Annotated in this window: 55 protein-coding genes (2 of these 55 cut by a window edge); 28 read left to right on the forward strand and 27 right to left on the reverse strand. The window is 43.2% G+C overall.

Going from position 1 to position 57,671, the window contains the following annotated elements:
- The 9 genes from dnaG to CWC29_RS13855 all read left to right on the forward strand — a co-directional run.
- Positions 1–163: the 3' portion of a DNA primase gene (gene dnaG, locus CWC29_RS13815; RefSeq protein ID WP_138523654.1), read on the forward strand. The gene continues 1,577 nt to the left of window position 1, outside the view; only the last 163 of its 1,740 coding nucleotides appear in the window; its start codon lies off the left edge, out of view; it ends in the stop codon at positions 161–163.
- Between the two features lie 121 nt (positions 164–284).
- The gene (gene rpoD, locus CWC29_RS13820; RefSeq protein WP_128727704.1) at positions 285–2,135 is read left to right on the forward strand and encodes an RNA polymerase sigma factor RpoD; all 1,851 of its coding nucleotides are present in this window, start codon (positions 285–287) and stop codon (positions 2,133–2,135) included.
- Positions 2,136–2,209: 74 nt separating this feature from the next.
- Positions 2,210–3,082: a 50S ribosomal protein L11 methyltransferase gene (gene prmA, locus CWC29_RS13825; RefSeq protein WP_128727703.1), complete on the forward strand. Its 873-nt coding sequence runs from the start codon at positions 2,210–2,212 to the stop codon at positions 3,080–3,082.
- A 303-nt stretch (positions 3,083–3,385) separates the two neighbouring features.
- Positions 3,386–4,351: a tRNA dihydrouridine synthase DusB gene (gene dusB / locus CWC29_RS13830; protein WP_138523656.1), complete on the forward strand. Its 966-nt coding sequence runs from the start codon at positions 3,386–3,388 to the stop codon at positions 4,349–4,351.
- Positions 4,352–4,396: 45 nt separating this feature from the next.
- Positions 4,397–4,687, forward strand: a complete 291-nt coding sequence (fis, locus tag CWC29_RS13835) for a DNA-binding transcriptional regulator Fis (protein WP_010374122.1) — start codon at positions 4,397–4,399, stop codon at positions 4,685–4,687.
- A gap of 211 nt (positions 4,688–4,898) precedes the next feature.
- Positions 4,899–6,485 (forward strand): bifunctional phosphoribosylaminoimidazolecarboxamide formyltransferase/IMP cyclohydrolase, encoded by a 1,587-nt coding sequence (gene purH / locus CWC29_RS13840; RefSeq protein ID WP_039492703.1) that lies wholly within the window; start codon positions 4,899–4,901, stop codon positions 6,483–6,485.
- A 100-nt stretch (positions 6,486–6,585) separates the two neighbouring features.
- The gene (locus CWC29_RS13845; protein ID WP_138523658.1) at positions 6,586–7,422 is read left to right on the forward strand and encodes a class I SAM-dependent methyltransferase; all 837 of its coding nucleotides are present in this window, start codon (positions 6,586–6,588) and stop codon (positions 7,420–7,422) included.
- A 15-nt stretch (positions 7,423–7,437) separates the two neighbouring features.
- Positions 7,438–8,721 carry a phosphoribosylamine--glycine ligase gene (gene purD / locus CWC29_RS13850; protein WP_138523660.1) on the forward strand — a complete coding sequence of 428 codons (1,284 nt, stop codon included), beginning with the start codon at positions 7,438–7,440 and terminating at the stop codon, positions 8,719–8,721.
- A 112-nt stretch (positions 8,722–8,833) separates the two neighbouring features.
- Positions 8,834–9,655, forward strand: a complete 822-nt coding sequence (locus CWC29_RS13855) for a DUF2797 domain-containing protein (RefSeq protein ID WP_128727700.1) — start codon at positions 8,834–8,836, stop codon at positions 9,653–9,655.
- Here CWC29_RS13855 and CWC29_RS13860 read toward each other — a convergent pair.
- The gene (locus tag CWC29_RS13860) at positions 9,628–12,144 is read right to left on the reverse strand and encodes an EAL domain-containing protein (RefSeq protein WP_138523662.1); all 2,517 of its coding nucleotides are present in this window, start codon (positions 12,142–12,144) and stop codon (positions 9,628–9,630) included. The two genes, CWC29_RS13855 and CWC29_RS13860, sit on opposite strands and share 28 nt — an antisense overlap.
- Positions 12,145–12,220: 76 nt before the next feature.
- Between CWC29_RS13860 and CWC29_RS13865 the strand changes: the two genes are divergently transcribed.
- Positions 12,221–12,520 carry a DUF4144 family protein gene (locus CWC29_RS13865; protein WP_138523664.1) on the forward strand — a complete coding sequence of 100 codons (300 nt, stop codon included), beginning with the start codon at positions 12,221–12,223 and terminating at the stop codon, positions 12,518–12,520.
- Here CWC29_RS13865 and CWC29_RS13870 read toward each other — a convergent pair.
- The 5 genes from CWC29_RS13870 to CWC29_RS13890 all read right to left on the reverse strand — a co-directional run bounded on the left by CWC29_RS13870 (position 12,517) and on the right by CWC29_RS13890 (position 17,077).
- Positions 12,517–13,437 carry a histone deacetylase family protein gene (locus tag CWC29_RS13870; RefSeq protein ID WP_138523666.1) on the reverse strand — a complete coding sequence of 307 codons (921 nt, stop codon included), beginning with the start codon at positions 13,435–13,437 and terminating at the stop codon, positions 12,517–12,519. The genes CWC29_RS13865 and CWC29_RS13870 overlap by 4 nt on opposite strands.
- 103 nt (positions 13,438–13,540) lie before the next feature.
- The gene (locus CWC29_RS13875; RefSeq protein WP_128727696.1) at positions 13,541–15,103 is read right to left on the reverse strand and encodes a serine hydrolase; all 1,563 of its coding nucleotides are present in this window, start codon (positions 15,101–15,103) and stop codon (positions 13,541–13,543) included.
- 45 nt (positions 15,104–15,148) lie between these two features.
- Positions 15,149–15,679, reverse strand: coding sequence for a gamma-glutamylcyclotransferase family protein (locus CWC29_RS13880; protein WP_138523668.1), 531 nt, complete (start codon positions 15,677–15,679; stop codon positions 15,149–15,151).
- Positions 15,679–16,302 (reverse strand): LysE family translocator, encoded by a 624-nt coding sequence (locus CWC29_RS13885; protein WP_128727694.1) that lies wholly within the window; start codon positions 16,300–16,302, stop codon positions 15,679–15,681. The genes CWC29_RS13880 and CWC29_RS13885 overlap by 1 nt, the downstream gene beginning before the upstream one ends.
- Positions 16,286–17,077, reverse strand: a complete 792-nt coding sequence (locus tag CWC29_RS13890) for a hypothetical protein (protein WP_138523670.1) — start codon at positions 17,075–17,077, stop codon at positions 16,286–16,288. The genes CWC29_RS13885 and CWC29_RS13890 overlap by 17 nt, the downstream gene beginning before the upstream one ends.
- An 81-nt stretch (positions 17,078–17,158) precedes the next feature.
- On the opposite strand from CWC29_RS13890, the gene CWC29_RS13895 reads away from it, so the two are divergent.
- The 4 genes from CWC29_RS13895 (at position 17,159) to CWC29_RS13910 (ending at position 20,951) form a co-directional block, all read left to right on the forward strand.
- Positions 17,159–17,488 carry a 5-carboxymethyl-2-hydroxymuconate Delta-isomerase gene (locus tag CWC29_RS13895; protein ID WP_128727692.1) on the forward strand — a complete coding sequence of 110 codons (330 nt, stop codon included), beginning with the start codon at positions 17,159–17,161 and terminating at the stop codon, positions 17,486–17,488.
- A 23-nt stretch (positions 17,489–17,511) separates the two neighbouring features.
- Entirely contained in the window at positions 17,512–18,222 is a 711-nt protein-coding gene (rsuA, locus tag CWC29_RS13900; protein WP_162847794.1) for a 16S rRNA pseudouridine(516) synthase RsuA, read from the forward strand.
- A gap of 126 nt (positions 18,223–18,348) precedes the next feature.
- Positions 18,349–19,980, forward strand: a complete 1,632-nt coding sequence (locus CWC29_RS13905; protein WP_128727750.1) for a methyl-accepting chemotaxis protein — start codon at positions 18,349–18,351, stop codon at positions 19,978–19,980.
- Between the two features lie 347 nt (positions 19,981–20,327).
- Complete coding sequence (locus CWC29_RS13910; RefSeq protein WP_235956577.1) at positions 20,328–20,951, forward strand: hypothetical protein; 624 nt, start codon at positions 20,328–20,330, stop codon at positions 20,949–20,951.
- Here CWC29_RS13910 and CWC29_RS13915 read toward each other — a convergent pair.
- The 8 genes from CWC29_RS13915 to queA all read right to left on the reverse strand — a co-directional run bounded on the left by CWC29_RS13915 (position 20,948) and on the right by queA (position 29,971).
- The gene (locus CWC29_RS13915; protein ID WP_235956578.1) at positions 20,948–21,751 is read right to left on the reverse strand and encodes a substrate-binding periplasmic protein; all 804 of its coding nucleotides are present in this window, start codon (positions 21,749–21,751) and stop codon (positions 20,948–20,950) included. The two genes, CWC29_RS13910 and CWC29_RS13915, sit on opposite strands and share 4 nt — an antisense overlap.
- 77 nt (positions 21,752–21,828) lie before the next feature.
- Positions 21,829–23,610, reverse strand: a complete 1,782-nt coding sequence (locus tag CWC29_RS13920; protein ID WP_128727690.1) for a bifunctional diguanylate cyclase/phosphodiesterase — start codon at positions 23,608–23,610, stop codon at positions 21,829–21,831.
- Between the two features lie 112 nt (positions 23,611–23,722).
- Positions 23,723–24,250, reverse strand: coding sequence for a hypothetical protein (locus CWC29_RS13925; protein WP_128727689.1), 528 nt, complete (start codon positions 24,248–24,250; stop codon positions 23,723–23,725).
- A gap of 132 nt (positions 24,251–24,382) precedes the next feature.
- A complete protein-coding gene (gene secF / locus CWC29_RS13930) occupies positions 24,383–25,327 on the reverse strand; it encodes a protein translocase subunit SecF (RefSeq protein ID WP_128727688.1) in 945 nt (314 codons plus the stop codon).
- A gap of 9 nt (positions 25,328–25,336) precedes the next feature.
- Positions 25,337–27,196: a protein translocase subunit SecD gene (gene secD / locus CWC29_RS13935; RefSeq protein WP_128727687.1), complete on the reverse strand. Its 1,860-nt coding sequence runs from the start codon at positions 27,194–27,196 to the stop codon at positions 25,337–25,339.
- A gap of 24 nt (positions 27,197–27,220) precedes the next feature.
- Complete coding sequence (gene yajC / locus CWC29_RS13940; RefSeq protein WP_010374166.1) at positions 27,221–27,559, reverse strand: preprotein translocase subunit YajC; 339 nt, start codon at positions 27,557–27,559, stop codon at positions 27,221–27,223.
- A 20-nt stretch (positions 27,560–27,579) separates the two neighbouring features.
- Complete coding sequence (tgt, locus tag CWC29_RS13945; RefSeq protein WP_138523672.1) at positions 27,580–28,719, reverse strand: tRNA guanosine(34) transglycosylase Tgt; 1,140 nt, start codon at positions 28,717–28,719, stop codon at positions 27,580–27,582.
- Positions 28,720–28,933: 214 nt separating this feature from the next.
- Complete coding sequence (queA, locus tag CWC29_RS13950; protein ID WP_128727685.1) at positions 28,934–29,971, reverse strand: tRNA preQ1(34) S-adenosylmethionine ribosyltransferase-isomerase QueA; 1,038 nt, start codon at positions 29,969–29,971, stop codon at positions 28,934–28,936.
- A gap of 321 nt (positions 29,972–30,292) precedes the next feature.
- Between queA and CWC29_RS13955 the strand changes: the two genes are divergently transcribed.
- On the forward strand, positions 30,293–32,800 hold the full coding sequence (locus tag CWC29_RS13955; RefSeq protein WP_128727684.1) for a GGDEF/EAL domain-containing response regulator: 2,508 nt from the start codon (positions 30,293–30,295) through the stop codon (positions 32,798–32,800).
- A 158-nt stretch (positions 32,801–32,958) separates the two neighbouring features.
- A complete protein-coding gene (locus CWC29_RS13960; RefSeq protein ID WP_010607165.1) occupies positions 32,959–33,156 on the forward strand; it encodes a hypothetical protein in 198 nt (65 codons plus the stop codon).
- Positions 33,157–33,245: 89 nt separating this feature from the next.
- Here the strand turns inward: CWC29_RS13960 and CWC29_RS13965 are convergent, their stop codons facing one another.
- From CWC29_RS13965 to CWC29_RS14010, 10 genes are all read right to left on the reverse strand, one after another.
- A complete protein-coding gene (locus CWC29_RS13965) occupies positions 33,246–34,136 on the reverse strand; it encodes a hypothetical protein (RefSeq protein ID WP_128727683.1) in 891 nt (296 codons plus the stop codon).
- A complete protein-coding gene (locus CWC29_RS13970) occupies positions 34,133–34,705 on the reverse strand; it encodes a hypothetical protein (protein ID WP_128727682.1) in 573 nt (190 codons plus the stop codon). Before CWC29_RS13970 ends, CWC29_RS13965 begins: the two co-directional genes overlap by 4 nt.
- Complete coding sequence (locus CWC29_RS13975) at positions 34,698–35,237, reverse strand: RNA polymerase sigma factor (RefSeq protein WP_128727681.1); 540 nt, start codon at positions 35,235–35,237, stop codon at positions 34,698–34,700. Before CWC29_RS13975 ends, CWC29_RS13970 begins: the two co-directional genes overlap by 8 nt.
- A 122-nt stretch (positions 35,238–35,359) precedes the next feature.
- Complete coding sequence (locus CWC29_RS13980) at positions 35,360–36,271, reverse strand: hydrogen peroxide-inducible genes activator (protein WP_128727680.1); 912 nt, start codon at positions 36,269–36,271, stop codon at positions 35,360–35,362.
- Positions 36,272–36,379: 108 nt separating this feature from the next.
- The gene (locus tag CWC29_RS13985) at positions 36,380–37,648 is read right to left on the reverse strand and encodes an inorganic phosphate transporter (protein ID WP_128727679.1); all 1,269 of its coding nucleotides are present in this window, start codon (positions 37,646–37,648) and stop codon (positions 36,380–36,382) included.
- A 36-nt stretch (positions 37,649–37,684) separates the two neighbouring features.
- Positions 37,685–38,362, reverse strand: a complete 678-nt coding sequence (locus tag CWC29_RS13990) for a TIGR00153 family protein (protein WP_010607159.1) — start codon at positions 38,360–38,362, stop codon at positions 37,685–37,687.
- A 142-nt stretch (positions 38,363–38,504) separates the two neighbouring features.
- A complete protein-coding gene (gene phoU / locus CWC29_RS13995; protein WP_010607158.1) occupies positions 38,505–39,206 on the reverse strand; it encodes a phosphate signaling complex protein PhoU in 702 nt (233 codons plus the stop codon).
- Between the two features lie 23 nt (positions 39,207–39,229).
- Positions 39,230–40,057: a phosphate ABC transporter ATP-binding protein PstB gene (gene pstB, locus CWC29_RS14000; protein WP_010607157.1), complete on the reverse strand. Its 828-nt coding sequence runs from the start codon at positions 40,055–40,057 to the stop codon at positions 39,230–39,232.
- Between the two features lie 27 nt (positions 40,058–40,084).
- Complete coding sequence (gene pstA / locus CWC29_RS14005) at positions 40,085–41,734, reverse strand: phosphate ABC transporter permease PstA (RefSeq protein WP_128727678.1); 1,650 nt, start codon at positions 41,732–41,734, stop codon at positions 40,085–40,087.
- Positions 41,735–41,749: 15 nt separating this feature from the next.
- Positions 41,750–43,984, reverse strand: a complete 2,235-nt coding sequence (locus CWC29_RS14010; RefSeq protein ID WP_128727677.1) for an ABC transporter permease subunit — start codon at positions 43,982–43,984, stop codon at positions 41,750–41,752.
- A 305-nt stretch (positions 43,985–44,289) separates the two neighbouring features.
- Between CWC29_RS14010 and CWC29_RS14015 the strand changes: the two genes are divergently transcribed.
- From CWC29_RS14015 to CWC29_RS14025, 3 genes are all read left to right on the forward strand, one after another.
- A complete protein-coding gene (locus tag CWC29_RS14015; protein WP_128727676.1) occupies positions 44,290–44,796 on the forward strand; it encodes a glycine cleavage system protein R in 507 nt (168 codons plus the stop codon).
- A gap of 119 nt (positions 44,797–44,915) precedes the next feature.
- A complete protein-coding gene (gene ppk1, locus CWC29_RS14020) occupies positions 44,916–47,012 on the forward strand; it encodes a polyphosphate kinase 1 (RefSeq protein ID WP_128727747.1) in 2,097 nt (698 codons plus the stop codon).
- 17 nt (positions 47,013–47,029) lie between these two features.
- Positions 47,030–48,514 carry a Ppx/GppA phosphatase family protein gene (locus CWC29_RS14025; protein ID WP_128727675.1) on the forward strand — a complete coding sequence of 495 codons (1,485 nt, stop codon included), beginning with the start codon at positions 47,030–47,032 and terminating at the stop codon, positions 48,512–48,514.
- A gap of 95 nt (positions 48,515–48,609) precedes the next feature.
- Here CWC29_RS14025 and CWC29_RS14030 read toward each other — a convergent pair whose 3' ends face one another.
- On the reverse strand, positions 48,610–49,887 hold the full coding sequence (locus CWC29_RS14030; RefSeq protein ID WP_128727674.1) for an EAL and HDOD domain-containing protein: 1,278 nt from the start codon (positions 49,885–49,887) through the stop codon (positions 48,610–48,612).
- 209 nt (positions 49,888–50,096) lie between these two features.
- On the opposite strand from CWC29_RS14030, the gene CWC29_RS14035 reads away from it, so the two are divergent.
- Both CWC29_RS14035 and CWC29_RS14040 read left to right on the forward strand, forming a co-directional pair.
- Entirely contained in the window at positions 50,097–50,834 is a 738-nt protein-coding gene (locus CWC29_RS14035; protein WP_128727673.1) for a substrate-binding periplasmic protein, read from the forward strand.
- A gap of 107 nt (positions 50,835–50,941) precedes the next feature.
- Positions 50,942–51,511 (forward strand): PhnA domain-containing protein, encoded by a 570-nt coding sequence (locus tag CWC29_RS14040; protein WP_128727672.1) that lies wholly within the window; start codon positions 50,942–50,944, stop codon positions 51,509–51,511.
- On the opposite strand, the gene CWC29_RS24105 is transcribed toward CWC29_RS14040, so the two are convergent.
- Entirely contained in the window at positions 51,472–51,723 is a 252-nt protein-coding gene (locus CWC29_RS24105; RefSeq protein WP_138523674.1) for a hypothetical protein, read from the reverse strand. The genes CWC29_RS14040 and CWC29_RS24105 overlap by 40 nt on opposite strands.
- A gap of 137 nt (positions 51,724–51,860) precedes the next feature.
- Positions 51,861–52,703: a 23S rRNA (adenine(2030)-N(6))-methyltransferase RlmJ gene (locus CWC29_RS14045; RefSeq protein ID WP_138523676.1), complete on the reverse strand. Its 843-nt coding sequence runs from the start codon at positions 52,701–52,703 to the stop codon at positions 51,861–51,863.
- A 234-nt stretch (positions 52,704–52,937) separates the two neighbouring features.
- Between CWC29_RS14045 and CWC29_RS14050 the strand changes: the two genes are divergently transcribed.
- The 7 genes from CWC29_RS14050 to CWC29_RS14080 all read left to right on the forward strand — a co-directional run.
- On the forward strand, positions 52,938–53,165 hold the full coding sequence (locus CWC29_RS14050) for a hypothetical protein (protein WP_045964864.1): 228 nt from the start codon (positions 52,938–52,940) through the stop codon (positions 53,163–53,165).
- A complete protein-coding gene (locus CWC29_RS14055) occupies positions 53,165–53,449 on the forward strand; it encodes a cell division protein ZapA (protein WP_128727669.1) in 285 nt (94 codons plus the stop codon). Before CWC29_RS14050 ends, CWC29_RS14055 begins: the two co-directional genes overlap by 1 nt.
- Positions 53,449–54,429 carry a hypothetical protein gene (locus CWC29_RS14060; protein WP_138523677.1) on the forward strand — a complete coding sequence of 327 codons (981 nt, stop codon included), beginning with the start codon at positions 53,449–53,451 and terminating at the stop codon, positions 54,427–54,429. The genes CWC29_RS14055 and CWC29_RS14060 overlap by 1 nt, the downstream gene beginning before the upstream one ends.
- Positions 54,430–54,456: 27 nt before the next feature.
- Positions 54,457–55,953 (forward strand): LysM peptidoglycan-binding domain-containing protein, encoded by a 1,497-nt coding sequence (locus CWC29_RS14065; protein WP_235956579.1) that lies wholly within the window; start codon positions 54,457–54,459, stop codon positions 55,951–55,953.
- Positions 55,954–56,054: 101 nt separating this feature from the next.
- Positions 56,055–56,543 (forward strand): FKBP-type peptidyl-prolyl cis-trans isomerase, encoded by a 489-nt coding sequence (locus tag CWC29_RS14070; protein WP_138523681.1) that lies wholly within the window; start codon positions 56,055–56,057, stop codon positions 56,541–56,543.
- 2 nt (positions 56,544–56,545) lie between these two features.
- Complete coding sequence (locus CWC29_RS14075; RefSeq protein ID WP_138523689.1) at positions 56,546–57,274, forward strand: SDR family NAD(P)-dependent oxidoreductase; 729 nt, start codon at positions 56,546–56,548, stop codon at positions 57,272–57,274.
- Between the two features lie 14 nt (positions 57,275–57,288).
- A protein-coding gene (locus CWC29_RS14080) for an amidohydrolase family protein (protein ID WP_138523683.1) crosses the window boundary here: on the forward strand, positions 57,289–57,671 show its 5' portion. The gene runs 451 nt beyond the window's last position; the window shows 383 of its 834 coding nt (coding positions 1–383); it begins with the start codon at positions 57,289–57,291; the stop codon falls past the right edge of the window.

The following is a 57,671-nucleotide window of genomic DNA, read 5'->3' on the forward strand; positions in this document are numbered from 1 at the left end:
TGAAGATAGGCTAGAAGACGAATTTAAAAATACTTTTCAATTTATTGAAGATCAGTGTTTAAATTATCGCCTAGAGACCCTATTAATAAAGGAGAAAACCGAAGGCTTAACAAATGATGAGCGGCTAGAATGCGCACTCCTTACCCAAGCGCTTAAACAGTAGAAGTTCTAGTCAATAGCAATTTTCGGTGCTATAATGTTCTATTCACTGCGTCATCAAAATTTAGCTGTTAAATAGCTGGCGCCTGTTGTATCAACTTTTCAGAGTGGAAGCAAATTTCTCTATGGATCAATCTCCTCAGTCACAACTCAAACTTCTGATTCAGAAAGGTAAAGAGCAAGGTTATTTAACTTTTGCAGAAGTTAACGATCATCTTCCACAAGACATCATAGACTCAGATCAGGTAGAAGATATCATCAGCATGATCAACGATATGGGTATTCAGGTCTCTGAAAATGCGCCTGATGCTGATGAGTTGATGATGCAAGAAACAACAACAGATGAGGATGCTGCGGAAGCAGCAGCTGCGGCATTAGCAACAGTAGAAAAAGAAATTGGCCGCACAACTGACCCTGTTCGTATGTATATGCGTGAAATGGGTACGGTTGAACTTCTAACTCGTGAAGGCGAAATCCAAATCGCTAAGCGCATTGAAGAAGGGATCAACCAAGTACAGATTTCTGTTGCTGAATACCCAGAAGCTATTACTTACCTGCTAGAGCAATGGGACAAGTACGAAGCAGAAGAAATGCGTCTAAGCGACATTGTTTCTGGTTTCTTTGATCCTAATGCTATTGAGGAAGATGAAGCACCAATTTCAGCAACACACATCGGTTCTGAGCTAAGTGATGAAGACTTAGATGACGAAGATGATGATGAAGATGATGACGATGACGACTCAGAAGAAGGCGATTCAGGCCCTGATCCTGAAGAAGCTCGTGAGCATTTTGAACATCTTCGTACATTGTATAATACAGCGCGAGAAATTTTTGAAAGTAAAGGTCGCTCGCACCCAGATGCAAAAGCTGCAATTCAGGAAATCGGCGATCACTTCCGTACTTTCAAGTTAGTACCTAAGCAATTCGACCGCATGGTAAATAACATGCGCGACATGATGGACAAAGTGCGTGTTCAAGAACGTATCATCATGAAACAAGCAGTCCAGATTGCTAAGGTACCAAAAAAGGTTTTTGTTAAGCACTTTGCTAACAATGAAACCGATACCGCATGGATCGATGCTGAAATTGCATCAGGTGAAAAACATTCGGCAAAACTTGCTGAAGTAAAACCTGAAATCGAACGTTGTGTTAACAAGCTTAAAGCGTTTGAAGATAGCACGGGTCTTAGCATTGAGCGTATTAAAGACATCAACCGTCGCATGAGTATTGGTGAAGCGAAAGCTCGCCGTGCGAAGAAAGAGATGGTTGAAGCGAACTTGCGTCTTGTAATTTCAATCGCTAAAAAATATACCAACCGTGGTCTGCAGTTCTTGGATCTGATCCAAGAAGGTAACATCGGTCTGATGAAAGCGGTTGATAAATTTGAATATCGTCGTGGTTATAAGTTTTCAACATACGCAACGTGGTGGATCCGTCAGGCGATCACGCGCTCAATTGCGGATCAGGCAAGAACTATCCGTATTCCAGTGCATATGATTGAAACAATCAATAAGCTGAATCGTATCTCTCGTCAAATGCTACAGGAAATGGGCCGTGAGCCAAGTCCTGAAGAATTGGCAGAACGTATGATGATGCCTGAAGATAAGATCCGCAAAGTGTTAAAAATCGCCAAAGAGCCAATCTCTATGGAGACACCAATTGGTGATGATGAAGATTCACATCTTGGTGACTTTATCGAAGACACTACTATCGAGTCGCCGATTGATTCAGCAACGATGGAAAGTCTTCGTGGCGCGACCAACGAAGTACTGGCAGGCCTTACCGCTCGTGAAGCTAAAGTACTACGTATGCGTTTCGGTATCGATATGAATACAGACCACACGTTAGAAGAAGTGGGTAAACAGTTTGATGTAACACGTGAGCGTATTCGTCAGATTGAAGCTAAAGCGTTACGTAAGCTGCGCCACCCTTCTCGCTCAGATCTATTAAAGAGCTTTTTAGACGTTAAGGGCTAAAAAGTAGCAAATAAGATTAAGGCCGCTATTCAGCGGCCTTTTTTATATTAATTGGATTAAATAGGTATACACACATGGCTTGGATCCAAATCCGAATTTATTCAGATAAAGCCGATGCCGATGCGTTAAGCGATATGCTTATGGATGTCGGTTGTCCGTCTGTCACATTCATGGATAGTAAAAACAATCCCGTTTACGAACCAAAACCCGGCGAAGTCATCTTATGGCCCGAGACAACGGTGATCGGTTTATTTGAAGCGAATCATGATATGCAAGCAGTCGTTGACTTTGTCCAATCACAGTATCACAAGCCGTTGAACTACAAGCTTGAACAGCTTGAAGACAAAGACTGGGAACGCGAGTGGATGGATAATTTTCACCCGATTAAGTTTGGTGAGAGATTATGGATCTGCCCAAGCTGGCGTGATGTGCCAGATCCCAATGCCGTCAATGTGTTACTGGATCCGGGCCTTGCATTTGGTACTGGTACCCATGCCACAACCGCACTTTGCCTGCAATGGCTAGAACAACAAGACCTAAGCGGTAAAACGGTCGTTGATTTTGGCTGTGGCTCTGGGATTTTAGGTATCGCAGCAATCAAATTAGGCGCTGAGCGTGTGATTGGTATTGATATCGATCCACAAGCGCTTATCGCAAGCCGCGATAATGCCGAGCGTAATGGCGTTGCAGATAAACTAGAAGTGTATTTACCTGAAAACCAGCCGCAATTCAGTGCTGATATCGTTGTTGCTAATATTCTTGCACAGCCGCTGAGAGAGCTGCACGAAATCATTCTCGGCTTTTTAGGCGATAAAGGCGCCATCGCCATGTCTGGTATTTTAGAAGAGCAAGCGCAATCCGTTGCGGATGTTTACGCACCATTTTTAAAGCTAGACAACATTGCTCAACAGGGTGAATGGACGCGCGTCAGCGGTGTGAAAAAATAAGGCTGCTAACGTAACGCTGACAAAAGTATCAGCGGCTCAATGAAAGTTAGTAAGTTTTAACTGGTAAAGCCTGTAATTAACAGGCTTTACGCATTTTTCACAGCTTAAATTTTCGACTCAAATTGTACCTTTAAAATTGTTTTTGCATAAATTTCGTGCAAATTATCTGAGCTCTCAGGTTGTTATCAAATGTCAACCCATAAAGTTCAAAAAAAAAGCAATTATGTTCAATTTATAACCTTTGATTTTTGCGAAAAAAACCGTAAACTTAGCGCCCCTTGAGGTAAGGCGGATTAAACTGTAGTGCGTATTGGTCCATACCAACTTGAAAACAATCTTATCGTAGCACCAATGGCTGGGATCACCGACAGACCGTTTCGACAACTGTGTCGACGTCTAGGTGCAGGGCTTGCGGTATCAGAAATGTTGTCTTCAAATCCAAAAGTGTGGAAAACCGATAAGTCGCAAAATCGCATGGATCACAGCGGTGAATCGGGCATTCGCTCGGTACAAATCGCAGGAGCGGATCCTGAGTTGATGGCGCAAGCAGCACAATTTAATGTCGCAAACGGTGCGCAGATCATAGATATCAATATGGGCTGCCCCGCTAAGAAAGTGAACAAGAAGCTTGCAGGCTCAGCATTGTTGCAATATCCAGAGTTGGTTGACGAAATCGTAACCGCTGTGGTTGCTGCTGTTAACGTACCTGTGTCGTTAAAAATCCGTACAGGATGGGACACAGACAATCGTAACGGTGTTGAGATTGCTCGCATAGCTGAACGTCGAGGCATTGCTTCGCTAGCCGTGCATGGCCGTACAAGAGCATGTATGTATAAGGGCGAAGCTGAATACGCCACGATCAGAGAAATTAAACGTTCAGTATCTATTCCTGTGGTAGCAAATGGTGACATTACGTCTCCTGAAAAAGCGAAGCAGGTGCTGGAATACACGGGCGCAGATGCCATTATGATTGGTCGAGCCGCCCAAGGTCGTCCTTGGATTTTCCGAGAAATAGACCACTATTTGCAAACCGGTGAACATTTGCCAGAACCTGAAATAGCAGAGGTTCGAGCAATATTGATGGAGCACTTAGTAAATCTTCATCAATTCTATGGTGAGCCAATGGGAGCGCGCATCGCACGCAAGCATGTATCTTGGTATTTGCAGGCCCATGACCAAGAAGGTCAATTTAGGCGAGTATTCAATGCCTTGGAGACGCCAGAAGCGCAAATCGAGGCATTAGAAGACTATTTTGAAACATTAGGGTGAATGAATTTATTCATCCTTCAGGCTAACTAAGAAAGAGACATAACGATGTTCGAACAAAATGTGACTTCTCCATTTATTACTAACGCTCATGTTCAGTCACAAGAGAAACCGCAACCTTTGCGCGATGCAGTTAAAAAAGCTGTACATCACTACCTAAAGCAGCTTAATGGTCAAGACGTACAAGACGTTTATGAGTTAGTTCTTTCTGAGCTTGAAGCACCTCTACTTGAAGAGGTTATGACTTATACTCGTGGTAACCAGACTCGTGCAGCGATCCTTTTAGGCATCAACCGTGGCACACTTCGCAAGAAGCTAAAAAAATACGGCATGAACTAAGCACTGCTGGTAAAATTTAGTTGATAAAAAAGCACCTTCGGGTGCTTTTTTATTGTTTAAAATTCAGCAGCTAGCGGACATTTATCCTTTTCATATCGCACTTTTCTCATGTTTATCTCGCCTTTTAACATCGTCATCTTAACAATAATGCGCTAAAATACCGGCTTTCTAAGCTAGCCCTTAACTAATCATTGAGGAAACCTGAACCATCATGGATATACATCGTCCAATTCGTCGCGCCCTACTAAGCGTGTCAGATAAAACCGGTATCGTTGAATTCGCCACAGCACTTGCAGCTCAAGGCGTAGAAATTTTATCAACTGGCGGTACTTGCAAACTACTTGCAGACAACGGCATTAAAGTAACAGAAGTATCTGATTACACTGGCCACCCAGAAATCATGGATGGTCGCGTTAAAACGCTTCACCCAAAAGTGCACGGCGGTATCTTAGGACGTCGCGGTCAAGACGAAGACGTCATGACTGAAAACAATATTTCAGCAATCGATATGGTAGTAGTCAACTTATACCCCTTCGCACAAACTGTTGCGAAAGCTGACTGTAGCCTAGAAGATGCAATCGAAAATATCGATATTGGTGGCCCGACTATGGTTCGCGCTGCAGCTAAGAACCACAAAGACGTGACCATTGTTGTAAATGCGAATGACTACAGCCGTGTCATTGAAGAAATGAAGGCAAACTCTGGTTCTACAACATACAAGACACGCTTCGACCTTGCTATTGCGGCCTACGAGCATACCGCACAGTATGACGGCATGATTGCCAACTACTTCGGTAAAATGGTTCCGGATTATACGGAAGAAGCAGCAGAGGAAACCAAATTCCCTCGCACTATCAATATGCAATTCACTAAGAAGCAAGATATGCGCTACGGTGAAAACTCGCATCAAGACGCTGCTTTTTATGTTGAAAACAACATTGAAGAAGCATCCGTCGCGACGGCTAAACAACTTCAAGGTAAAGCGCTGTCTTATAACAATATCGCTGATACCGATGCAGCACTTGAGTGTGTTAAAGAGTTTGATAAGCCGGCTTGTGTTATCGTAAAACACGCAAACCCTTGTGGTGTTGCGGTAGATGAAAACATTCTTGCCGCCTATGACCGCGCATTTAAGACCGACCCGACTTCTGCCTTCGGTGGTATCATCGCCTTTAACCGAGAGCTAGACGGCGACACGGCGGAAGCCATCGTAGCGCGTCAGTTTGTTGAAGTTATCATCGCGCCGAGCGTATCAGAAGAAGCCGCACAAATCGTTGCTGCAAAGCAAAATGTACGTTTACTAGAATGTGGTCAGTGGTCAAACAAAACCACAGGTACTGATATTAAGCGTGTTAATGGCGGTATCTTAGTACAAGATCGTGACCAAGGTATGGTTGGTTTGGACGACCTTAAGGTGGTTTCGAAACGTCAACCTACAGAGCAAGAACTAAAAGATCTACTGTTCTGCTGGAAAGTCGCTAAATTTGTTAAGTCCAACGCGATTGTTTACGCTCGTGATGGGATGACTATTGGTGTGGGCGCTGGCCAAATGAGCCGCGTATACTCTGCAAAAATCGCAGGGATTAAAGCCGCAGACGAAAACCTAGAAGTTCCAGGTTCTGTCATGGCTTCTGATGCGTTCTTCCCATTCCGTGATGGCATTGACGCCGCTGCAGCTGCGGGTATCACTGCGGTTATCCAGCCGGGTGGTTCAATGCGTGATGAAGAGGTGATTGCCGCCGCTGATGAAGCGGGAATGGCAATGGTGTTTACCGGCATGCGCCACTTCCGCCATTAATCAATAAAGCGCGAAACTTATGAGTTTCGCGCTTTTTGTTTCAGCTAATTTCCAGTATTCTGGCTACAGCATAATCATAACAGAATGAAGGAAGCTAACGATGAATCTAGGTATGAAATCTCTTGTCGCTGCTGCAGTATTTACCACTTTAGTGGGCTGTAACGCGACAGAATCCAACTCCAGCCAAGCAGTACCAAGCGCGATTGCAAAAGCAGTTGCTAGCGACAATCGAGCTGAGAAAAATAGAACGCGAGACCAGTATCGCCACCCAAGTGAAACGCTTGCTTTTTTTGGCATTGAGCCATCAATGACCGTGGTAGAAATTGCACCTGGTGGTGGTTGGTATAGTGAGATTTTAGCGCCACTGGTTAAAGGCCAAGGCACCTATTATGCAGCGCACTTCCCTGCTGATTCAGATGTTGGCTACTACCAACGCTCATTAAAAAGCTACAAAGAAAAAGTAGCAACCAACCCAGACTATAGTGAAGTAAAGATCACAGAATTTGCACCGGTAACACACAGCAACATTGCACCACAAGGCAGTGCTGACGTGGTACTAACTTTCCGTAACGTGCATAACTGGTACATGGGTAAGGGAGATGAAGGTGTACTTAGCGCGTTCAACGCGTTTAATAAGGCACTGAAGCCTGGTGGCATTTTAGGTGTGGTTGAACACCGTCTGCCTGAGCACCGCCAACTTGAGGATCAAAAGTCGTCAGGTTATATGAAGCAAAGTTATGTTATTGATATCGCCAAGCAAGCTGGGTTTGAATTAGTTGCAAGCAGCGACATTAACGCTAACCCGCTAGACAGCGCCAATCACCCAAAAGGCGTCTGGACTCTGCCACCTCGCTTAGCGCTAGGTGATGAAAAAGCAGCGCAATATAAAGCGATTGGGGAAAGCGACCGCATGACCTTAAAATTTAAAAAGCTTTAATAGGAAAATTTCGCCATGAATGTACTCGTCATTGGCAGCGGTGGACGTGAGCATGCGCTTGCGTTCAAAGCCGCACAAAACCCATCTGTAAAAACGGTTTTTGTAGCACCTGGTAACGCAGGTACTGCGCTTGAGCCTAAACTCGAAAACGTGGCTATCGGCGTTGAAGATATTGATGCCTTGGTCGTCTTTGCTAAAGAAAACAATGTACAATTAACCATTGTTGGCCCTGAAGCACCACTAGTTATCGGTGTGGTTGACCGTTTCCGTGAAGAAGGCTTAGCTATTTTTGGACCTACTCAAGCGGCAGCGCAGCTAGAAGGCTCTAAGTCGTTTACTAAAGACTTTTTAGCACGTCACGATATTCCAACAGCGGCTTATCAAACGTTTGAAGAGATTGAGCCTGCGCTTGCCTACTTGAAAGCACAAGGGGCACCTATCGTTGTTAAGGCTGATGGTCTTGCTGCAGGTAAAGGGGTCATCGTGGCAATGACCGAAGCGGAAGCAGAAGAGGCTATCCGCGATATGCTTGCGGGTAATGCGTTTGGCGAAGCGGGCAGCCGTGTGGTTATTGAAGAGTTTTTAGAAGGTGAAGAAGCCTCTTTCATCGTCATGGTTGACGGCAAAAATGTACTTCCTTTTGCCACCAGCCAAGATCACAAGCGTGCGTACGATGGTGATAAAGGCCCAAATACAGGGGGCATGGGTGCATACTCTCCAGCTCCTGTAGTCACGCCAGATATTCATGATCGCATCATGGCCGAAGTGATCAATCCAACGGTTGAAGGTATGGCGAAAGAAGGTCACCCTTATACAGGTTTTCTATACGCTGGTTTGATGATCACAGCAGACGGCACACCAAAAGTTATCGAGTATAACTGCCGCTTTGGTGACCCAGAAACACAACCTATCATGTTACGCCTCCAATCTGATTTAGTTGAGCTGATTGAAGCGGCAAACCGTGAAGAGCTTGATCAAACATCGATTGAATTCGATCCGCGAGCTGCCGTTGGTGTTGTGCTTGCAGCTAATGGCTACCCTGGCAACTATCCTAAGGGTGACGCTATCTCAGGTCTTCAGGTGAACTATCCTGAAGGTGAAAAAGTGTTCCATGCCGGTACTAAGCAAGATGGCGAGCATGTAGTCACCGCCGGTGGTCGAGTATTATGTGCAACGGCCCTTGGCCACACGGTAACCGAAGCGCAAAAACGCGCCTACTCTCTAGTGAAAGACATTCACTGGGATGGCGTAGAGTACCGCACAGATATCGCATATCGCGCAATCGCACGCGAAAGCTAATTCGCGTTCAGTTTTGTAAGGCCAGCTCGATGCTGGCCTTTTTCATTTTTACACACTGCGTTTCTTAGTTTGTAATGGTATCCTACCCTTTTGAGCATTTTTAGGGGCAAAGATGCAAGTACAAGGTACGCTCAGCAAGTTAAAGTCAGCGCTTGTTGAACCTATTCAATATCAATTACCCGTGGGTGATAACTTAGTATCACTCAATGACTACTTTGGTAAATCCGTCACCCTTACCTTCACCGGCAATATATTTTGCAGTAGCTGTGGTAAAAAAACCAAAAAAAGCTATTCGCAGGGGCACTGCTTCGTGTGTATGAGAAAGCTCGCCAGCTGCGACATGTGTATTATGAAGCCAGAGACCTGTCACTATGATCAAGGTACCTGTCGTGAACCCCAATGGGGCGAACAGAACTGTATGATCCCGCACTATGTGTATTTGGCCAATACCTCAGGCCTTAAAGTTGGGATCACCCGTCATACGCAGATCCCAACGCGTTGGGTAGATCAAGGCGCAACGCAAGCATTGCCGATTTTTAAGGTGCAGACCCGTCACCAGTCAGGATTAGTGGAAGTGGCGCTGGCTCAGTTTATTGCCGATAAGACTAACTGGCGCAATATGCTCAAAGGCATCAATCCTGAAATAGACCTCAAAGCAGAAGCCGCTAAACTTATCCCACAGATCCAAGCCAAACTCGACGAGCTGGCAGAACTCTTTGGTGCAACCGCTATTGAAGTACTAGACGAGGAAGTGGTCGACCTCACCTTCCCAGTAAACCAGCACCCGAGTAAAATCAGCTCGTTTAACTTTGATAAAGACCCTGTAGTATCAGGCGTGCTTGAAGGGATCAAAGGCCAATATCTTATTTTTGATAATGGCGTGATCAATATCCGTAAGTTTACCTCTTACGAAATCACCTTCTCTGACGAATAAAATGCATGCCAATCGTCTTCTGTAAGTGGCTTACAGAAGACGTAACCTTGGATTGTATGACAACCTAGCTTGCGCAGATAACGTTTCTGTACTGGCTTCTCTACGCCCTCAGCTACAACTTGCAGGTTGAGCGCCTTAGCCATCGCCACAATTGCCGAAACAATTTCGCTATTGCCATATTCATCGGGCACTTTAGCGATAAAACTCGCATCTATTTTTAAGATGTCGATGGGCAGCTTAGCCAAGTAACTGAGCGCAGAATACCCTGTACCAAAATCATCAATCGCCAGTTTGACACCCAGCTCCTTGAGTTTTTTCAAGGTGTACTTAGCCTCGTGAAGATTACCGATAAAGCTATTTTCGGTAAGCTCAAGCTCAAGATACTTACCGTCGACGTTATGCTTTTTTAATGCCTGCGCGACACACTGATAAAGGTCGCCTTGAGTGACATGAGACGCCGAGATGTTAATCGCCATGCGCCTAATCTCAACCCCAGCGCATTGCCATTGCGACAAGTGCTGACAGGCTTTATCTATTACCCACTGATCTAAACGCATAATAAGCCCGAGCTCCTCAGCAAGTGGGATAAATTGGGCCGGCGAGATCATCCCGAGATTTGGGTCACGCCATCTTAGCAAACACTCAACACTTGAAATGCGACTGCTGGTTAAACATTGCAATGGCTGAAAATGCAGTTCAAACTCGTTATTTTCCAAGGCATTCTGAAAACGACTTAGCATGGACAAACGCTCAAATGAACGTGCATTCATCGAAGCTTCGAATAATTGGAATGAATTACGCCCGACTTCTTTGGAGCGATACATAGCAACATCGGCGTGTTTGAGTAAAGTTTCCGTATCATGACCATCCTCGGGATAAATAGCAGCCCCCATTGAGGCCGTCGCAGCCACCTGCATATCACCAAGTTGAAAGGGATTCGATAATGCCATTAAGATTTGGTCTGCAAATTCAATAACCTCCGACATGCCATTCACTTCGCTTAGTAACACGACAAATTCGTCGCCACCAAGTCGGGCCAACGTGTCACCTTCGTTTAGAATAGACTTTATTCGCTCACTAACCTGCACTAATAACTCATCTCCAGCGCTGTGCCCAAGTGAGTCATTCACTTCTTTAAAGCGGTCTAAATCTATAAACATCACACTGAGTTTTTGCTTATAGCGGTGCGCTGATGCCAATGCCATAGAGAGTCTATCGTAGAATAAGCGACGATTAGGCAGCCCAGTCAATTCATCAAAGTAGGCTAAGCGAGCAATTTTTTCTTCCGCATTTTTACGCTCTGTAATGTCGCTAAAAATAGCTGCGTAAAGCATATCGTCACTGTACGGCTCTCTGATCTCAATAATCGTGAGCCATTCAACATAAATCTCACCGCTCTTTTTACGATTGCATATCTCGCCCTGCCACACACCCGTTTCTCTAAGCGTTTGCCACATACTCTGATAATAGGATTCATCATGTAGCCCAGAGCTCAACACACTTGGGTTTTTCCCTAGCACTTCGTAATCTTTGTAGCCGGTAAGCGCACTAAACGCTGGGTTGATCTGGATTATTTCTCCTGAGCTTTTGGTGATCATGATGCCATCGAGAGAAGCATCAATAATACGGTTAGCTAGATATAGGTTTTTCTCCGATTTTTGCAGTGCAATATCACGTTGTACCAGGACTTTTTCCAGCTCACTACAATATGCAGTTTCAATTTCAGTCAGGACATTTTTGAGTGCTAATAGCCCAATCACTTGTTGCGAATCAGGGGAAATCACCACCAAATGACGAATGGAGTTTACCGTCATCAGTCGGTAAGCATCGAATAAGCTGTCTTTTGGCGTCATGGAGAGCATAGGATAGTTGGCTAATTGCCAGCAAGGCTGACGCCAATCAGGGTTGAGAATAATATACGCAATATCACGCTGAGTAATAATGCCATACTCATCTAATTCACGGTTATACACCAGCACGGCGGTAAGCTTTAGCTCACGCATATTATTGATAACATCAGAGACGCAGTCTTCACTGTCTAAAATCACTATGCTCGAGTCAAAGTGCTGCTCAATTGGTCTAAAATGCAAATAATGGTCGAGCCCTTGACTGCGCACGATATCGGATAAAGAAACCACACCACAAGGTAGATTATCCGAGTCCACCACGAGTAAGTGACGGATCCCTAGTTGGTGGAACTTGACCGTTGCCTCGCTCAAGGTTTTATCTATTTGAATTTTTTGCACTGGTGCTGTCATCACGGCCCGGATCGGGACCTGTGCAAAGTCGGGATCGTTAAAATTGAGTTTAACGCAATCCGATTCGGTCCAGATACCAATGATATCATCGGCACGAGTAACAAAGATCGAGCTCACTCTGCTCGCTCGCATCTTCGCCACCGCATCGTATAGACTGGTTTGCTCATCGCAACATAACAAGCTATTGGTAAATACTTCTTTGATCTGTAACTGACGTGAATCACCAACCATAAGCACACTCTCGCAATATTATTCCAATTTAAAGTATACTGGGCGACACTTTTTATAACTTGACCAAGAACAAATTATGGCGATAAAAAGCTATCCTTTATTGCTGGTATTAGACCAAAGTATAGAGTTTATCGAAGATGAAAAAGCACTTAGAGATGCAACGCATCTGCTCGATGATGCGTCACTCAAACGGTTAATTCTAGTATACCCAAACGATTGCTGCAGCAACGTACACTGTGCGCCCGTGCAATGTATTGATTTGAAATATTTAACCGAATTAGTGCAACAATATCTCGTTGACGAAGGCCAGTGTTGCGTGAGCAAAATCCAACTGAGCAATACTCAGCAGGCTTTTGATTTGTTAGGTCTAAGCTAACAGGCTTCAACCAGCGCTTTGATATGTGTCACAGCGCTGCGGCCTAAAGAAGAAAGATCGTAGCCCCCTTCTAAGTATGAAATAATCCCCAAACAGTCCGATGAGTTTGCAAACTCTACCACTTGCTCGGTGAACCACTGGTAATCTTGTTCAACAAACTTGAGCCCGCCCATATCATCCTCTAAATGACCATCAAACCCTGCACTGATAAAGATGAGCTGAGGTTTAAATGATTGCAGCTTAGGTAACCATTGTTGCTCCACCAAGGCTTTTAATTCTGTGCCATCTGCTCCCGCACTCAATGGAGAATTGATAAGTGTTTGATGATTCTCAATCGCGGTATTCGGATAAAAAGGGTGCTGAAATAAAGAGCAAAGTAACACGCTATGATCGTCTTTGAAAATGTCTTGCGTGCCATTACCATGATGTACATCGATATCCAATATAGCCACCCGCTCTACGCCTTTTGTTTTTGCATAAGCGGCAGCAATAGCAACATTATTAAAGACACAAAATCCCGATGAAGTACTTTGATTGGCATGATGTCCAGGAGGTCTCACAGAACAAAAGGCGGCGTCAAGTTTACCAGCAACGACTTCATCCACCGCAAGTATTCCTGCGCCAACAGCCCGTTCAATCGCTCTCATAGAATCAGGACAAAGCCAAGTGTCGCCGTCTAGTTCGGTTAACCCTTCATTAGGAATTTTATCCATGACTTCTTTGATCATGGCTTGATCATGAACCAATGCATAGTGTGAGGTATCGGCTTTCAGTGCCGTTTTGTGTTCAATGGCGATATCAAGTCCAGACGCTAGCAACCGATCTGATATCGCATCTAACCTCGCAGGACACTCAGGATGTTCCTCGGTCATTTTATGCTTGCGGCAATATGGATGAGTAATAATTGCAGTACGCATAACGAATATACATCCTATGTTAGTTTGCGACGAGGTTGATTTAAGTAGCTACTCTTTCACTATATCAAAGCCACATAATTGTGGCTTTGATACTTTGGTATACTTAGTGCTGGATTTCTTTCGCCTTTAAATCCAAGTTATGGAAATCAAAACTAAAGTCGCTTATTTCTGGATTAACAAACTCCATCGCAGCAGACTCAACCCGTTGAGATTTATCCATCACAAAATTGATGTAAGCATCTGCTTCAAGTAATGGCTCATCCCAACGCACCACAAAAGTGTTACCGGTTAGGTGCTCAAGTTTCCCTTTTAGGCGCTTAGTATGCGTAAAATCAATGCGCAGTGCCTTACCGAGCTTTTCCACTACCACATCGCCATACCAAGCGCTATTTAATGTCCCCGTGTAGTTGTTCAACGGTAAAGCAGGCTGTGGTTTTGCAACTTCGATTATCCCAGCTTTGGCATACTTTTCTTGTTGCGCCTTAAAGTAATCATCGGCGATGATCTGCACCCAGTCTTTATCTTCTAGGCCAAGCGCATCTTCAAACACTTCATTGATAATCGCGGAAAGTGCAGGGTATTTTTGCTGGTTTGATAAGACCACCACACCCAGTTTTTTCTCTGGGATCATCGCAACTTGCGACACCATACCTAAAATCCCACCGCCGTGGCCCACCTTTTTATAACCAAAGTAGTCCTCTACTGCCCAACCAAGGCCGTACCCTCTAAACTGCTGGTGATATACTTTTGCGGCTTTTGCTGCGGGAATGCGTGTAATGTGTGGATGCCACATTTGCACTTGTTGCTCTTGGCTAAATAGCTGGTCGCCAGAAGGTAAGCGACCACCTTTAAGCTGAGTTTGTAACCACTTGGTCATGTCATCCACGTTAGACGCAATGGCGCCAGCACCACGGAAATCTTCTAGGTAATTAACAAAGAACGGCGTAAGTTTGCCATCCATCGGAATATGGCCAGTCGCCCAATTACTATTGTTAGCCGGGATCCGAGAGAATCCAGCCTTTGAGTCATCCATATCCAACTTGGTAAACATTTCCTGCTCAACAAAATCGCGCCAATCTTTACCACTGACTCGGCTTACAACTTCTCCTGCAACAACAAACATCAAATTGTTATAAGCGTAATGGCTACGGAAACTTGAATCAGGTTTGAGATGTGAAATACCTGCCAGCAATTCTGGCATGGTTTTATCAGTATCAGGCCAGATCATAAGATCGCCTGCCCCAAGGCCCAATCCACTTCGATGACTTAATAAATCGCGGATCGTCATCTCTTGAGTAACATAGCTATCATAGAGCTTAAATTCTGGAATATGTTTGATGACTTTGTCATCCCAACTCAGCTTGCCTTGATCTATCAACATCGCCAGCGCTGCTGCCGTGAATGCTTTGGTATTGGATGCAATACCAAACAAGGTATCCGCATTGACCTTAGCTGGCTTATTTAAATGCGTCACCCCGAAGCCCTTGGTCATCACAACCTGGCCATCTTCTACGATACCAATTGCCAAACCTGGAATATTAAATTTTGTCATTGCGCTTTTTACCGCAGTTTCAACATCCTGTTGGTTTACTGCCGCACTTGCCTGCGCACTAAAAAAACTTGCTGCAACTAGGCCGGAGGTTAATAGCCATTGTGTTATTTTCATTATTTTTCCTTGGTTTTTTGCCACAACCAATCACGATGTTACGAGTTAAGCCTTAAGGTTTAACTTTGTAGTATCACAGTGGTAGATGGCTAATTCTTGTTGTTGTCTGTCACTATTATTATCTGTAACGTGTGATTGTGCCGAAATAGCCTGTAAATAGCTGGTTGGAAACCGATGCTCCTTTGCCCCGGCCAACACATGATGTACGTACCAATCGAAAGGTAATTGATGCTCCACAAAGGTGTTAGCAATATAGCACCAGGCGTCCACCATACCGCCATCTTGCCTTTCAACAGGTAAACAATGACAGTTGTAGCGCTCCCCTTCAATATCGTCCAAACGCGCTTTTTCTTGTTCATCTAGCCCATACAAAACACCATAAACGTGGCTATTTGCTTCATTGCTTGGCGTAATACTGCACTTGGCTGAACCATCGGTGCTCAACATATCGAAAGTCAGCCGATAGCCATGCAATTTCCCCACTCCAAGTAGCTTCGCTTGTGGTAAGCGAGCCAGCAGACGTGCGGTCGACATATTTGAACCAAAGCTAAAGTTAATAATATGTTTGTCACTCATTAGATCACCAATCTTACTGCAAGCAATAACATGATCACACCAATCCCGCGATCAAACCAATGTCCTGCACGACGAAAAAATTGTCTTACCGTAGTTTTTGATAAAACTAAAGATAAAAATGAAAACCAAGCCCAGGTAGCCAAAGCCATATAAACGCCGTAAAACAACTGCACACTGCTTGGTGTGGTTGGCTCAATCACTAAGGTAAAAAGCGATAAGAAAAACAGCGTTGCTTTGGGATTTAAGGCATTGACCAAGAAGCCTCGTTTTAACGCAGTCCAATTAGACTCAGTAACAGCGTGTTCAGTAATATTTTCTTGCTCTGAATTGGGTTTTGCATACCGCAACGCTTGGACCCCAAGGTAAGCTAGGTAAAGCGCGGCTATGTATTTTACTGCTGTGAACAAGGTTTCAGATTGAGATAGCAGTAACGCAACTCCCAATAAGCAATAACTAACATGTACTAAAATACCAAGGCCAACCCCAAAACTCGTCCAAAGGGCATTTGCTCTACCCTGCTGTACACTTTGTTTAAGCACTATCGCAAAATCAGGACCGGGACTTGCGACAGCAAAAAAGTGTGCCAGCGCAATTAAAATAAACTCATCAAGATAAGCGAGCATGTGCATGCTCCTGTAAGGCCAGTAAATCACCCCGCTCTGAGTTATCCATTAGAGTATTAATTTGCTTTTTGGCCTTTTTATACTGACCCACAAGGTGTGACTTAAGATGCTTATGACCATCTTTCACCCCTTTAAAATGACATACTAGGGCGTGTACAAAAACACTTTGCTGCTCCGTCAGTGCAGCTTTTCGGTTAGCATATTGGTTGTAGCAAGAACCACATCCTCCCCTAAAGTGATATACAGTATTAGACACCATGACCCCAAAGCCGAAAAAGCTCGCCAGCACATCACAAGCTGCGTCTAGTTGCGCTTCCCCACCTGGAGGTAACACGCCACGCTGTAAAATTAGAACTTTTGCCATGACACCTGCATAACTGGCGATCAGATCTTGAGGCTGATTTATTTGATTGGGATTATAAGAAATCAAAATAGGCGCAGCCGGTTCAACGATAACCGCTTGCTCACCGCGCCAACGCCCTGCAATGTTTAACTTAGTCATGCTGGTCGACGCGAGCATGCGTTCAGGCGCAACTAAAGTGATTGGCCACTGCTGTAACCCTGCATAGGACTTTACTCGGGAGAAAACCACTGCCGCCATTTCTTCAATACTGGATACCGGCTCAGGAAAACAACTGGGAGTCGGAGTAATGATCTGCGTTTCATTTAAAAAGTACTCGCCATCAAAATGCTCAAATGCCCAGACAAAGGTATCAATTAACCATTGGGTTTCTTCATCGCTAAGCAAAGGTGAGACTTTAAATAAGGACAGCATGCTAATAATTCACTCTTTTCTGGAATAACCCCTGATAAATAGCATAAACTCTGAGCCTAATGCAAAAACATGGAGTTTCACATGCCACACTTTATTCTCGAACACTCAGCTAATTTGCCAATTGAAACCGAGGCGTTAGTATCACAGGTGCAGCAATTTGCTTGTGCGTGTGGCTTGTTTGAACCAAATTCCGTCAAAACCCGCGCTGTTGCTTTTGAGCATTTTCAGCTTGGCAATGACAAAAAGGGGTTTATTCACCTCCAGATCCATTTAATGGAAGGCCGAACACTGGAACAGAAACAAACCCTTATAAATGAGGCACTCAAGCTTTTAATTGCAAAAGTCGGTGAAAATTTCGCACTTAGTGCCCATTGCTATGATTTATTATCCGATATTTACCGCAAAAACTAATTTATTATTCGAGTTATTTAGCTATGAAATTTCCATGTAGATTGGAGAAATTTTTGAGCCACGTTGCAGAGATGCCACGCAGCAAGGTCAAAATTAATATTAAAAAAGGTCTCGTTACCGTTAATGGCAATATCGTCAAGAAAGGTGATATCCAAGTCACCCCAGCAGACCATATTACTTTCGATGGCAAACGCTTAGAGTATTTGGGTTTACGCTACTATATGCTGAACAAGCCACAAGGTTATGTGTGTGCAAATAGTGATGAATTACACCCAACTGTATTCGATTTAATCGAAGAACCTAACTTAAAAGATTTTCATGTTGCAGGTAGACTGGACATCGATACGACGGGTTTGGTGCTGCTCACAAATGACGGGGATTGGTCTCATCAAATCACCTCACCAAAAAAGCAGAAGTTTAAAACCTATGTACTAGAAAGTCGTGACGAACTCACTGAAGAAGCGCTAGCCCAGCTTGAACAAGGTGTTGAGTTACATGGTGAAAAACAAGCAACCCTGCCAGCAAAAGCAGAGCTTATTGATAAATTTGCACTACGCTTGTCTATTTGCGAAGGGAAATACCACCAAGTAAAACGTATGCTTGCCGCAGTAGGTAACCAAGTAGTTGAACTTCATAGAGAAAATATTGCGGGGATCGAGCTTGATCCAACCCTTGCTGAAGGTGAATATCGCCCGTTAACTGATGAAGAAATAAGCATAATTAATGCAAGCTAGTTATCCTATTTGTGTAGTATGAGTAAATATCATCTCAAAATAGTCCGCATAGAGCATTAACCTACTTACAAACTCCCCCTAAACGTGCTAAATCATGTAATGAGAGTATTTTTAGGGGGCGATCCTGTGTTTTCTAGTTTCACGTTAAAAACAAAAATAATTACCTTTGCCGCCGCAATATTTGTATCCTTACTTGCCGTTGCTTTTGTAGGCCTTCAAGCTCTACGCCATGCCAGTGAAAGCGATAATATTGCGCGTATCAATCAGTTAATGAAAAGCACCGTTAATATAGTTAAACAATTTGAGCGCTTTGCAGAGCAAGGAAAACTGACGGAGCAGCAGGCAAAAGAAATGGCTATTCAGGTTCTAAGAGAAAACAAATACCATGATTCTGAGTATGTGTACGTTGTTAATGAGAAAATGGACTTTGTAGCGACACCTCACGACCCCCAATTACACAACACCAGCTTTAATGAGTTTAAAGATGCTGACGGCAAAAGCATTGGCAGCATGGTTAAGCGCTTGGTCAGTAACCAGTTTGATCGGATCATTACCTACAATTGGACTTCACTACGAGATGGAGAAGTTGTCGACCTTACTTCAGTGGTACAAAAGACTCCGGGGTTTGGGTGGTACGTAGGTACAGGTATTAGCTACAAAGAAGTAAACGATCGCTATTGGGATACTGCGATTTGGCTAGTGGCACTTTCTTTAGCTGTTGCCGTTGCATTAACCACCGCACTTGCGCGATTTGGACTGTCGCTCAACAATAAACTGGGTGCCGAAATCAATGATGTACTCGAAATCGTAAAACATGTTTCTAGAGGAAATCTGACTACACCAATCAATACTACTGACTGCAAAGATTATAGTATTTTGGCTGCTATGGCTTATATGCAAGGTGGCTTAAAAGGGGTCGTTGAGGGTCTAAAAGAAGCAGCAGAGGCACTTCAGAATCAAACTTCAGACAGTGAAGTGCGATCCGTAGAGCTGGAGAATTTAACTCACAGCTTAAATGCAGAGACTCAAATGGTGGCTTCTGCAATAACCGAGCTTACGGCATCAGCACAAGCCGTGGTTGAGCATGCTGAACAAGCTGCGAATTCAGTTCAAGAGGCTGAAAAGCAGGGAAATACAGCCGACAAACTGACAGCACAGACAGCAACCGAAATCGCTTTATTGGAGCAACAAATTGACAGCGCTGGTAATAACATCCAAGTGCTAGATGAAGAAGTATCAAATATTGCTCATGTACTTACCGTTATCCAATCTATTGCCGAACAAACTAATTTACTTGCGTTAAATGCCGCGATAGAAGCGGCACGAGCGGGAGAGCAAGGCCGTGGTTTTGCCGTTGTTGCTGACGAAGTGAGACAACTTGCTCAACGTACTCAAACCAGCACAGAAGAGATCCGTACCATGATCACTAAGCTGCAAAGTGCAACACAAGACGCAAAAGCTTCCGTTAGTTTGAGTATTGCAACCAGTGAAAAAACAGTGAGTATGTCTGCCAAAGCTTCGCAAGCGCTTGTACAAGTTGCAGACTCTCTTAAATCCATTTCGCACATGAGTCATCAGATTGCACAAGCAGCAAAAGAACAGTTAAATGCAGGGGAAGATACTGCGAAGCGGATTATTGTTATTTCAGACACAGCATCACAAACAGCCAATGTGTCAGAGAAGGCACATGAAGCAACCGACACCATCAAGTCTCTATCTGGAAATCTGGAGACTGAGATGGCTAAATTTAAAATTTAAAAATAAACATTAAGTTTCAGTTAGTTATATATATTAAAAATTTAATAGGCTTTGATAAAAAAAAATTATTTAATTTTCCATTCACCTTGTGTTTATTTGGTGTTAAGTTTGTACATGTCGGAAGTTTCAGTTGAGTAGTCTGGCTCGTATCTTCCGAAATTGTGTGTATCACAATTAACTATAAATCCCAAATGACATGATTACTTGAGAACCAAGTATACTCAATAAGGACTATGATAATGCAAAAGTTAAATCTAAAAGAGTGCAAAAAAGTTTCTGGTGGTGGTATTTATGAGCCTACTCACCCTCAAGCAGAGAAAGAAGCCGGTAAAGATTAGTACTGTGCGATGAAGAAAAATTTCTCGTTAGGAGATCTACTGATACCTTATGCAATTTTGGCAGTAGGTCTCCTGGTCTTGTACGATATTCGCTTTCACTTCTATGTAATTTATGGGCTTATTGTCTCAACTATCTTTATTTTAGGCGCTAGATTAAAAGACATTAATATTTGCGCTTTATCTGTGTTAGCTTTGGTACCGTTTACCTTAGAGACGCTCGTATTTTCTTCCGGTTTGATTAGCCTAGACTCTTCAGACAAAGACCAACGGCTATTACAAAATACACTTATTTTCGGAACACACTTTGTCATTAGCTTACTGGTTATATTTCCACTAACTTATCGCGTTGAAATTACCAAAAAGCTATTCCCCAAATTAAAAACTCGTTACACTTTTGCTGATGCAATTATGCCTTGGCTTGCAATGCTAAGTATATTTATGAGTTTCGCTGCGTTAGTCGAAAATTATTTCAGAAATGCCAAAGGTGTAGACATGACATTTTTCTTCTACAGCTTTGATGTCAGTGGTTACCTGATTTACAGTGCAAATTGCTTAACTTTGCTGATCTTAGCCGCGATCACCTATAAAGAAGAGTACGATTACGCACTACCGAGCTTAAGAAAGAAGCGTTAGTTTTCAGAAAAATATGGATTGTTCAGCGTAATAGCTGTGCTATCTGGGTGCTTGCTTAGGCCATATTTTTGTTTTAATAACTGCAGTTCACCAGACTCACTAAGTTTGCTAAGACCCTCTTCTAAAGCCTCTGCCAACGTTTGTTTGTCTTTGTTTACGAAGAAGTAAAAGGCGGTTGAATACATTAGATGAAAATCAGGTACGATCATGAGGTTCTCGTTATTTTGTGCGATTAATTCTGAATTTGCCTCAATCACCGAGCGTGGAAAATAATCCGCTTTCTTATCCGCAATCAAATTAAACATGGTTTGATAATCGGAAATGGGCCTGACCTTCAGACCGTTATAACTAAGAATTTTAGTATCGGGCCAATCGTGTCCTTGTACCGCGGTAAAGCGCTTTAATTCATCAAGCGAACGAACCGTTTTTATCGCTGGATAAACATCTTTATGGACAATCAGCACGCGTTTACCAATAAGTCCACCATACAAGGGAATCTTAATGGGAATAGCGATTTGCTCACGCGCGGGACTGGTCATCGACCAATGAAGATCAACTTTTCCTCGACTTAGTGCCATCAGCGTACGCTGTTGATGAGGATGGACCTTGATATGCTCAATTTGAGCTGAGTACTTGGCTGCAACGAGCGCCTTTTCTAATAATTCATAGAGATAGAGATCGCGATCGTACAAGGCTCGCGCTTCTTTCGCGACATAGATTAACTCTGACGTTTGCGCTGCAATACCTGTGCTTTGAAACATCAAAACAGTGACCATTACACTCAACTTTAACATCATCATACGACCCTCAATTGGGGTAAACAATACTACAACCACTCATTTTGATTGATATCACTATTGCGTAATTAAAGATATAGTCAACCTACATTTTCAAGTCGTACAGTCGATACTGTGGGTTTTCGACGATTACAGACGAACAAATAACTATTACGATAGCGTTTGGCTTCTTTCTTTGCGTCTGTTGCCAAAGCAGCGACTTGGTGTGAATTGATACAGTGCTGTAAATCCGGTCTCACTAAGCCAATCGATAGAGTGAGTAAAGGCACAAATTGTTTTTGCCCTTCACGATTTGTAGCCCAATAACCACCAGCACTAACGTGTTCCGGGGTGAAGAAAGCTTTTGACTTAAACTCAAACTGAGAGATGATCTCATGACATAATTCCTCTGCGTCCTTGTTATCGAACACCACCATAAAATCGTCACCTCCGATATGTCCAACAAAACTTGAGCTCTGTGCACATACATCAACTGTCACTTCAGCAAGTAGCTTAATTACGCTATCGCCACTGGCATATCCATATAAATCATTAAACTGCTTAAAATGATTTAGATCGATATATGCAAGAGAAAAGTCATGATGTGAACGCAGCCTTTGTTCAATAGCCTCATTTATCGCTACATTGCCTGGCAACATAGTTAGTGGATTGGCATGTTGGGCGTGACGAATTTTTTCTTCTGTGATGTGCTTGAGTATGTCTCTCAGCGGCGCTAAGCCAAGATAACGACTATCTCTGGTAATAATAATATGACGTCGAATATCAAATTCATGGTCGGTTATTTGCTTACTAACCGTATCTAACTCTTGCTGCTCATCCACCACTAATGGCTGTTTATCCATCAATTTAACGACTGATTTTTTATCAAAAAGCGCATGTCCATATGGTGCAGCGAAAACCTCTGTTAGTTGATCTCGGTGTAGCAGCCCCACAGGCTCCCTAGCATCGTTTACCACAGCAAGGCTGGTAAGCTTACGATCTTGTTCGAACAACCTATGAGCATCGATACATTGCGTACATTCATGGATTGCACTGGCTTCTTTGGCAAGCCAGCCGATAGCCATTGATTGTTCAAATTGATTAAAACTGGATCGAACTTCCGAATGTAGAGATTTTAACAGCGCCAGCTCTGTCGGTGGCTTTCGAGTAGGCTTCGCGAGCAGAAAACCTTGAGCATTTACAATGCCGAGCTGCTCTATCAGCTTTAACTCCTCAACCCGCTCGATGCCTTCGGCTATAACCTGAGTGCTGGTGGCTTTAGCAAGCTCAATAATAGATTTTAAAAACTCACGCTTCACCACGCTTTGGTCGCAATGATCAATGAAGTATCTGTCGACTTTAACATAGTCAGGACACAGCTCAGACCACTTTCTTAGGCCAGAGTAGCCAGCTCCTAAATCATCAATTGCAATTTGAAATCCAAGCTCTCGATAATGGGTAATTGTCGTTAATAGCAAATTCGCGTCATCTACTTTGTCTTGCTCAGTCACTTCAATGACGACTCGCTTGGGATCGAGGCCATACACTTCGGTCAGATGCCTAGTTTCTCCCTTGGGGTGGCTCGGTTCGAGTAGCGCTTTGGGGCTAACATTTAAAAACAACTTACCGGGAAGGTTGAGTGAGACAAACTGCTTAATCGCCGCTTCACGACAGATAATCTCCAGCTCAGACAACCTTTCCTGCTGACTTGCAATCGCAAAGAGTTTGTCTGGAGACTCTAACAGCGAGCCAGACATACCACGACTCAACGCTTCAAATCCTAAAACTTGGCGTTTCGCAAGATCGTAGATTGGCTGAAACAGAGTAAAAACAGCTTTTTCTTTTATTATTGTATTAAGTACTAACGTGCGCGAAGGATCCACAGCATCAAGCTCACTGTAAAAGTATAATCGCGCACGGTAGCAACTGTATATGACAGATATATGTCAATCGGGTGAAATGTACCCAATTTGCAGTTGAATGATTTTCAACCGCTTACTTCAGCGCTCGTTCTACCTGATCAAAGTGTGCAATCACTTCTACTATTTCCATTTCTGCACTTTTATAGTCTTCAGCATCACTAAAGCCTTTGATCGCGATCGCTTGCACGGTTGCTGGATGCACTAATAAGTCTTTGGCATGGTAACAAACTGGGTCGTCAAACTTAGGTAATTTGCCATCCGCGTGATAACCAGTTTCAATCTCTTCAAGTGGTAAAGTAGGAATGATATCGGCGGCTTTATCTAAGGCATCTAGGTAAGTTTGGCACTGAGGATACTTAGTAACAAACTCATTTAGTAAGGTTCGAGAAAGAGTAACTAATTCTGCTGATTGAGTTTCAAGTGCAGCAGCGTCTTTTTCTATACGAATATCCGCAAGTAGCGCCTCAGCTTGAACTTTGTATTGTGCTAAAGATGATGTTGCTTCTGTGGTTACAGATTCGGTTTGTTGCTCAAGCTCTGGTTGCTTAGAGCATGCAGTCATTAATGTTAATGCGCCAACCGCCATCACAAATTTGTACATAAGTATCTCCTTTATTGATAACGATTATCATTATATAGTAATGTAATATTTTAGAAACAATAAAATGAGATTTTGCCAACAACAAAAAAGCGGCACGAAGGCCGCTTTCGGTTATCACGTCAAATTCTATGATTAAGGCATAGCGTCTAAATCTGCACCTTCTTTTTCGACTTCTACCGGGATCAAATCTTCTTTACTAACGCCCATTGCCACTGCAACAGAGCTTGCAACGTAAACAGAAGAGTAGGTACCGATAAACACACCGAATAATAACGCAGTTGCAAAACCATGTATGGTTTGACCACCCCATACGAATAACGCAACTAATACTAAAATAGTCGTTATTGAAGTCACTAATGTACGGTTAAGCGTTTGGGTCAGTGAAATATTGATGATCTCTAAGGTGTCGTCAATGCGTACTTTACGGAAGTTTTCACGAATCCGGTCGGACACAACGATAGTATCGTTGAGTGAGTAACCGATCACCGCCAATATTGCCGCCAAAATCGTTAAGTCAAATTCAAGACCTAAGATTGAGAACAACCCCATAGTCAGCACAACATCGTGAAATAACGCTGCAACAGCACCTACGGCAAAACGCCATTCAAATCGAAAAGCAACGTAGATCAAGATACAAATAAGCGCAGTTAGCATCGCCAAACCGCCCTGCTCCTTGAGATCTTCACCGACACTCGGGCCTACGAATTCGATGCGACGCATAATTACGCTTTCATCCGCTTGTTTAAGCGCTGCAATGAGTTGGTTACCCAACACCTCTGCTTTCACATCATCTCCGCGTGGTGCGAGTCGTACGAGTACTTCTTGGCTCGAGCCAAAAAGCTGTACAGAAGCATCAGCGAAACCATTTTCGGCTAATACACTACGTACCTTTGCTAAGTCTGCAGGCTGCGAAAACCCAACTTCAACTGCCGTACCACCAGTAAAGTCCAAACCAAAGTTTAGCCCTTTCACCATGAACGAGGCAATTGAAGCCAAGATCAACAATGCCGAGAAAGCCATTGAGAGCTTTCTTGCTGACATAAAACGGATAGTGCTTTTTAAGTTTAATAATTGCATGCCCGTCTCCTAGATTGATAGCTTAGTGATACGTCTGCCACCGATAATGGCATTAATAACCGCACGTGTACCAACAATCGCTGTAAACATTGAAGTAATGATACCGATAGCTAAGGTTACCGCGAAGCCTGCAATTGGGCCCGTACCGACAGAGAAAAGGATCACTGCTGCAATTAGGGTCGTGATGTTGGCATCAAAAATCGTACTAAATGCACTGTCGTAGCCATGATGAACGGCTTGCTGTGGACTGCGGCCTTCCGCAATTTCTTCACGAATACGTTCAAAAATAAGTACGTTTGCATCAACAGCCATACCAACTGTTAACACGATACCGGCAATACCAGGCAGCGTCAGTGTAGCACCTGGGATCATCGACATCACACCTACAATCATGATGAGGTTAGCCGCAAGGGCTAGGTTTGCTACCAGACCAAAACCTTTGTAGTACAGCAACATAAAGGCAAGAACAAAAGCAAAACCAAGGACAACCGCTGTCATACCAGCTTCAATGTTCTCCTGACCAAGGCTTGGACCTACAGTGCGCTCTTCAACAATTTGAATTGGCGCAACCAATGCACCTGCGCGAAGTAGTAAGCTTAGGTTATGTGCCTCTGCAGGGCTATCAATTCCGGTAATACGGAAAGAGCTATTTAAACGTGCTTGAATCGTTGCAACGTTAATCACTTCTTCCACTTTGATTGGGGGTAACGCTTTACCGTTTTCATCTTTCTTGCCTGATGGCTTGTACTCAATGAAAACCGTTGCCATACGTTTACCGATGGCACGTTTGGTGAAGGCGTTCATTTTTGCCCCACCTTTGCTATCAAGCTTGATATTCACCTGGGGGCGCTGATATTCATCCATACCAGACTGCGCGCCGGTGATATGTGTACCTTCAAGGATAACACGCTTTTTAAGCACAACCGGATAGCCATCTTTATGTGGGATCACTTCTGTGCCAGGAGGAGTGCGGCCTTGTGCCGCTGCACGTACGTCAGCATTTTCATCTACTTCACGGAACTCAAGTGTCGCAGTGGCACCTAGAATTTCTTTTGCCCGAGCCGTGTCCTGAACCCCTGGAAGTTGAACAATTATACGCTCGCCACCTTGACGTTGAACATTAGGTTCAGCAACACCAAGTTGGTTAATACGGTTACGAATAATGGTTTCGTTTTGCTTGATAGCGTATTCACGCAGCTCTTTATATTTAAGGTCGCTAAGGCTTGAAAAGAAAGCGAGGCTGTCGCTACTATCATTGATGAAATCGTTACCAGGGTAACGCTTTCTCAAAAAGCTCATCGCCGCGTCTTTATCTTCTTCTGAACGCATCGTTACTTGTACACGTTCACTATTAGAGACACGACGTACCGAACGATAGCGCAATTTCTCTTCACGCAAATCGCTCTTGAAATCTTGCTCCATTTGCTCAAGTGCATTGTCCATCGCCGTGACCATATCCACTTCCATTGTGAAGTGAACACCACCACTTAAGTCTAGACCAAGCTTCATCGGGTTTGCACCTAAGTCTTTTAACCACTCAGGTTGTGCAGGAGACATATTGATTGCTGAAATGTAATCATCGCTTAAGCTATTTCGCAGAATATCTTGTGCTTTAAGCTGATCTTCAACATTTTTAAAACGAACAAGGATTTGACCATCTTCTAGTGCAGAAGATTTCACGGCAAGGTCGTTCTTTTGTAGGGTTTCGTTAACTTGATCTAGTACACTGAGCGTCGCATCAGCACCTTTTGTGCCAGATACTTGTATGGCCGGATCGCGGCCATACAAGTTAGGTGTGGCATAAAGAATACCGATAGCTAACACAGCGAGAACAAGTAAGTACTTCCACATTGGATACTTGTTTAACACTGGGCTATCCCTTTATTGTTATTCTTATAGAGATTTCATTGTACCTTTAGGTAACACTGCTGAAACCGCTGACTTTTGCACTGTCACTTCAGTTTGGTCGTTTAGTGCGATTACAACAAAGTCTTTATCATCAGCAACTTTTGTGATTTTACCCACAAGTCCACCTTGAGTTAGTACTTCGTCACCTTTGCCTAATGCACCCATTAGGTCTTTGTGCTCTTTAACACGTTTAGCTTGTGGACGGTAAATTAAAAAATAAAATACCAGACCAAAAATACCTAACATGATTAGCATTTCCATGCCACCACCAGCCGGTGCTGCCGCTGCAGTGCTAGCATGCGCGTTTGAGATAAAAAAGCTCATTTCACTTCCTCGTTTATAAATTAATTATTTTCTGTCAAACCAACGTCAGCCAACTCTGGCACCGCAATGCCACGGCGCGCATAAAAGTCTTCGACAAATTCATCAAATGTACCTTCAGACAAGGCATTTCTCATTCCTTCCATCAAACGTTGATAATAACGTAAGTTGTGGATGGTATTGAGCCGAGCGCCTAGAATTTCATTACACTTATCTAAGTGATGTAAGTACGCTCGAGAGTAATTCTTACAAGTATGGCAATCACACTCCGCATCTAGTGGGCTGGTATCTGTTTTGTGTGCTGCATTGCGGATTTTCACCACGCCGCCAGTCACAAACAAGTGACCATTACGAGCGTTACGCGTTGGCATTACACAGTCAAACATGTCGATACCACGACGCACCGCTTCAACCAAATCTTCAGGTTTGCCAACGCCCATTAAATAGCGGGGTTTGTTTTCCGGCATTTTATACGCGCATTGGTCAAGAATATTGATCATGTCTTCTTTTGGCTCACCAACTGATAAACCACCGAGTGCATAACCGTCAAAGCCGATTTCTTCTAAGCCCTTTTGCGACTCGGCACGCAGTTCTGGGTACATACCCCCCTGAATAATACCGAATAGCGCAGAAGGGTTGTCACCGTGTGCTTCTTTAGAGCGCTTTGCCCAACGTAAGCTTAGCTCCATCGAGTCTTTTGCTTCTTTTTCTGTCGCAGGATACGGCGTACACTCATCAAAAATCATGACGATATCTGACCCTAAGTCGCGCTGTACTTCCATTGCTTTTTCTGGTGATAACATAATCTTTTCACCATTAACTGGAGACTTGAATAGCACACCTTCTTCCGAAATTTTACGCATCGCACCAAGACTAAATACTTGGAAGCCGCCTGAATCGGTCAAAATCGGCTTATCCCAATTCATAAAATCATGCAAATCGCCATGCTGTTTGATGATCTCAGTGCCAGGTCTTAGCATCAAGTGGAAGGTATTCCCTAGACAGATATGTGCGCCCGTTTCTTTGAGCTCATCAGGGGTCATGCCTTTTACTGTGCCGTAAGTACCAACAGGCATAAATGCAGGCGTTTCTACCACACCACGGTCAAAAATCAAGCGACCTCGGCGAGCCTTACCCTGTTTGCTATCTAATTCAAATTTCATTGTTACCTCGTTGTCGGAAAAACAGTCCAACTTTGACTAAAAAACGTGCTAAGCCAATGCTTAGGGCAGTGATCTTTCGATTCTACCAAGATTACTAGCGCAATTCTAATATTGGGATAAAAAACACAAAGTCCATATCGAGCTTGCAACTTTACAGCCATAAAACGCAAAATGCCCAGCAATACTGGGCATTTTAATAGTTGTACGACGTGAGTTACTTATCTTGCTTTTGCAAGAACATCGCATCACCGTAACTAAAGAAGCGGTATTTTTGCTCAATGGCAGTTTGGTAAGCCTTCATAATATGCTGTTGCCCTGCAAACGCACTCACTAACATGATTAGCGTTGATTCTGGTAAGTGGAAGTTGGTCACCATTGCATCGACTACGTTAAATCGGTAGCCCGGATAAATAAAAATATCGGTATCGCCGTACAGTGGAGCAATTTCACCGCCGTTTGCTTTAGCGGCAGACTCGAGTGAGCGCACAGATGTGGTACCTACAGCGATCACCCGTCCCCCTCTGGCTTTAGCCGCTTTAATTGACTCCACGACTTCTGCTGAGACCTCGATGTATTCTGAGTGCATAACATGCTCTTCTACTGAATCGACTCGCACTGGCTGGAACGTACCCGCGCCCACATGCAAAGTAACAAAGGCCATCTCAACACCTTTATCTTTTAGCTTGGCCATCAATTCATCATCAAAGTGCAGCCCTGCGGTAGGTGCAGCAACAGCGCCTGGTTTCTCACCATAAACAGTCTGATAACGCTCTTTATCTTCATCATCGTCCGGTCTGTCGATATAAGGGGGCAAAGGCATATGGCCAATTTTATCTAAAATAGCCAATACATTTTCTTTGCCCTCGAATCTCAGCTCAAATAATTCACCGTGGCGCTGAACCATTTCTGCGGTTGCTTGGCCTTCAAGCTCAATCTTGGTACCAGGCTTTGGCGACTTGCTCGCTCTGACGTGAGCAAGCACAGTACGCTCATCTACAACGCGCTCAACCAGTACTTCTAGTTTTCCACCACTGGCTTTTTGACCAAACATACGAGCAGGAATAACTTTAGTGTTATTAAAGATGATTAAGTCTTCTGGATTAATGAGTGCCAAAATATCTCTAAATACCTTGTGCTCTATTTCACCACTATTGCCATTTAAGGTAAGAAGACGACTGCTAGAGCGTTCCTTCATTGGGTGTCTGGCAATCAACTCATCAGGAAGATCAAAACTAAAGTCTGCTACGCGCATGGAAAGGCCTCATTTCTAAAAGTGCGCCAAGTCTAGTGCGGTGTTTTGGCGAAATCAAGTGCTTGTAACCTTGCGTAAATACCTTTAACCTAGCGAGTCTACAGCGGTAATCACCATGAAAAATTTTGTACGGTGTGCACCTTTGTTCAGTGTGTTCTTTATTCTTTAAGTTTTAACAATAACTTATCGCTATCGGCTATGATTTCAAGAGCAAAGTTCGACTTACTGTTTGATTGTTATCAAGCAGAGATTAAGTGCGATTTGCTAACTTAAAGACAAGCCCAACGATTGTGTCGCAGTATCTGGTGAGGTTTTTTTATTGTGTCTAGACAGCTAACGTTGCTCATTGTTAACGCCAGTGCTCACGAGCGTCAAACCTTGACCAAAACTCTTAGTGCATTAGATGTCTTTACTATTATTGCTAAGTCGGACTCTCAAGATGCGCTAAGCTTGTTGAAAACCCAGGCTGTAGATTTAGTGATCACCGGCTTGGATGTTGGCAAAATAGATGGCTGGCGATTCTCGCGCATGATCCGCTCAGGTTTGCTCGCAACACCAAAAAATACACCCATCGTACTAATTCCACCAACTTATTGTGAGCGAATAGCTGAAACCACCGCCCGCAGTTATAGTATCGATGCCGTGCTACCTTTTGAGCGTCAAGACATGTTACCTCAAATTTTGGCCAATGTGCTGTCAACGCATTTAGACAAAAGTAGTCGTCTCAACTTACTCTTATTAGAACCCAATCAACAGCGTGCCCAAAAAATTTGTGAACACTTATCGCACAATTTTGTTTGCACCCATGTAAGCTCTGCGGCTAACGCTTTATCGCTATTTCTTCAAGATGATTACGCCATTATTTTGATGGACACAACATCTAATTTGTCAGGTTCCGCAGAAAGCTTAGTAGAAAGTATTCTTAAGCACCGCCCAAGCCAAGCAATCGTAACTATTATTGACAAGCGCGATGCTGACCATGCCGAACAACTATTACTGCTAGGCGTTACCGACTTTGTTCGAGCACCTTACGATATGCCATTTTTAAGCAAAGTATGTGACCATGCGGCACGACGAGAAGATTTTATGGTGAGCTACGCAGAGTTTGCCAATAAAGTCGAGCAACTCAGTCGCAGTGAAAGCCGCTATAAAGATTTATTTTCTGCGCACCAACGGATCTTGCTGCACCTTAGAACTGTTGTCGTCGAATTAGATTTGAAAGGCGCGATCCGGTTTATAAACCCTGCATGGGAATACCTCTCGGGGTTCGGTATTAAATCAAGCCTCAATACTCAGCTCAGCGATTACATTGCCAAGGATGAGCTTGAAGCCTTCAACAAAGTCATTGGGGAAATTCAAAGTGGTGTAAGGCAGCATGCGCAAGTAGAGCTGCAGCTCTGCCATAAAGCTGGACATTTGGTATGGATTGAGTGTCGCTTGCAACTTATCAAGAACACCTCAAGTTCGGTCGCTATTACTGCAACACTCGATAACATTCACGAGCGTAAGCAAGCTGAACTGCAACTCAGACACTTAGCGCTACATGATACACTTACAGGCTTACACAACCGCTACTACTTTGATCAGCAATTAAATCAGCTATGTAATGAAGTAAAGTCCGCAGAAGATATAGAGCATGCGCTAATTTATATCGACTTAGATCACTTTAAAATCATTAATGACAGTAAAGGCCATCAGCAAGGAGATATCGTACTCAAAGAAGTATCTGAGTTATTTGGCGACAAAATAGGTGAAGAGCATCTAACTTTTCGTATTGGTGGGGACGAATTTGCTGTGCTGCTTAAGCACACCAACCTGCTAGACGCTCATATGTGCGCTGAAAGCATTTGTATGGCTATCGAAGAACATAAGTTTCACTTTGAAGATAATGCATACTCTCTCAGTTGCTCCATTGGACTAACGCAAATTACCAATGAAAATGCAGATCCCAGCGAGTGTTTGAAACAAGCAGATATAGCCCTTTATATTGCCAAGAATCTCGGCCGAAACTTGGTCCATTGTTATAACAAAGAAGATGAGCAAAATCAGACGCTACAAACCGGTTTAGAGTGGGGACATAGTGTTAGGCAAGCACTCCAAAACGATAGCATCGAACTCCACTATCAACCTATCTGGGATTTCAAAAAACAACAAATAGCCTATTACGAAGCACTGCTCAGATTAAAGATCAACGGCGAGACAATTTACCCAAATCAGTTTATTCCCGCATTAGAGCTACTTAATGATACATTTTTGATGGATCAATGCGTGATCAGAACTGCCATTAAAGCACTGGCTGAACATGAGATTTTGAGCCAAGTAGCGATTAACTTATCTGCACATTCATTTTTAGATGAACGACTTCAGCCCCACATTCAAGCGTGCTTAAAAGAGCATCAAGTTTCAGCTAATCGCGTTATTTTTGAGATCACAGAATCTGCCAGCATTAACAATCTTAATGCAACCCAGACGATGATCAAAAATCTGAATGATCTTGGCTGTCATTTCGCTATTGATGATTTCGGGACAGGCTTCAGCACTTTTAGTTATCTAAAACAACTACCCGCACAGCATGTTAAGATAGATGGCTCCTTTGTTCGAGACATGCTCAACGACCCAATTGATCTAGCGCTGGTTAAAGCCGTCAACGATATTAGTCACTCATTAGATAAGTGTTCAGTTGCTGAATATGTCGAAAACAGAGATATATTTCAAAAACTTAAGGAAATAGGTGTGGACTATGGACAGGGTTACTTTATCTCGAGACCACTCCCTATTGAACAACTAGCGAGAAGTGCGAAAACTATTTTATCTCTAAAAACAGCGTAGTAACATTTTTATACTAAAGGTTACTTTTACTTCTTGCAAAGTCCACTATAATTAAAAATACCAGTTTAAAATGTCTCCAAATTTTAGGGTAACACCTTAATTTTATAGACATTCAAAGGATTGAGTTACATCTTGCTATGGACTTCAAGGGGTAAATTATGCTGTCATTATCACTGTTTTTACTACTTGCAAACTTGCTTATCGCTTATCAATGTTACCGCTATGCCAACACAAAAGGATATCCGGTAAAGTTGTTCACAGGGCTGGGCTTGCTACCCTACTTTAATCTAGTGGTTTGGGTTTACTTACTCTTTTTACCAAATTTAACTACGGCAAAAAATATTGAGCAGGCTTAACGCGAACAAGTTTAAGTTCCTTCATAAATAAAACAGCATTTAGCTATGCTGTTTTATCTTGTCACTTTTTTACCCCAAACTCAGATTACCTAAAAACGATAGCTAGTTACTGTCTCAACAAGCTGTTTTGCCGTTTTCTCACCTTTAACACATTGCTGCACCAAGGATTTTGGATAAACATATATATGTTTATTGTTAGCATTACTGAGTTCGCTGTAAATAAAGCTTATGTGCTCATTTCTAGGTAAACGTCTTAAACCCGCACCATAGTCACATAAGCTTCGGGCTAAGCTGGTTACTAGCATTTTCTCGAGTGCTCGCTGCTTTTCTGCTTTCTCTTTCGCGCGTTTGACCCGTGAAGCCTCAAGACTCGCTTTCAGCTTATCTTTAAGGTCTTTTAATTCCGAATCCTTAAGTGAAAGCTTTTCTATGCGCTTTTCAACTTCTCTCAATGACTCGGTAAATTCTTTTACTTGATCATCACTTTCGTGCCTTTTCGCAAACTCTAATTCCGCTTTTTGCCGTTCAAGCTCCCGTAATTGAATTCTATTTTCTCTTTCTTTTTCTACGGCTTCGCGAACCTTTTCGGCTCCTGCTCTGACTTTCTCGGCAGCATCCGAATAGGCTTGAGAAACAGCTTCAGCTATAGGCTGTGAAATCTCAACTTCCGTGATGTCCATATCGAATTCTGGCAGTTCAAACTCTCCTATTGCTGCGACATCATCCAGATTGTCGATATGAGAGATCCACTCCAACCGATGCCGACGTTTTAATGCTAGTTCAAACACAACTCCCTGATCTTTCAAATAATAGCCAGAAACACTACGAATTTGATCTTGCGTGTCATGCTGCAGTGCACTTAGCAGTACCCGCTCAAAAATAGCAACCTCGCGCTTTAGCGCTTCATCAATAATTTGGGCTTGGGCAAGGCTTGTAGTAATGGCAGCGACAGCGCCAAAACAAAATGGAATTAACTTCATGGTTTACCTCGATACTGTGCTAAATTTTGTGTCGGTGTCTGCTCAACTTGCTCTGCTAACTCATTCAATTGCAGCCTAAGTAGAGCTTGATCTTGCGCTCTTTGTGCCTGGATCAGATCAACGAGATTATTCATTGCCAAACTGCGCTCTTTACGGTTTTGTTCAACCACTTGAGTTGCTAACTTGGCAAGCGTGGCTTGATCTATTGGCTTAGTCTCATCAAGTTTTGCAAGCATGTTCTGTATAGCACTTTGCTGCTGTGCCAATTGCGTTTGTTGAACGCTCAACTGTTGGTGTAAGCCTAAATTCTGTAACCAAAGTCCCGAGACACCAAGCCCAACAACCAGCCAAGCTGCGACGGCAGCCACTGGCCAAGCGCGAGTTTGATGTCGCAAAGTGAGCTGTGATGGAGGGGCTTGCTCTTCAAAGCTAGCAGCATGCTTCTGCCAAGTAACAGCAGCATTCATCATTTCCCGGTACTCACTACTGGCCTGAAGTTCAGCCAACTCTGACTCAGTCAGTACTTCACCATCTAACCACTGCTCGAATAAGTGTGCTAATTTAGCCATGTTTTTGCACCTCAAGTTGCCCTTTCATCTTACCTAGCGCACTGTATAGCCTAGCCTTCACCGTATTACTTGATAACTCAAGCTGCTGTGCAATTTCATCAAAAGTGTAATATTGGAAAAACTTTAGCTCTACGACAATCCGCTGCTCAAATGGTAGCTGTTTCAGCGCAATATATATCTCTTCGTTACTTTGCTGTTGCACTATTTTGGTATCAGGTCCGTATTGTGAAGTCTCAGGTTCTTTACCTTCAATCGATTCAAACTTATGTTTTCGCATGTGATCCACAATCCTTGCATGGGTGATTTTAAATACCCAAGTCGAGAACTTAGCATCACCATTAAAGGTATGCAGATTTCGATACATACTTAAAAATACATCTTGAGCAATATCTAGCGCGTCTTGCGGATTGCCAACCAGCCTCAAACATTGGTTATACACACGGCTATGATGCTGGGCGCAAAGCTTTGACCATGCTCCTTGATTACCTTGCAGTGCTCTTTTTATTAATTGTTTTTCGCTGTTAAAAAACACGCAGTCCACTCATCCAATCTTCTCACTAACTATTAATCGTAGCGGCTGCAAAAAAAGTTGTAGGGGCGGAAAAATTTTTGCAAAAAAAAGCACCTTTAAGGTGCCTTTCATATTCATTACTATTACTTAGACTGACATTGACCACTGATGTAGCCACCAACAAAGTCACTAAACAGTCTAAAATCTCTGATCCGCCCGGTAGTACGACGCCAAATCAAACCAATCTCACGATATGCATGATCTTGCGGTGGCATAGCCACTAAAGGTTTCCCCTCCAAAATCCCTGCATTGATAGCCATTTGAGGCAAAAATGTCACGCCATTTTTGTATTCCACCATACTTAATAAAGTATGTAGGTTTGCCGCCTCAAATGGATTAATGCATGCGCTACGATTTAAGTGGCAAGCGCTAAGTGCATGACCGGTCATGCAGTGCTCTTTTTCGAGTAAAAATACACTTTGCTCAGGCAGCAGATTAAAGTCGTCAATTGGCTCTGGTACACTGTACTCTGCATGTCGAACCAGACTAAAATGATCTTTTGCAAGCACTTGAGTATGAAATTTATCCGTTCTATAAGGTAGTGCCAACATTGCCATATCAATATGGCCATGCTCTAGCTTGTCCAGTAAGTTGTCACTGGTATCTTCAACTAGAACCAAATTAAGCGATTCAAACTCCTTTTTGCACGCCTGATAAAGTGGCGCGGCGATAAAACTGGCAATGGTGGGAATAATTCCTAACGTCAACTTACCAGACAATGGGTTTTTGTAGCTTTTAGTCAGCTCTTTAACACTCATGGTGTCATCAATAATTTTCCGAGCTCGCTCAACCACTTCTTCCCCAATATCGGTAAACATTAGGCTGCGATTTTCGCGTTCAATTAGCTGACATCCCAATGTCTCTTCAAGGTTTTGTATCGCGCTACTTAACGTCGACTGACCAATAAAGCATGCTTCCGCTGCACGACCGAAATGTTGGTGCTGATGCACCGCAAGAAGGTATTGTAGTTGTTTGATACTAGGTAGATTCGTCACAAGCTTTACTCTTAATTTTCAACAGCACAAATAAAAAGACCCCAACACCAAAGGTGTTGAGATCTTTTCAAGCTAAAAGTCTGTCTTTTTGAAAAGTGCGGTGTATCTTTATACGCCGAACACCAATCTCAAAATATAGAATATAACAATAGCAAGGGCAGCACCAACTGGCAATGTAATTACCCAAGAAACTACGATGTTACGAATAACACCCATGTTTAATGCCGCAATACCACGCGCCATGCCCACACCTAATACCGCACCAACTAGGGTTTGGGTGGTAGAGATTGGTAAGCCTGTGCCTGATGCAATTACTACTGTTGAAGCAGCGGCAAGTTCAGCTGCGAAGCCGCGGCTTGGAGTAAGGTGGGTGATGCCTTCACCAATAGTTTTGATAACTTTCTTACCAAGGATCGCAAGACCCGCAACAATACCTAAACCACCTAGAGGTAAGATCCACCAAGCTAGGGCCGCTTTCTTAGCAATTTCACCGTCGTTTTCAACAATGTTGACCACTGCCGCTAATGGACCAATTGCGTTAGCAACGTCATTCGAACCATGCGCGAATGCCATACAACATGCAGTTAGTACCATAAGGATAGCGAATACTTTTTCAACATTGTTGAACTGCATTTGCTTGTCTGCATTGGGATCCATTTTTAGTTTAGCAATCGCTATTTTACCGATAATAGCAATAATAATTGCAATCCCGATAGCAAGGGCAAAACCTTCGACAGTGCCGAGTTTAATACCAATATGCTTAAGGCCTTTTTTGATAGTAACCAAAGACATAACAAAGCCCGCTAGACCCATGTAAATAGGCACAAAACGTTTAGCATTTTCTAGTGGTTTATTGGTATCGAAGATGAGCTTCTGGGCACTCATAAAGATGAGATAGGCAATAAAGCCGGAAATAGCGGGGGTGACAATCCAGCTACCAACTATACCTGCAACCTTGCCCCATTGGATTGCTTCACTGCCCACGGCAACTAACGCGAAACCAATGATTGCACCAATGATTGAGTGTGTCGTAGATACAGGCCAACCTAACATTGAAGCCATCAATAGCCAGCTACCCGCAGCGAAAAGTGCAGAGATCATTCCTAATATCATCAGTTCAGGAATATCAATGAAAGGAGTAGAATCTATGATCCCTTTTCGGATCGTTGATGTTACCTCACCACCAGCAAGATAAGCACCAGCGAACTCGAAGATCATAGCAATAATAATTGCTTGTTTAATGGTAAGTGCTTTTGAACCTACCGAAGTACCCATAGCATTCGCAACATCGTTTGCGCCAATACCATAAGCCATAAAGAAACCAACTGCTGCGGCAATTAAAACCAATACAGTGCCGTAGGATGCAATGATATCCATAAGAAACCTTACTTTATTTTAAAAGATCGATTTTTATTAACGAGCTAACATCAGCTCAAGACGTGAACCAACGCGCTCTGCGATATCTGCAAGCCCACCTACCCATTCAATGATCTTGTATAAGAACATCGCATCAATTGGATTAAGCTCGCTTTCAACAGCGCGTAACTCTCGACGAATTTTGATTTGCATATCGTCGGTATCTTGCTCGATGGCATCAAGCTCAACTAGCATTTTTTCAACTAAAGTGACTTCACGGCCTCTAAAGCCTGTCTCAAGCAGTTCATCAAACTCGTTAATCGCTTCTGATGCTTGTTTAGTTGCGTCCACACAACGCGTGACGTAAGCAAGAAAGTCTTTTTGAATGGATTCAGGGATGACCATTTCACGACCGATAACGCGACCTGCGATATCTTTCGCTTTGTTGGCTATCTTATCTTGGTGGGTGATAAGTTCCAGTAAGTCAGTCCGTTCTACTGGCATGAATAAACCACGAGGCAAATGTAAGCGTACTTCACGCTTGAGTTCATCTGCTTCACGCTCTAGGTTGCGGATTTCAATGCGAATTGCATCTGCTTCTGTCCACTCCCCTTTGAAGACATGGTTAAAAAATGGGATCAAAGCCGCACTGGCCTGATGGACTATTTTTATATGCTCTTCAATTGGCTTAATAGGAGATTTAGCAAATACCCCTAAAAACGCGTTACTAGGCATAACTGACCCTTAAATCATATTTGTATGCATGTGCAGAGAGTAATTTTACAGCATTGAGCGCCGTTGTGAACGGTTTTATTGCAAGTTTAGATGAACTTACTATGAAATTGCGCGCCGAAAGCGCGCAACTAGTTGATAAGCATCACAAGGTTTTTGCGATATCTTCTTGAGATGTATGGCGAATATCTTTGCCATTTACGAAATAAATCACGTATTCCGCAATATTCTGACAACGATCGCCTATACGCTCCAATGAGCGCACAGACCAAATTAAATCCATGATTTTTGGAATAGAGCGTGGGTCTTCCATCATATAGGTCATAATTTGACGCGTTACGGCTTCGTATTCACGGTCCACTTTGGCATCAGCTTTATGCACTTCAAATGCCTTTTGCGCGTCCATACGAGCAAACGCGTCAAGCACATCATGCAGCATTTGCGACACTTGGCGGCCCATGTTGTCAATATTTACCAATAAGTCTTGCTGATCTTTGGTAAACGAATCCAACGCAACTTTGGCAATTCGCTCAGCTTCGTCTCCGATACGTTCAAGATCTGCAATCGTTTTTGCGATGGCAACGACCAAACGCAAGTCACTGGCTGCGGGCTGTCTTTTCGCAATTATACGTGTACATTCTTCGTCAATATTCACTTCCATCGCATTGACTTTGTAGTCGTTCTGACTGACTTTTTTCGCTTTTTCAGCATCATTGTGGTTAACCGCATCAAGCGCAGTGTTTAATTGCTGCTCTACCAGTCCACCCATACTGAGTACGTGATTTCTCACGTTTTCTAGCTCTTCATTAAAGCGGCCAGAAATGTGCTTATTAATATTGTGTTCCATGATATTCTCCTCGCAAGCTCGTCTTAACCGTAACGACCTGTAATATAGTCTTCTGTTTTCTTCTTAGACGGCGTGGTGAATAAGGTATTGGTATCTGCATACTCAATTAACTCACCCATATACATAAACGCAGTTTGATCAGATACACGCGCAGCTTGCTGCATGTTATGTGTAACGATAACTACAGTATACTTGTTTTTCAGATCGTTAATGAGTTCTTCGATAACCAATGTTGAAATCGGATCGAGTGCTGATGTTGGTTCATCAAGTAGCAACACTTCAGGTTCAATCGCGATAGAGCGAGCAATCACCAAACGCTGCTGCTGACCACCGGATAAACCAAATGCACTGTCATGAAGTCGGTCTTTTACTTCATCCCAAAGCGCGGCGCCACGGAGTGACTTTTCAACCACTTCGTCTAACTTACGCTTATCTTTGATACCTTGCAGGCGCAGACCATAAACCACATTCTCATAAATAGATTTAGGGAAAGGGTTTGGCCTTTGGAATACCATGCCTACGTTACGGCGCAGTGCCGCAACATCTACGCTCTTGTCATAAATGTTCTGCCCTTGAAGGTTAATTTCTCCTTCAATACGACAGCTATCAACCAGGTCGTTCATGCGGTTAATACAACGCAGTAACGTTGACTTACCGCAACCTGATGGACCGATAAATGCGGTTACTTGCCCTTTTGGGATCAACATATTGACGTTGCTAAGGGCTTGTTTATCACCATAGTAAAGATCTAGGTTTTTGATCTCTAGTGCGGTGAGTTCTGGACTTAAGTTTGCTAAATCAAGCTTGTTATTGCCGTTTGCTTGATTGACTTCTGGCGCTACTGTAATCATGTTTTTACCTATTAAAAATCTTTACTGTTAATGCTCTAACGATCTGAACTTTTCGCGTAAGTGGTTACGAATACCAATCGCTGTGATATTCAGTGCAATAATCACTGTAACCAATAGGAACGCGGTTGCATAAACCAAAGGTCTAGCAGCTTCAACATTCGGGCTTTGGAAGCCAACATCATAAATATGGAACCCTAAGTGCATAAACTTACGATCCAAGTGAATATAGGGGAAGTTTCCGTCTAGTGGTAGTGTAGGTGCCATCTTTACTACACCAACTAGCATAAGAGGAGCTACCTCGCCCGCAGCACGTGCGACAGCAAGAATAAGACCCGTCATAATTGCCGGACTTGCCATTGGTACTATGATCCGCCATAGAGTTTCTGCTTGAGTTGCACCAAGCGCAAGTGAACCATGACGCACTGAGCTTGGGATCCGAGACAAGCCTTCCTCCGTGGATACAATAACCACTGGTAAAGTAAGAATGGCAAGTGTAAGTGCAGACCAAATCACACCAGGTGTACCAAATACAGGGCTTGGCGCTGCCTCAGGATAAAAGAGTTCGTCAATTGAGCCGCCCAGCATATAAACAAAGAATCCTAAGCCAAATACCCCATATACAATAGATGGAACACCTGCGAGATTTATTACCGCGATGCGGATCATCTTAGTCACGGCATTCTTTGCTGCATATTCATGGAGATAGATAGCAGCAACCACACCAAAGGGTGTCACGATCACTGCCATCAGCATAACCATAAATACCGTACCGAAGATTGCTGGGAATACCCCACCTTCGGTGTTCGCCTCGCGCGGATCATCGCTCACAAATTTGCTAATTTGCACTAAGTAGTGGCCCGCTTTGGCAAAAAAGCCCATGTCATTAGGAAACCAAACATCCAATACTTGGTACAGCGGTAAAATTACTTCTTCGCCGCGCATATCGCGAACAACGACTTGGTCACGCTTTGCTTGCTTTCTTAGTTCAAAAAGACGCTTTTCGAATACTTTGTAATCTTCACGCAGCTCTGCACGGCGTGCATTAAGTTCTGCTAGCTTCTCATCAGTCAGTTCGTTATCTAACTGATATGACTTTTCTTTTAAGCGTAAGCGCTCAAGTTCATAGTTAATATGGCCGATTTCACTGTTTTGTAGATCTAGTGCCTCTTCATTTAGATCTACGGCACGCTCAACTAACTCATGCAGTTTTTTAACTGGTTGCTCCGTAACAACTTTGCCATCCTCTAAAACGCGGGCAACATAACCATAGAAATTACCATTTTTACTACGCTCAAATACCGCTAATTCCGCTGGTGTAGACTGGCTTTTGATGTCTGTTGATAACACCCAACGGAAATCAAGCTCTACGTATTCACGGTTACCTGTTTTTAATAGTAAACGCTCAACATTTTCACCTTCATATCCAGACAGATCATATCCAGCCGCTTCCAGACGAGATTTTGGTACCATCTCACGATCGTATATTTCACCAATTACCGTTTGCTTAGCAACTGAGCCGTCGAGATGCATTTCTACAACTTCTGATGGCCAAAAGAAGCTCAATCCTTTCCACGCTATCATCGCAAGTAGTCCAATTACTGAAATCAAACTAATACTGACCGCGCCACCTGTCATCCAGATCCACGGAGAACCTGACTTAAACCACTGTTTTACCATGTCATGTCACTCCAATTACATTGAACTGTACTTTTCACGCAGCTGCTGACGAACAAACTCAGCAACGGTGTTAAATACGAAAGTAAAAATAAACAATACAAAGGCAGCTAGGAACAAGATGCGATAGTGAGAGCTGCCAACTTCAGACTCCGGCATTTCCACCGCAATGTTTGCGGCAAGCGTACGCATACCTTGGAAGATACTCCAGTCCATGATTGGCGTGTTACCGGTTGCCATCAATACAATCATCGTCTCCCCTACGGCGCGACCAAGACCCATCATCACAGCAGAGAAGATACCTGGACTTGCTGTCAGCAATACAACACGAACCAAAGTCTGCCACTGCGTTGCACCGAGTGCTAATGAGCCATTTGAAAGGTGTTTAGGTACGCTAAATACCGCGTCTTCTGCAATAGAGAAGATTGTGGGAATAACCGCAAAGCCCATTGCGATACCCACTACTAGGGAGTTACGCTGGTCGAATGTTAGACCTAGCTCGTTGGTCAAATATTGGCGCACATTACCGCCAAACAGCCAAGACTCTATACCACCGCTCATAGCAAATGAAATCCAGCCTACGATAAGTACAACGGGGATCAGCAAGATTGAATGCCAACCTTCAGGCACCAAGTGTCTTATTTTTGCAGGTAGCTTAGTCCAGCCAAATGCCGTTGCTATCATTGCTATTGGCAATAGCACTAATAAAGCAACCACGGCGGGTAGATGCGTTTCGATTAAAGGAGCTAGCCACAGGCCCGCCAAAAAGCCCAAAATAACCGTTGGTAGTGCTTCCATTATCTCTACCGTCGGTTTAACCACTCGACGTAATTCACTCGACATGAAATAAGCGGTGTAGATTGCTGACGCTAGTGCAATAGGTACCGCAAATAACATAGCGTACATTGCTGCTTTAATAGTACCGAATGAAATCGGCACTAGGGAAAACTTAGACTCAAAGTCATCACTAGCTGAAGTTGATTGCCAAGTGTAAGCTGGCTCTGGATAACCTTCGTACCACACCTCTTGCCACAATGCAGACCAAGTTACTTCTGGGTGTTCATTGTGTAGCTCTACCACAGTTAATGTATCATCGGCGAGTAATAAAGCCGCATTCGCACGCGGCGCTACCGCAAATTTCTGTACTGCTTTGTCTGTGACTTTACCTTGCCATAAGTGCGCTTCACTGGTGGTGTAATATAGACCTAATTGACCATTTTCGTTGGTCGTGAAAAAAGTACGACGATAGTATTCACTGAATAGTTTTACCTGTTTGCTCTTTGGTGTCTCAAAAGAGCGGATTTTAGCAAACTGACGTCCGTCATCGGTATTGACCTCAAACCACTGTGAAACTTCACCGTTGTCGTTAGCAAGCATTAATGAATTGGCACCCGCTAGCAGGTTCATATCGACCAAGTTGGCGTTTTCTTCGTTTGCAGCAAGCAATTGGAATAACTCAACTTCAGAAGCATAGCGAGAATCAAAGACGTAAACCTGATTTGCTGAGCGAACAAATGTGCGCGATGTGTCTGGAGAAATAAGTAACTCATCAACACGACCATCAATATCTAGCTCGGTACGCTCAACTGCCCACTCAACCTCTCCAGTAAACATGTTTTCTTCTGCAACAAAAGAAGCAAAAATAACTCGTTTATCAACAGTTTGAGCAACAACAGCGGTTTTGTCTTCGAAGTGACTAAAGGCGAACTTACGAATTGCTTGGCCTTGTTCGTCGACAATCAGCTGTTTCGCATTAAGTGGATAACTTAAACGAGGGGTTAAAACACGTTGATTTCCCGGAAAGCTGACCGTGAACATCGGCTTCACTAGCTGTACTTGACCGTTATCCAGACCAAATGCATATTGCCCCAAGAAAGGCGCACTCTCTGCAAATGCTGTGACATTACCGTCAAGTTCAACATCCAATGTATCTAGTAATTTACCGGCGCTTTCACCTTTGATCTGGTAATAATCTACCGACCCCTGGCTACCAAGTAAGTACGCAATTTCAGTTTGTTCTTCTACTCCTACACCTAAATATGTTTTGTCTTGTGTAAGCTGAATATCCATACGCTTTTCAACCTTTGCTGACTCAAAGATTGGTTGAACAACATACAACAAATAGAAGAAGATAAGTAAAAGTGCGACTAATACCATTACCCCACCAGAAGTAATGCCAAATTGTGCAAACCTGTCTTTAAAGAGACGGCTTCTATCCGTTTTAAAGGATGGCTTTTGCGGATTTGAAGTCATCAATATACCCTTTGGTTTAAAAATTGGGGGCATTATATTTCATCAAGATGACAGTTGTGTTACACCTGAGACACAATTGAACTTTCTTCAATCGATATTGGTCATCAAGTTTATTATAAAAATAATGGAACTAATCGGCTCAAAAAACGCTCTGATTGTTAGTCTAGAGTAAATACGAAAAATCCGTTGCATTTCTTTACATTAAGTGTTTCTAGACACTGGACAAAGTGAGTTTTTAGACTAGTCTAAATCATGCGCCGAATTCGTTTTTTCGCCTACGGGCGCCACAAAAAAAGAGACATGATATGAAGCAGTTAATATTAACACTTATAGGTAAGGACCGACCGGGTCTCGTTGAGGAAATCTCTTCTACTATTCTTTCTAACCATGGTAATTGGCTAACCAGTAACTTAAGCCATCTTGCCGGACAATTCGCGGGCATAGTACAGGTTGAAGTTGCTGAAGAACATTTGCAGGAAATACAAGATGCATTGCATAAATTGCCAGGTTTGGACGTTAGCGTTGAATCAGGCGAAAACCAGCAAGCGCAGGATGAACCAGATACATTAAATTTAATTATTACAGGTAATGACAGACCGGGAATTGTGCAAGAGCTTGCTACGGTTATTCGTCACAAAGGCGCAAATATTACGCACTTAACTTCAAAACAAGGTAGCGCACCTAACTGGGGGCTGCCTATTTTCAGCGCTTTTGCGACGGTTACTTTACCTGCAGGCACAGTCAAAGAAAACGTTATTGAAGCGCTCGAATCAATCACCAGTGATTTGATCGTAGACATAGAAGAAAGTTAAGACCTCCACTATACTCATGAAGGTCACATGACAAACACGACAGGCGCGTTGTGTTTGTCATAATTATGTCACACACCCTGCTTAAGCTGTAAAAATAAGCTGTACCTATGGAAAGAACCATGCAGGCCGTATCTCCAGAGCATAAAACTATCACGTACTTTGCCAAAGAATTAAGCTGGCTCTCTTTTAACGAACGCGTGTTACAAGAAGCCAAGGACTCAACCAACCCGATCATTGAGCGGATCCGGTTTCTTGGCATATTTTCCAATAACTTGGATGAATTTTTCCAAGTTCGTGTAGCGGATGTAAAGCGTCGTATCTTATTAAATAACCTCCCTGATACCAATTTCGACGAAGATGAAGCACTGCTCGCTGACATTCAAAAAAAGGTATTGGAACTGGGTAAAAAATTTAGTGCTATTTATGACCAGATCCTCATCGATTTAAATGAGCATCATATCCATATTAAGCAACCAGACGCGCTATCGGATTTCCACAAGAATTGGTTGGCTAACTACTTTAAGGACCAAGTACTGCCTCACCTATTGCCAATGATGATTAACGAAAGCAAAGACTATTCGGATAATATCAATGACACCATGACCCACCTATTTGTGGAGTTAAATGGTGAGAAGCAGCATCATGCCTTTTTAGAAGTTCCCACTGACCGTCTGAACCGCTTTGTCCAGCTGCCACCGGAAAAAACCAGAAGGCATAAAACAATTGTGTTGCTTGATGACGTTATTCGATTCTTTATTGCCGATGTGTTTAAGAGCTTCTTCAAATTTGAGCGCATTGAAGCCTACTCGATGAAGCTCACTCGTGACGCAGAGTACAACTTAGATGACGAGCTTGAAGAAGGCGTGTTAGATACCATGTCAAAAGGTCTCAAACAGCGCTTATATGCTGAGCCTGTACGCTTGGTATACGAAGAATCAATGCCTGAAGAAATGTTAAAGTTGATGAAAAAACGCTTGGGAGTGACAGGCCAAGATGCCATGATCCCTGGTGGTAGATATCGCAATTTCAGAGATTTTATTTCTTTTCCAAACGTTGGACGTGGTTACCTAGAAAATAAGCCATTGCCGCCGCTTAAAAGTGCAGCTTTTTCAAAATACAGTAGCGTCTTTCGCGCGATTTCTACTCAGGATATTTTACTGTATTACCCTTATCATACCTTTAACCACATGCTGGAATATATCCGCCAAGCAGCATTTGATCCTAGGGTGACACAAATCAAGGTCAACATATATCGAGTTGCCAAGCAATCTCGCTTGATAGGCTCATTGATCAATGCAGCAAAGAACGGCAAAAAAGTGACCGTGATGGTTGAATTAAAAGCACGTTTCGACGAGCAAAACAATATTGAGTGGGCAAAACTCATGAGTGAATACGGTATTAAAGTCATGATTGGCATACCGGCGCTCAAGGTCCATAGTAAGCTTTGTGTGGTTCACCGTAGAGAAAAAGGCAAAATCGTCAAATATGCACACATAGGTACGGGTAACTTCCACGAAAAAACGGCTCGGATTTATACTGATTTCAGTCTGTTTACCAAACACCCCGATATTACGGAAGAATGCGATAGTGTGTTTCGCTTTATTGAGAGTAGTTACCTGCCGTTTAAATTCGAACACCTGATGATTTCCCCCATCAATGCACGTAGTCGAATTGTCGAGTTGATCGATGAAGAGATAACTCATGCAGAGCAAGGACGAACAGGAAAAGTAACAATTAAAATCAATAACTTAGTTGACAAGCAGCTCGTTGATAAGCTTTACGAAGCATCACGCAAAGGCGTCAAGATCCGCCTCATCGTGCGAGGTATGTGTGCCCTTGTACCGGGCCTTGCACAGTTTAGCGATAATATAAAGATCATTAGCATCGTCGATCGTTTCTTAGAACACCCGCGAGTGATGATTTTCGACAACAACGGTGACCCCAAGGTCTATATTTCCTCAGCGGACTGGATGACCCGTAACCTTGACCATCGTGTTGAAGTCGGCACGCCTATTTATGCCGATCATTTGAAGAAACTAATTATCGATATTATTGAATTGCAATTTAAAGATCGCACCAAAGCCAGAGTTATTGACGCCGAACAGAAGAATCTGTACGTTCGCCGAGGTAACCGTAAAAAAATTCGCTCTCAGATCGCGATTTATGACCATTTAAAAAAATGGGAGTTGCACCAATTAAATGAAGCGAAAGAATAACCGTTGAGGAAGAATATATGCGCGACTACCCTTCTATTGCCGCAGTGGACTTAGGTTCAAATAGTTTTCACCTTGTTGTAGCAAGAGAAGTAGATGGTCGCCTTCAACTCCTCCATAAAGAAAAACAACGTGTTTACTTGGCCGCGGGCCTTGATGACGATTTTAATTTAAGTGATGACGCGATCGCCAGAGCATTGGATACCCTCTCACAATTTGCGACGACACTACATGATTTTCCGAAAGAGTCCGTGCAAGTAGTGGCAACCTATACACTGCGAAACTGCAAAAACCTTAATTATTTTCTTGCTAAGGCAAAACAAGTTTTTCCATATCCAATCAATGTGATTTCAGGCCAAGAAGAAGCTCGTCTTATTTACCAAGGGGTCGCCAACCATGAACATGATAGTCACAACCGTTTGGTTATCGACATCGGTGGAGGCAGCACCGAGTTGGTTATTGGTCAGCACCTTACACACAAGCTGTTAAGTAGTCGCAATGTGGGCTGCGTGACCATGCAAAAAGCCTACTTTGCTGATGGTAAGCTATCTACAAAGCGATTCAAAAAAGCAGAAATAAAAGCAGAGCAACAAATTGAGAGTATTACCGCGAGCTACTTACGACTCGGCTGGAATACCGTTATCGGTACTTCTGGTACTATTAAGGCGATTGCGGCCATGGCTCACGAGCTCACTGAAGCCGATGAAATTACCCTGCCGATTTTGGAGCAAATTAAGCAGTTATTTATTGATGCTGAGCACATAGACAACGTCTCCTTAAAAGCACTACCAGAGGAACGAAAAACCAGTATCGCTGGCGGCCTTGCCGTACTGATAGCACTGTTTAGGCAGTTAGGACTTGAGCGCATGCGCCTTAGTGAATATGCATTGCGAGAAGGGTTATTGTTTGAAATGCATCAAACCGACGAGTTTGATATTCGTACCCGCACAATTAACACGTTCAGCGATCACTATAATATTGATAAGCAACATGCCGAGAATATTTGTGAAACCATCAAACTTTTTACCACTCAGCTAAAAGAGCACTGGCAACTATCCTCTTATGATGTCGAAATGTTATGTTGGGCAGCAAAACTCCACGAAGTTGGGCTCGCCATTAACTCTTCCGGCATGCATAAACACGGCGCTTATATTGTCAGGCACAGTCAACTTCCAGGCTTTACTCAAGCCCAGCAATTAAGGCTAAGTGCACTTGTACGCTTTTATCGAAAAAAGATAAAAATGCCAGAGTTAACGGAGTTAATCGATACAGATCTAACCCACTTTAACCGTGTTTTGGCGGTGTTTCGTCTCAGCGTTTTAGTGAACCAAAAACGCCAACAGGATCAACTTCCCGAATTAAGTATTACAGCTGTTGATAACGCCTTGATACTTCACATCGCAACTGAGTGGCTAGAGTCACACTCGCTGTTTCAAGCAGATTTAGAGCAAGAACAAAACTATTTAAAAACAATAGGTATTCAGTTTAACCTGAGCTTTGGATAAATAATATTAATACCGTTAGCGCTGAAATAGGCTACTAAACGGCGTTAAGTATCCGCAGTTCAGGTTACTTACCTTTTCACTTTGTAAGACCAGAATTACTGTTCTTCACCAGCCACAATAGAGAGGATTTCATCTGCGTAGGCTCGACTAGAAAGCGCCATATCATAGAGATAATTGGTCGGTGTTGCAGGTCGAATAGCTTGCAAAATAAGCTCGGCCTCTTGCCAGTCATTACGCTCAATCTCGAACGCCAAACGTAGTGCTCCACCAAGTAAACCTTGGTAACTCAACAAAGCACTGGAAAGCGAACCATCGAGAGAAAATTCCGCTGCAATAACAGAAAGCTCCACATCAAGTATCACATCAAGGATAGACATCAAGCCAAGCAAATAGCCAGTTTCTGCCATTTCCTCGCCCCCTGGCATCAAGAATGTTTCCACAAACTTAGCACGGGTTAATCCCATTCTTGTCAGCTCACTGGGTTTGTCAGAACCCAATTCGCTCAGCGCGAGTACTTTAACAAACTGCCTAATTGCGTCTTCACCTAAATACACAACTGCCTGGGAAATAGATTTAATTTCTAACTTGTCTTCACCAGCTTTAGCGTTCGCAAGCTTTAATAATCGTGCTGTTAAACTTAGATCTTTACTTACTCTTGTTTGTATTTCTTTAAAACATAAAGACTTTCTGGCTGTGGCTTGTAGCAGCTGAAATACCACCATTTTCGACGGTTCCACATTGCCATGATTTAGCATTTCAGGTTTGGCGAAAAAGAAGCCTTGGAAAAAGTCTGCTCCAGAGGATTTGATGATCTCGAACTCTTCTTTCGTTTCGATACGTTCAACAATAACCTTAATATCTGGATACTGACGCTTGAGCTTTTTTACCGTCATATTGGTTTTTATAATTGGCTGCTCAACTTCAATTTTGACGAATTCCATGAGCGGCAGCAACGGATCCCACTTTGACGTACCGTCGTAGTCATCTAGCGCAAATCGGTAACCTTTTTCTGTTAACTTAGTCACCATATGCACCAAAGACGGTATGTCTTTAGAACGCTCAACAATTTCCACCACAATTTTTAGTGGTGCTAACAAGCTAGGCAGTTCTTGCAGTAGCGACTCGTCGGATAGGTTTATAAAGGCAAGCTGCCCAGCAGCCAAACGGTCTACACCAATAAACATTAGAGAATTAAAAAACATTCGCCCGGTCGCTTGCCCATCACTTACCCCAACCGGAAAAGCATTGTTGTCTGAATCTCTATAGAGCAGCTCATAGGCAAAGACTTCTTGATCTGGCCGCAAAATGGCCTGTCGCGCAATATACTGCACTGCTGATTTACGTACTTCAGTCACCGGACCACTCATTAACATTCGTATCCTTTATAAGGTAAAAGGAAACCACGTACCAAGGAGCGTATAATATGGTAACGCCCCGAGCAATAAAAAAGTTTCGCTATTTTACAACACTTATAACCAAAAGTTACTAACTTAGTAAACTAACTCCTTATAAAGAATAGGCTTTTAATTCACAGAACGCCAGTAGCTTGCCTGTCTAAGAAAAGTTAAGCTAAGATGGTTTCATGAAGCAAGTTTTAATAGTCTGGTTACTCGCCTTTGCTGGTTTTGCTAAGGCAGAAAAAGCCCCCTACTTAAAGTACAGTTTAAGTGGCTCGGGAAGCTTTTACCCTTATTTTACTCACAACGAAGATGCACCGGGGATCTTGCCTGAAATGGTGGAAGCCATTTTGGTAAAGGCAAACATCAAAGGCGAAAACTTACTTCTCCCAGCTAAGCGTACTAACTTTTATTTAGAAAAGCAGCAAATTGATTTTGATATTATCAGCCCAGATTGGTTGAACGAACAGCAAAAGCAAGATGATAGATTTATTTATTCAGACCCCATTCTACCTATTAAAGAGTATGTTGTTACTCGTCAGTCTCAACCACCGGTATTAACCCTATCAGGTATCGAAGTTGGTACAGTGAGAGGCTACTACTACCATGATGATCAAATATTCGAGCGGGTTGATTTCGCATCCGAGAAAGAACTACTGCAGGCACTAAACTTACGCCGAATTGAACATATTATCATTGGTGATTTACCCGCATTATATTGGTCAGAACAACTTGGTATTACTTTTAGCTTCAACCAGCTACATTCAGAAGGGATGTTGCAGCTACGCCTGTTAGCTAAGCACCAAGGATTACTTAAGCGGATAAATCAAGCTATCACACAACTTAAGCACTCTGGTGAAATTGAAAAAATAGAACAGCAGTATATATCACAACTACCTATACACGCTAAAGGTGGCAGATAACCTCAGCTCTAGACACAGATCAAGTTATATCCATAAATCCTTCCCGTAAATTGAGCACCAACGGACGCATTTGGTATAATACCGCTTTTACAGCTTGGGAAATCATTATGACTATCGCTGCCGCGCTTGCTGAGCGCAGTAACAATCAATGTGAGCTATGTACCTCAACAGATGGTCTCGAAGTATACGAAGTACCACCAGTCGCCGAGGCGCATTCTGACAAATGTGTTTATCTTTGTAGCCAGTGCAAACCACAGGTTGAAGGTCAACAGGATATCGAAGCCAACCATTGGCACTGTTTAAACGATAGTATGTGGAGCCAAGTTCCTGCTGTTCAGGTTGTTGCCTACCGTATGCTTAAGCGCCTTGCGCCGGATAATGGCTGGGCTCAAGATGCATTAGACATGCTATATCTTGAAGATGAGACTCGAGCATGGGCTGATCAAGTACTTGCAGAGGATGAAGACCTTGTTCATTTAGACAGTAACGGGGTGAAACTGAGTGCTGGTGACACAGTGACTTTGATTAAAGACTTGGATGTGAAAGGTAGTAGCCTAGTTGCAAAACGCGGCACTGCGGTACGTAACATTCGCCTTTCGCCTTCAAACCCAGAGCATATTGAAGGCCGTGTAGAAGGTCAAAACATCGTTATTTTAACGAAGTTTGTTAAAAAATAACTAGCGCAAGCTAACACGCCCCAAGATAAACTGCTAAGCCTCTTCAAGATCTTATCGACTAGGGCCTGTTGATCTTTGCTGTTTGATTTTTGTTCTCCTAAGTGTGCTTTGGTCGCGACGCTCGACTTGCCGCCTAGTAATCTAGGCAAAAGTTGAGCAACAATGAACAAAGCGCACTCAGGTGAACCCAAAGGGCAGCGCTTGATTAGCATTTCTACTGTGTTCTCGCCTGACTCACATAGAATAACTATGCTACGCAGGCTCTGCCTTGTACAAATACCAATCAAACTGCTGCAAAAACAAACTTGAAAGGTAAACAGGCCCTAGATAGCTTAGCAGTTTATTTTTACTATTCTTCTACTAATTGAATGCTGCGATAAAACGCACCATCATCCTCAGCCAGTAACGAAACCAGCTCTGGCAACACTTTATCCATGGTTTTCTTTAAGGTCCAAGGCGGATTGATCACTATCATTCCAGAAGCCGTCATGCCTCGCTCTTGAGTATCTGCGCGGGTAGCAAGTTCAAACACTTGAATATTACGTACTCCGGATTCAATCAGGCTCGACTCCATGGCATCAATACGTTCACGGTCAACAACGGGATACCAGATCATATAGACGCCGGAATCAAACTTTTTGTGCGCTTTTATGATGCTTTTGACCGCAACATCATAATCGGATTTGATCTCATAAGGAGGGTCCATTAGCACGCAGGCTCTACGCGAAGCTGGTGGCACCAATCCTAATAGTCCTTTAAAACCGTCACTCCCAGTGACGCGTAGTGACTTTTTATGTGCCGTATTTTGCTTTAACAGCTCTAGATCTTTTGGGTGTAGCTCAAAAAACCAGCCATTATCTTGACGGCGTAAGAAATGCTCCGCCACCTTAGGAGAACCGGGATAATGGCTTAATTTATCATCCTCGTTAAATGACTTTATTAATGCCACATAATCGCTAATTGCCGACACGGATCCTGAATAATTCCACAGCTTAGCGATGCCTTGCAGATACTCCTGAGTTTTTTGTGCATCACTGCTCGCTAGCTCAAAAAAACCAGCGCCAGAGTGCGTATCCACGTAATCATATGGCTTATCTTTTTTAGCCATGTATGACAAAGCTTCTGCCAATACTAAATGTTTGATCACATCGGCAGGGTTTCCTGCATGAAAAGAATGTCGGTAACTGAGCATAACCCCGCCTTGATAAAAATAATAACAACACAGGTGAAATAAACCTGAGCTAAATTTGAGCAATGATTCATCAATTTTTAACTTTAGACTGAATCACTTCTGAACAAAATATTCCAATATCGGCATTATCTCTTAAAAGTTGAGAAAAATCAGCAGAAAGTCGCGTAAACACTAGCATCCTTAGCCGCTTTGTTTTACATTTGCATGACAAATCACAGTCATATGAGCGCATTAATGAATAACCAAGATCTCCAAAAACTCGACCAGTTGATTGACCAACTTTTGAGCCAAAATAACCAATTAAAAACGGAAGTTTCGGCACTGAAAGAACAAAATCAAAAACTCATCGATGAAAATGAAACCCTACAGCTTGAAATGCTAGAAAGCGAAGAAAAGCAAAAAGAATTTAGTTCATCTTTGTCTGGCCTACTTGATAAGTTGCAAACACAACAGGCTAGCTAATGTCTGAGCAGAATAACCAAGTGACAGTGACGTTACTTGGCAAGTCACATCAATTTGCATGTGCGCCAGATCAAGAAGAAGCGCTGCATAGTGCCGTAGCGCTTTTAGACCGACGGGTAGAAGAAATGCGTAAACGCTCAACCGTTCGCAATGATCACAATGCATTACTACTCGCAGCCCTACACCTTTGTCATGATTTACAAGCATTGGAAGCAAAGCAACAGCAAGACGCAGAGTTCGTTTCCACGCTCATCGACAAGTTAGTGCTGCCAGCAGGCGAATAATGCCTAAATACTGGAGCAAAACTATCTTACGTAGCACCTCTCTAATTTGGGCTATTATTTTAATGGCGGTGAGTTTTCAAAGTATCGCCGCCAGCTTAAACCAGTTCCACAAAGTCAATGATGCGGTTTATTTTATCCAAGGAAAAAATCGTGCTTTGCAGCCTAACCAAGCTCTTATTATTGGCAAGCAGTGTGCGCTACTGGCATCCATACATGGCGACCTTGTCACCTCTGAAGCCTTAATTATTGAACTAAAAAAGCGTCTAACTGTTCCTCTTTGTTACGTAGTGTCTTTGCATTCAGATATCAAACAAGACACCAGCGTTGTGTTACTCAAACATGCTTATCCCAATATGCAATGGCTAAGCCCAACGGCAATATCAGCTACCGAATTGAAGGCAACCTTTCACTCACAACTTGAGCTTTTTGGCCAAAGCGTAGCGTTAAGTGACAAGCGAATCACATCTCTTAAGGCAAGTGAACAACCAAAGTGGCAAGCTAAGCTTACATTGGCAAAAAGCAGGATTGCAACATGGTCCAAGCTCGCCTCACAAGCCCCATCAAGTAAAGCCATAGGTAACGCTCCTAAAGCTGTGGAACTAGGAGGTTTGGTGGTTGAGCTTACTCAAGTCACGGGATTTAGCGGTCATGACATCAGTGTTTATCTGCCAAAATACCGAGGGTTGATAGCAGGTTATAGCGTGGATCAGATTCCCCTTGCGCATTTACCGCATACTACACAGTGGCAGCAAGCGATTACGCACTTTAATCGCTATGCACTTGATTGGATATTACCCGCAACAGGAAAACCCTATCGATCAGAAATGCTGCTCACTCCAGCACAATTTTTGGCTTTATTAGAGTTACAAGACACTCAGCAAGTGGTTGAAAAAATAAGTATTCTATATCCAGATAAACACATGCAGCAACGCGCGTTATTACAGTGGCAACACTTTCAGCAGCAAAGAAATTTTGAATAAAACTTAACCTCTCGGTATAGTTAAGGGATGAACAGAGTATTAATACAACTGAGTGGGTTAATATTATTAGCTATGCTCGCTGGATGTAAAAGCAGCAGCAGTCCACAGGTGAGCAGGCAAGCCATTTTGTCGGCTCTCACTCAAGTGCCCGCAGAAAAACCAGTCTCGCCTCCTGCTTTAGTCAAGGCAAAGCCACCTAAAGTCACTACCGTTAAAGCCCCTCTCAGAGACGATGATTTATGGCAACACATACGCCAAAAGCTCAGTTTTAATACTACATCCCACCCAAGGCTAAATAAGCGCATAAAATGGTATTTATCACAGCCTAATTACCTCAATGTGGTAAATAGGCGTGCCGCCCCTTATTTTTATCACGTAGTAAAAAAGGTCGAGCGAAAAGGCCTTCCAATTGAAATCGCATTGCTCCCATTTGTCGAAAGCGACTTTAGGCCAAAAGCCAAATCGCAACAAAATGCGGTGGGAGTTTGGCAGCTTGTGGATGCCACTGCCTACCATTTCGGCATAAAGAAAGACGAATGGTATGACGGTCGACAGGATGTGTTAGCATCGACCGACGCTGCGCTTGATTATTTACTGTATTTGCATGAACGCTTTGATGGCGACTGGTTACATGCGCTTGCGGCCTACAATAGCGGTGAAGGGCGCGTCAAAAAAGCCATCGCAAAAAATAGAAAAGCAGGAAAGTCGACCCACTTTTGGCATTTAACATTACCAAAAGAAACCGCTGACTACGTACCTAAACTCTTAGCGCTCAGCCACTTACTAAAAACCTCACCCAGGGGTTTTAAAATACCAAGTTTGCCCAACAAGGCCACTACGTCGATACTTGATATTGGGCAGCAATTTGACGTCAACCAACTGGCTAAACTCAGTGGTATCAAAAAGCGTCAATTATACGCACTCAATCAAGGGATCTTAAAACATAGAAGCTCTCCAAACGGGCCGCACAAAGTGTTATTACCATTATCTGAGCAAGCATTATTGAAAAGTGCATTTTTCAGGGAGAACTTCAGCCAAGGCTACACCGTAAAAGCTAACGACACACTCTACCGCATCGCATTAAATGCGGGGATGAGCGTAAATGCACTAAAAGCACTAAACAATAAGACTTCCGATTTAATCCGAGTCGGTGAAAAGCTATTAGTATCAGAGAGTAATGAGCAATTAGATTTACTCGTCGACTACGACGTAAGCCCTTATATTCAAGAAATAAAAGCTAAACCCATACCTCAAGTGGAACATCACCACACCATAAAACAAGGTGAGTCATTGTGGACTATCAGCCGTCACTACAAGGTCGCGGTAAAAGACTTATTAAATTGGAATTCACTCACTGCACAAACCCTATTAAAACCAGGCAAGGTACTAATGGTGTTTTTACCGGCACCCGCTGCGCCAAAAAGCAATAAGACTCATCCAGCTAGTTCATCCATCTCTAGCGTTGAAGCTATCCAATCCATACTGCGCTATGGCAAGCCAAAACAAAGTGAAAGCCCAAATTAATTGGATAGGCTTGCGTCCAAGAAGCGCACTCACGTAAACTACACGCTTTACAGGTGGATGCTAAATGGCATCACCGAATACTATTTATTTAAGGTTTACTTATGCAAATTGCAAAGAATACAGTGGTAGAGTTTCACTACACACTTCACGAAGGTGACAGCCAAATTGAGTCAAGCAAAGAAGGCGAGCCACTAAACTACCTGCACGGCACTGAAGGCATGCTACCGGGTCTTGAAAGTGAACTTGAAGGTAAAACCGGTGGCGATAGCTTTACGGTAACTCTAACACCAGAGCAAGCCTATGGTGAATATCAAGAAGGTTTAGTACAGCGTATTCCTATTAAGCACCTTCAAGGTCTTGGTGACAGCAAAGTTTGGAAGCCAGGCATGACTGCTATTGTCGATTCAAACCAAGGTCGTCATCAAGTAAAGGTAGTAAAAGTAGGACGCTTCAATGCCGATTGTGACTTAAACCACCCATTTGCAGGCAAAACATTAACCTTTAATGTTGAGATCCTTTCTGTACGCGAAGCAACTGCAGAAGAAATTTCACATGGTCACGTGCATGCTGCTGGCGGCTGCGGACACTAATGATGAATAAAGTTGCCATCGTTACCGGCGGCAGCTTTGGCATTGGCGCCGCCATTGTCAACAAGCTGCTATCGCAACAGTACACTGTTTATAACCTCGATATTCAGCCCAGTGAACAAGGCATTTTTCGTCATTGTGACGTCAGCAAAGTCGCCGATGTAAAAGCAACAATTGCAGATATTGTCTCAGAGGCAGGGCAAATAGATGCGCTTGTTTCAAACGCGGGGAAACATCTGAGTGCAACAATCGAAGATACCGACGAAGCCACACTCGACGCCCTTTTTGCATTGAATGTCAAAGGTGCTTACGCTGCCATTCAAGCCGTATTACCAAGCATGAAATCACAAGGTAGCGGTAGCATTGTATTGATGTCTTCGGATCAGGCAGTTATTGGTAAACCTAACTCCTTCGCTTATAACCTGTCTAAATGTGCGCTTGCTTCGATGGCGAAAACCACAGCATTGGATTACGCCAAATTTAACATTCGCGCGAATGCAGTATGTCCTGGCACAATTGAAACTCCGTTATTCCATCATGCCATTGACAATTATTGCGCGCGCAGCGGGGCTGATAAAGCAGAAATCGTTGCAGAAGAAGCTCAGTTGCAGCCATTGGGTAGATTAGGGCAACCGCAAGAGGTTGCAGCGTTGGTCGCTTTCTTACTGAGTGAGGATGCGAGTTTTATTACAGGTAGCCTACAGAGTATTGATGGTGGTTATACCGCAAAATAAAAAGGAAATACTTGATGAGCCTGAGAATTATTGATAGCCACCTACACTTTTTCGATTTAACGTTAGGACAATATTCTTGGCTCAAGCACAACCCGCCCGCTTGGCCTAACCTAGAAAAAATAAGACAGAACCATACCCTCACTAGTCTGCCCCAACATTCACAGTTTACACTCGAAGCCTTAGTCCATATGGAAGCTGGCTTTGATAATCAACACCCCATCAACGAGTTACACTGGTTAAATCAAGAATTAGGAAGCTTTCCTTTTAAAGCCGTGGGTTACGCACCAATTAACGCTACGCCTGGGCAATTTAGCGCTGCCATAACGGGTTTAACACACCCTCATCTCGTGGCGATAAGAGACATCACCGAGGGCAGTGACAGCCAACGTTTATCCGC

It is taken from the genome of Pseudoalteromonas galatheae, from assembly GCF_005886105.2.
Taxonomy (GTDB): Bacteria; Pseudomonadota; Gammaproteobacteria; order Enterobacterales; family Alteromonadaceae; genus Pseudoalteromonas; species Pseudoalteromonas galatheae.

Excerpts from the sequence above, each read along its gene's own strand:
- rsuA (WP_162847794.1), top strand. The coding sequence starts at position 17,512 with ATGAAATTTCCATGTAGATTGGAGAAATTTTTGAGCCACGTTGCAGAG.
- CWC29_RS13915 (WP_235956578.1), bottom strand. The coding sequence starts at position 21,751 with ATGATGATGTTAAAGTTGAGTGTAATGGTCACTGTTTTGATGTTTCAA.
- purH (WP_039492703.1), top strand. The coding sequence starts at position 4,899 with ATGGATATACATCGTCCAATTCGTCGCGCCCTACTAAGCGTGTCAGAT.
- CWC29_RS14065 (WP_235956579.1), top strand. The coding sequence starts at position 54,457 with ATGAACAGAGTATTAATACAACTGAGTGGGTTAATATTATTAGCTATG.
- CWC29_RS14025 (WP_128727675.1), top strand. The coding sequence starts at position 47,030 with ATGCGCGACTACCCTTCTATTGCCGCAGTGGACTTAGGTTCAAATAGT.
- CWC29_RS14015 (WP_128727676.1), top strand. The coding sequence starts at position 44,290 with ATGAAGCAGTTAATATTAACACTTATAGGTAAGGACCGACCGGGTCTC.
- yajC (WP_010374166.1), bottom strand. The coding sequence starts at position 27,559 with ATGAGCTTTTTTATCTCAAACGCGCATGCTAGCACTGCAGCGGCAGCA.
- ppk1 (WP_128727747.1), top strand. The coding sequence starts at position 44,916 with ATGCAGGCCGTATCTCCAGAGCATAAAACTATCACGTACTTTGCCAAA.
- CWC29_RS13875 (WP_128727696.1), bottom strand. The coding sequence starts at position 15,103 with ATGAAAATAACACAATGGCTATTAACCTCCGGCCTAGTTGCAGCAAGT.
- CWC29_RS14030 (WP_128727674.1), bottom strand. The coding sequence starts at position 49,887 with ATGTTAATGAGTGGTCCGGTGACTGAAGTACGTAAATCAGCAGTGCAG.
- purD (WP_138523660.1), top strand. The coding sequence starts at position 7,438 with ATGAATGTACTCGTCATTGGCAGCGGTGGACGTGAGCATGCGCTTGCG.
- CWC29_RS13965 (WP_128727683.1), bottom strand. The coding sequence starts at position 34,136 with ATGAAGTTAATTCCATTTTGTTTTGGCGCTGTCGCTGCCATTACTACA.
- rpoD (WP_128727704.1), top strand. The coding sequence starts at position 285 with ATGGATCAATCTCCTCAGTCACAACTCAAACTTCTGATTCAGAAAGGT.
- CWC29_RS13880 (WP_138523668.1), bottom strand. The coding sequence starts at position 15,679 with ATGAGTGACAAACATATTATTAACTTTAGCTTTGGTTCAAATATGTCG.
- CWC29_RS13865 (WP_138523664.1), top strand. The coding sequence starts at position 12,221 with ATGGCGATAAAAAGCTATCCTTTATTGCTGGTATTAGACCAAAGTATA.
- queA (WP_128727685.1), bottom strand. The coding sequence starts at position 29,971 with ATGCGCGTAGCAGACTTTAGTTTTGATCTTCCTGATGAGTTGATTGCC.
- CWC29_RS13925 (WP_128727689.1), bottom strand. The coding sequence starts at position 24,250 with ATGTACAAATTTGTGATGGCGGTTGGCGCATTAACATTAATGACTGCA.
- prmA (WP_128727703.1), top strand. The coding sequence starts at position 2,210 with ATGGCTTGGATCCAAATCCGAATTTATTCAGATAAAGCCGATGCCGAT.
- CWC29_RS14035 (WP_128727673.1), top strand. The coding sequence starts at position 50,097 with ATGAAGCAAGTTTTAATAGTCTGGTTACTCGCCTTTGCTGGTTTTGCT.
- CWC29_RS13845 (WP_138523658.1), top strand. The coding sequence starts at position 6,586 with ATGAATCTAGGTATGAAATCTCTTGTCGCTGCTGCAGTATTTACCACT.
- CWC29_RS13910 (WP_235956577.1), top strand. The coding sequence starts at position 20,328 with ATGAAGAAAAATTTCTCGTTAGGAGATCTACTGATACCTTATGCAATT.
- CWC29_RS14050 (WP_045964864.1), top strand. The coding sequence starts at position 52,938 with ATGAATAACCAAGATCTCCAAAAACTCGACCAGTTGATTGACCAACTT.
- CWC29_RS13855 (WP_128727700.1), top strand. The coding sequence starts at position 8,834 with ATGCAAGTACAAGGTACGCTCAGCAAGTTAAAGTCAGCGCTTGTTGAA.
- CWC29_RS24105 (WP_138523674.1), bottom strand. The coding sequence starts at position 51,723 with ATGCTAATCAAGCGCTGCCCTTTGGGTTCACCTGAGTGCGCTTTGTTC.
- pstB (WP_010607157.1), bottom strand. The coding sequence starts at position 40,057 with ATGATTACAGTAGCGCCAGAAGTCAATCAAGCAAACGGCAATAACAAG.
- CWC29_RS14075 (WP_138523689.1), top strand. The coding sequence starts at position 56,546 with ATGAATAAAGTTGCCATCGTTACCGGCGGCAGCTTTGGCATTGGCGCC.
- CWC29_RS14045 (WP_138523676.1), bottom strand. The coding sequence starts at position 52,703 with ATGCTCAGTTACCGACATTCTTTTCATGCAGGAAACCCTGCCGATGTG.
- CWC29_RS14060 (WP_138523677.1), top strand. The coding sequence starts at position 53,449 with ATGCCTAAATACTGGAGCAAAACTATCTTACGTAGCACCTCTCTAATT.
- CWC29_RS14070 (WP_138523681.1), top strand. The coding sequence starts at position 56,055 with ATGCAAATTGCAAAGAATACAGTGGTAGAGTTTCACTACACACTTCAC.
- CWC29_RS14040 (WP_128727672.1), top strand. The coding sequence starts at position 50,942 with ATGACTATCGCTGCCGCGCTTGCTGAGCGCAGTAACAATCAATGTGAG.
- phoU (WP_010607158.1), bottom strand. The coding sequence starts at position 39,206 with ATGGAACACAATATTAATAAGCACATTTCTGGCCGCTTTAATGAAGAG.
- CWC29_RS14055 (WP_128727669.1), top strand. The coding sequence starts at position 53,165 with ATGTCTGAGCAGAATAACCAAGTGACAGTGACGTTACTTGGCAAGTCA.
- CWC29_RS13985 (WP_128727679.1), bottom strand. The coding sequence starts at position 37,648 with ATGGATATCATTGCATCCTACGGCACTGTATTGGTTTTAATTGCCGCA.
- CWC29_RS13960 (WP_010607165.1), top strand. The coding sequence starts at position 32,959 with ATGCTGTCATTATCACTGTTTTTACTACTTGCAAACTTGCTTATCGCT.
- CWC29_RS13990 (WP_010607159.1), bottom strand. The coding sequence starts at position 38,362 with ATGCCTAGTAACGCGTTTTTAGGGGTATTTGCTAAATCTCCTATTAAG.
- fis (WP_010374122.1), top strand. The coding sequence starts at position 4,397 with ATGTTCGAACAAAATGTGACTTCTCCATTTATTACTAACGCTCATGTT.
- secF (WP_128727688.1), bottom strand. The coding sequence starts at position 25,327 with ATGCAATTATTAAACTTAAAAAGCACTATCCGTTTTATGTCAGCAAGA.
- CWC29_RS13895 (WP_128727692.1), top strand. The coding sequence starts at position 17,159 with ATGCCACACTTTATTCTCGAACACTCAGCTAATTTGCCAATTGAAACC.
- CWC29_RS13860 (WP_138523662.1), bottom strand. The coding sequence starts at position 12,144 with ATGGTTGGTGATTCACGTCAGTTACAGATCAAAGAAGTATTTACCAAT.
- CWC29_RS13885 (WP_128727694.1), bottom strand. The coding sequence starts at position 16,302 with ATGCTCGCTTATCTTGATGAGTTTATTTTAATTGCGCTGGCACACTTT.
- CWC29_RS13970 (WP_128727682.1), bottom strand. The coding sequence starts at position 34,705 with ATGGCTAAATTAGCACACTTATTCGAGCAGTGGTTAGATGGTGAAGTA.
- tgt (WP_138523672.1), bottom strand. The coding sequence starts at position 28,719 with ATGAAATTTGAATTAGATAGCAAACAGGGTAAGGCTCGCCGAGGTCGC.
- CWC29_RS13890 (WP_138523670.1), bottom strand. The coding sequence starts at position 17,077 with ATGCTGTCCTTATTTAAAGTCTCACCTTTGCTTAGCGATGAAGAAACC.
- pstA (WP_128727678.1), bottom strand. The coding sequence starts at position 41,734 with ATGGTAAAACAGTGGTTTAAGTCAGGTTCTCCGTGGATCTGGATGACA.
- CWC29_RS13870 (WP_138523666.1), bottom strand. The coding sequence starts at position 13,437 with ATGCGTACTGCAATTATTACTCATCCATATTGCCGCAAGCATAAAATG.
- CWC29_RS14010 (WP_128727677.1), bottom strand. The coding sequence starts at position 43,984 with ATGACTTCAAATCCGCAAAAGCCATCCTTTAAAACGGATAGAAGCCGT.